We start from the raw sequence: 56,153 nt of genomic DNA on the forward strand, positions 1-56,153 counted from the left end.
GTTGGCCTGACCTTTCTGCACGTGACCCACGACCAGGAGGAGGCCATGACCATGGCCGACACCATCGCGGTCATGAACAAGGGCCGAATCGAGCAGATGGGTGAGCCGCAGCAGCTCTACGAACTGCCCAAGACCGCGTTCGTCGCTAACTTTCTCGGCCAGTCCAACCTGTTCACAGGTCCGGTCGTTGGCACCACGAGTACCGCCATCGCCGTCGACGTCTCCGGGCAGAAGATCGTGGTGCCGCTGGAGCGAGCGCACCGAGTGTCGGGCGAAGTCACCATCGGAGTGCGTCCCGAGAAACTCACCCTGCACGCTGAAGCACCGCTCCAGGACCCCGGCCGCAACGTGATGGGCCCCGGTCGGGTCATCGATGTGTCGTTCAGCGGGGTCAGCACGCAGTACCTGGTCGATGTGCCGGGTGTCGGCACCCTGGTGGTATTTGCCCAGAACATGGCTTTCGGCCCGGCCGCGCACGTCGGTGCCACCTGTTGGCTCAGCTGGAACGTCGACCACGGCTTCGGTCTCGACGACGATCCCGCCCAGAGTCCGAGATTCGAAGCCGACCTCGACACCAAGACAATCGCCCAGCAGCGTCGGTCATCGCTGCTCACGGAGCTCGAGGAGGCCTGAGATGGCCTTTGCCGCATTCTCATCCACGACCGCGCCGTCCGCCGATCCGGCCGCCAGGCGCCGCAGCCCGGTAGCCTTGTTTCTGCTGCTACCGGGCATCCTCTATCTGGTGCTGTTCTTTCTCACCCCGCTGGTGTCGCTGCTGCTGACCTCGTTCCAGGCGCCGCGGGAGTTCGGTGATATTGGTCAGTACCATTACGCCTTCCGCTGGCAGAACTACGTCGAAGTGGTCACGACCTACTGGCCGCACATTGTGCGTTCGTTCAGTTACGCGCTCGCGGCGACGTTCTTCGCGCTTCTGATCAGCTACCCGCTGGCCTACTTCATCGGGGTCAAGGCGCGAAGATGGCCGCTGCTGCAGAGCCTCATGCTCGTTCTCGTGATCGCGCCGTTCTTCATCAGCTTTCTGCTGCGCACCCTGGCCTGGAAGCAGCTGTTCTCGGACGAGTCCTTCGTGGTTCAGTCGCTCAAGGCCCTGTCGCTGCTGGCGCCGGAAGCGCACGTGACCGGCACCGCGTTCTCGGTGATCTTCGGTCTCACCTACAACTTCATCCCGTTCATGACCCTGCCGCTCTACACGACCCTGGAGCGGCTTGACGTGCGCTACCTTGAGGCCGGCAGCGACCTGTACGCGAGCCCGTTCCACGTGTTCCGCAAGGTCACCATCCCGCTGTCGATGCCCGGTATCGTCGCGGGCACGCTGCTCACCTTCATTCCGGCGGCGGGCGACTATATCAACGCCAGCCGGGACTTTCTCGGCGGTACCGGCACCCAGATGATGGGTAACGTGATCGAAGCCAACTTTCTGGTGCTGCAGAACTTTCCCGCCGCTGCGGCCCTGTCGATCATTCTGATGACCGTGATCCTGGTGATCGTAAGCATCTACGTCAAACGATCCGGAACGGAGGAGCTGCTGTGAAAGTCTCCCTCGGCAAATGGTTGCTGCCCGTTTACAGCGCCCTGGCCCTGCTGTTCCTCATGATTCCGATCGGGTACACCTTCGTCTATTCCTTCAACGACTCGCTCAAGTCGAACATCACCTGGCAAGGCTTCACCTTCGACAAGTGGCTGAACGTCTGCAATCTGCAGAACGGAGCCGTCTGCCAGGCCTTCGGCAATAGCCTGTTCATCGGGGCTGTCGCCACCATCGTTGCGACCACGCTCGGCACCATGATCGCGATCGCCATCGTGCGCTACCGGTTCAAGTTTCGATCCCAGACCAGCTTGCTGCTGTTTCTGCCGATGGCGACCCCGGAGGTCGTGCTCGGTGCCGGACTGGCCGCACAGTTCTTGTCGGTCGGGGTGCCGAAGGACATGCTGACGATCATTCTCGCGCACACCATGTTCTGCATCAGTTTCGTGGTGGTCACGGTCAAGGCCCGGGTTGCGAGCCTCGACCCGGCGCTCGAAGAGGCCGGTCGCGACCTCTACGGTTCGGCCGCGCAGGTGTTCGCCCGCATCACCTTTCCGCTGCTGCTGCCGGGTATTCTCGCGGCCGCTCTGCTGTCGTTCGCCCTGTCCTTCGATGACTTCATCATCACGAACTTCAACTCCGGCGCGGTGTCGACCTTTCCGAAATACATCTACATTTCGGCGGCCCGCGGCATCCCGGCTGAGGCCAACGTGCTCGCCTCGGCCGTGTTCATCATTGCCATCGTCGTGGTCGTGACGGTGCAGGTGACGGGAGCGGCCAAGGCGCGGCGCCTGGCCAGGCCCAGCTAGTCGCGAGGGCGCAGGCCTTGGCGGTGGAGCTCCGGCGCCAGCTCGAGCGCCTCGGCCGGGGACAGCCGGCGCGGTGCGGGCAGCGCGCCGCGCGGCGTGTGCGCTCCCACTCGGAGTGCATCACCCAGTCGCAGGCCGACCGCCCCGATGGCACCCTGCTCCGGCGCTACCATCGGGCCGAGCGGTAACACCATCGGGAGTGGATGCACCGAGTGCGGCGCCGTGCGGGTCAGCAGGATGCCGCGTTCGACGGCGCATTCCCTGGCCACCCGGAGCTGGCCGTTGGCGAGGTAGCGCAGCCCCCTGTGCTCCAGCTTGGAACTCCACCGTGACGTGCCGAAGGCCAGGTCGTGCGCGTCGACGGCCACGACGGTGAGCCCACGCGTCGCCGCATCGAGGGCCACCCCGGCCCCGGTGACGCCGAGGCCGACGACGAGCAGGTCGATGACCCGGCCGTCAGCCGCTTCGGCCAGTTCGCGCTCGCGGCCGGAATCCCTGCGGGGTGCGCCTGCCGGGCAGCGATCTGCGCGGAGGTTTCCTCCCAGCTCTGCTCGACATCGTCGGCGCCAGCAACGTGACGATCGATGCTGAGGCTCGGGTATGGAACACCGGCGGCAAGTCCACCCCCGATCTGATTCGGCTGCGCTCCGGAGACGGGCACGCTGCCCCGGACGCCATCGTGACTGCGGGCAGTCACGAGCAGGTGGTCGAGATCATCACGCTGTGCTCGCAGCATCGAATAGTCCTGGTTCCGTTCGGCGGCGGCAGCTCGGTGGTCGGCGGCCTGGGCGTGGTCCCGGTCGGTCGGGGCAATGACTTTGCGTGTCAGCTGGGGATCCCCGGCGACGTCGGGCCGGGCGCCCTCAACGTGATTGCGCCCGACCGTTCCGAACCCGGTCAGACGTAGCTGGCGCGAATTTCCCCGACCGGCCGGCCACCGCCGGTCACGGTGAGTCCGAGCTCGGGCAGTAACTCATCTACATCCGCTCGTTTGATGGCACCGGAGTCGGCGAGCAGACCTACGGCGACGGCCGCTGCGGCGCGCAGGTTACCGTCCAGAATCTTCAGCGCCACGGTGGTGCCGTTTTCGGCGGCGGCCACCATGATGCCCTCGGCACCGCCCTTCACGAACAGGCCGAGCCGGTCGATGACGATGCTGTCGGAGTGCCCGGGGCCGGCCACGACCCACCCGTTGGCACGCACCGCTTCGGCCAGAAAACCGGCCTCACGGTAGATCGCAAACGGCGAGTTGGACTTGCTCGTGGCGATGCGGGCGATGCCGCGGGCCAGGCCGGTAAGCGAAATGGCGTGCACGGGCGCGCCGCAGCCATCAATGCCCGAGACCAGCGGACGTTCGCCGGTGAACCGTTCGAGCACGTCGAGAATGCGTTTTTGCAGCGGATGTTCCGGCTGCAGATAACCCTCGATCGCCCAGCCGTTCTGCTGGCAGGCGACGAGCATCGCCGCGTGCTTGCCCGAGCATTCCATGTATACCGGAGCCTTGCCGGCTCCGAGTCGCACCAGGGCGTCCCGCGCGGCGGAGTCGATCGGCCAGGCGGCCGGGCAGGCGAGCGCCGTTTCGGGTACTCCGGCCCGGCTGAGCAGCCCGCGCACCAGTGCGACGTGTTCTGGCGTACCGATGTGACTCGCGGTCGCGATCGCAGCATCCGCTCCCCGCAGGGCGACACCGCTCGCCATGACCGCGACAGCCTGAAACGGTTTCATCGCCGAGCGCGGAAAGACCGGGCTGGTGACATTGCCGAGGGCACGCAGCACCTCACCGTTGGTACCGAGCACGATCGCCGAACCGGCGTGCCTGGATTCGACGAACCCGCTGCGTTCGACGACGGCGAGTTCGACGGAATCGTTGACCGTGAAGGTTTCAGTGGTCACGTTAGAGTGCGGCGATCGCATCGTCGATCACCGAGAGGGCGTCGATGATGAGAGCATCGGACAGCGCGAGGCTCGGCAGGAACCGCAGCACGTTGCCGTAGGTTCCGGCTGTGAGCAGCAGCACGCCGTGCTGGCTCGCGTAGGCGGAGATGGCGGTCACCGCAGCGGCGTTCGGGACCTTCGTCGTGTCGCCGGTACCGGGCTGCACGAGTTCGATCGCCATCATGGCGCCGCGACCGCGGATCTCGCCGATGATGTCGTACTTGTTCTTCAGTGCGGTCAGGCCAGCGGTGAGGGACTTTTCGATGCGCTGCGCTTCGGCCAGCAGGTTGTTGGCCTCGATCGCGTCGAACACGGCGATCGCCGCAGCACAGGAGACGGGGTTGCCGCCGAAGGTGCCGCCGAGCCCGCCGGGCTGGGAGGCGTCCATGATGTCGGCGCGGCCGGTGACGGCGGCGAGCGGAAAGCCGCCGGCGATGCCCTTGGCGGTGAGCACGAGGTCGGGGATCCAGCCGAAGTGCTCGCTCGCGTAGTACTTGCCGGAGCGGGCCATGCCGCTCTGAATTTCATCGGCGATCATTACGACACCGTTGGCGGTGCACCAGTTCTGGAGCGCGGGCAGGTAGCCGTCCGCTGGCACCATGAAACCGCCCTCGCCCTGAATGGGTTCGACGACCAGGCAGGCCAGATCGGATGCCCCGATCACCTTGTCGAGGTAGGCGATGGTGCGAGCAGCCGCTTCAGCGCCGGACAGACCGTCGTGATACGGGTAGGAGCTCGGGGCGTGGTAGACGTCGCTGGCGAGTGGGCCGTAGCCGGTGGCGTACGGCATGGCCTTGTAATTCATGGCCATGGTCAGCACGGTGCGGCCGTGGTAGGCGTGGTCGAGCACCGCGACGGCACGACGGCCGGTGTACTTGCGGGCGATCTTCACGCCGTTCTCAACGGCTTCCGCGCCGGAGTTGATGAGCACGCTCTTCTTGGCGAAGTCACCGGGAGTGTGCTCGGCGAGCAGCTCGGCGACGCGAACGTACTCTTCGTACGGCGTGACGGTGAACAGGGTATGGATGAAGTCTTGGGACTGTTCGACGGCGGCCGCGACGACACTGGTCTCGGTGTGGCCGATCGTGGTCACACCGATGCCGGCACCGAGGTCGATGAACTGGTTGCCGTCCACGTCGACCAGAATCGCGCCGTTGGCCTTGGCAATGTAGACGGGCAGCATGGAACTGACCCCGTCGGAGACGACCGCCCGACGCCGCTCATGCAACGCCGCCGAGATCGGACCGGGGATGGCCGTGACGATCTTTCGTTCTTGCGTGACAGAGTACGCGGTGGCGGTGGCAGAGTTTGTGAGGGTGTCAGTCATGATTCCCCTACTGTACCTAATAGTGCTGTACCGACCATGGGCGCGGTGTTCCTGAGTTCGCCTGCAAGAATCTTTGAGAGCAAGGGGAGAAGCATGAACGGAGTGCACGAATATGCGGTGCGGGTTGAGTGGACCGGCAATCGCGGCACCGGAACCAGCCACTACAAGGCCTATGGACGTGACCATCTGATTTCACCGGCCGGTCGGGCATCCGCTGAGAAGGTGCCGATTCTGGGCTCGTCCGACTCGACCTTTCACGGTGACAACGACCGGTGGAATCCGGAGGAGCTGCTGCTCGCGGCGCTCAGCCAGTGCCACCTCTTGTCGTATCTGCACGTGGCGGTCCGCAATGGAATCACGGTGACGGCGTATACGGATGCCCCGGTCGGCACCATGGAACAGGTGGCCGGCGGTGGCCACTTCACGGCGGTCACCCTGCGGCCCCGCGTGACTATTACCGACCCCGAACAGGTGGAGTTCGCGCAGTCGCTGCACGCCGAGGCCGCCCTCGCATGCTTCATCGCGGCGTCGGTGAACTTTCCGGTCGGGCACGAGCCGGTCACGGTCGCCTGACGCGTAGTGCGTCGCCGAGCCGTGAGTTTGAGGCGATTTCAGCGCTGAAATGGCCTCAAACTCACGGCTCGGTGGTTGAAACTCACGGCTCGGCCGGGGACCAAGATTCTGCATGGCACGGTACTGCGGTTTGCGTAGTAGTGTGGGATCCGTTGAAGGCCTGCGTGTGCGCCCCGACCGATGAAGGAGATACCGATGGATACCACCCAACTACTGAAGGGGGTGCTCGATATGGCCGTCCTGGCCGTGATCGTCGACGACGACGGCTACGGCTATGACATTGTGCGTCGGTTGCGCGCCGCCGGACTCGATGAGGTCGGTGACGCGTCGGTCTACGGCACCCTGCGCCGGCTGTACAGCGCCGGGGCGCTGTCGAGCTATGTCGTGCCGTCGGACGGCGGGCCGCACCGCAAGTACTACGGAATGAACGCGAACGGCCGGGCCATGCTCGCCGAACAGCGCTCGAACTGGACCCACTTCGCAAATACCCTCACCCAGTTGCTCGAGAAGCCGAAACCCACCGCCCACCTACGCCCGATCGGTGACAACACATGAGCGAAACAATTACGACTCCCCAGTCCATTCGTGAGTTCGCCGCGGCCGTGCGATCGGCACTGAGCGACCTGCCGGCCGACGATGTCGATGACCTCACCGACGGCCTCGAGGCCGACCTCACGGAGCAGGCCGCCGACGTCAATGCCGGCGATGCGGCTGCGCCCAACGTCGATCTCGGCGATCCGGTCGCCTATGCCGACGAGTTGCGCGGCGCTGCCGGGCTTCCGGTGCGGGGCACGACGCCCGAAGTCCGGGTGCCGCGGCTTGGCCGGCTGCGCATCAGGATCGGCGAGGCGCGGGCTGGCGCGGCGCGGCGCATCTGCTCGAGTGTCGCCGGTGCGGCGCTGCTCGACTTTCTGCTGGTGTTGCGCCCCGTGTGGTGGGTGCTGCGCGGCTGGGTTGTTTATGCGGTCGTCGCAGTCCTCGCAGGCGGCGGGATCAGCACGGTGCCGACCGACCCGTTGCGGTGGGTCGTGCTCGCGGCTTTCGTGATTCTGAGTGTGCAGTGGGGTCGTGGCCGGTGGCTGCCTTGGCGCTGGCTTCCACGTTTTCGTGCCCTGGTCAGCGTGTGCGCGGTTCTCGTTCTGCCGATCGTGCTGTTGGCCACGGCGCACAATGCCGGAGCGCAGAACAGTGCGTACGTGGACTACAACCCGGCGCCAACGCCGGGACTGATGCAGAACGGCCAGGGAGTGACCAACGTGTTCGCCTATGACGCCGACGGCCAGCCGCTCACCGACGTGCAGTTGTTCGACCAGGACGGCCGCGCGCTCAACGTGGTCAACGACCCGGTCAATACCAACTACCTGACCCAGTTTGATGCCGCCGGCGACAAGGATATGGTCATGCCGAGCCTGCTGGTGCCGGGCGGCGGCGGCTGGAATGTGTTCCCGCTGCGGCTGGTGACCTCCGACGATGTCGACTACACCTACGACCATCTCGGGCAGGCCTTCCAAGCGGATGCCGCGCCCGCGCCGTTCCCGTTCGCCCAGGTGCGGCCGCTGGTCGAGCTTCCGGCGGTGGAAGAGTCGTCGTCCACGCCGGCACCCGCGTTATCGCCGGAACCGTCAGCCGCGCCCACGCTGTCGCCGGGACCGACGGCATCCGCTGCGCCGACGGCCGAACAATGATGCGCCGGTCCGAGGTACAGACCGTCATCAGCCCGTCGGCCGTCGACCTGCCGCCCACCCAGTCCGTTGACATAACTGCGTGGGCCGCCACGGGCGAATAGGCGCGAACCTCGACCTGACAGGATGGCACGGGTTAGGGTGGCACGAGGGGGAACCATGAGTCGACACGCCGCCCACGGGGCGCACAGCTGCACAGTTGCGCGAGCGCGATGGCTCGTCACGGGTGCAGGGATGATGGTGGTGGCTCTTGCCCTCATGGGCTGCGGTACCGCCGGCGAGCGCGTGGCCGGCACGGCGGTCAACCAGGTTGCTGACGCACTCACCGACCAACTGGACTCGCCGGTGTCGCGGGTGCGCGATGCGGAGTGGTTCGCGGCAACCTACATCCCAGACCTGAACTCGTCTGGCCGCGGTTCCACGGTCTACGCGGACACACTGGCGTGGAGTGGAAACTCACGGGACGACGCCGGCGCCCGCATCGAGGTTCGCATCCGGGTCGACGTTGAGGCTGAGACTGGCTATTTCGGATCCGGCCACGAGTCTGCAAGTTCCACGAAGTGCTTCCGCTATGAGGTCTTTGTCCGGCCGAACCCGGTACTCCGCCATGGCATCGCCTGTCCGAACGACCCGGAGATCATGATGCCCTCTGCGGTGCCGTTCCCTACTCTGCCCGACAACGCCGAGGACGTTCTCGCCGCGGTTCTCGCCGCAGCATCACCCACCAGCCTGGACGGAGACGTGCGCGCCGCCTTCCCGCAGGACTTCGTGACGGTTGACACGGATACCGTCGATGGCGATCTCCTGGCTGCCGTCGGTGTTTCGGCGGAGCGCGAGTGCATCGTGGGAGGGCGCGGTGCCGATGGTGTGGTGGAGTTCTGGGGCTACGATCCCACCTGGATCGAGCCCGGCGAACTGGGCTGTACGACGCGCATTGTGACGAGCCCGCCCCTGTAGTCGTCCCAAGCGTCAGGGAGCCGCCGACCCGTGAGTTTGAGGCGTCCCACGTTACCGAGCCGTGAGTTTGAGTCCATTTCTGGGCGAAAACGGGCCGATACTCACGGGTCGGTGCTGGAAACTCACGGCTCGGCGACGCAGGAACGACGCCGCTGGCTACTACGCGGGGTAGGCGGCCACCAGGGCGGTGAGGGCCTCTTCGATCACGGTCGCGGCATCGTCGATGAGCTCGTCGGAGATCACGACGCTCGGCATGATGCGCAGCACTGAGTCCCAACTGCCGGCATCGAGCACGATGACACCGTTTGTGGTCGCGTGCTTGATCACGGCGGTGAGCGCTTCGGGATAGGGCTTCTTGGTGCCGGGGTGCACGAGCTCGACGCCGAACATGGCGCCCTTGCCGCGCACCTCACCGACGATGGAGAACTTCTCGGCCCAGTCGCCGATGCGCGCCTGCAGCGCCTTCTCAACTCGCTTGGCTTCGCCGAGCAGGTCGTCGCGCTCGATCAGGTTGAACACCGCGAGGGCGGCCGCGGTCGAGACCGGGTTGCCACCGAAGGTGCCGCCGATACCGCCGGGCTGAACGGAATCCATGATGTCGGCACGTCCCGTGACGGCGGCGAGCGGGAATCCGCCGGCGATGCCTTTGGCCGTGGTGACCAGGTCGGGCACGACATCGTGGTGCTCGATCGAGTACCAGACTCCGGTGCGGGCGAGGCCGGCCTGGATCTCATCGGCTACGAAGACGATGCCGTTCTCGGTGCAGAATTCGCGGATGCGCTGGAAGTAGCCGGGCGCGGGAATAACGATGCCACCGTCGCCCTGGATCGGCTCGACGAAGAACGCCGCGATCTCGGTCGCGCCGATGTGAGTGGTGATGTAGTCGATGGTCTTCTCGGCCGCTTCGAGCCCGCTCAGGCCGTCGCGGAACGGGTAGCTCGTCGGCACGCTGTAGATCTCACCGGGGAACGGGCCCATGCCGGCTCGCTCCGGCCAGGGCCGATAGGTCATCGCCATGGTCAGGTTGGTGCGGCCGTGGAAGGCGTGGTCGAGAGCCACGATGGCGCGGCGACCAGTGAACTTGCGGGCGATCTTCACCGCGTTCTCCACGGCCTCGGCACCGGTGTTGACCAGAATCGAGTGCTTCTCAAAGTCGCCGGGGGTAATCTCCGCGAGCTTCTCCGCCACCGCCACATAATTCTCGTACGGCGTGACCGTGAACAGGGTGTGGGTCAGCTTCGCTGCTTGAGCGGATGCTGCCGCCGCGACATCCGGATGCGCGTGACCGATCGTGGTCACCCCGATACCGCAGCCGAGGTCGATGATCTGGTTGCCGTCGACGTCGACCAGGATGGCTCCGGCGCCGTGGTCCATATAGATATTGGCGAGGGTGCCGGCGCCGCGGGCGACGGTCTTCTCACGCCTGGCCTGCAGTTCAACCGACTTGGGGCCGGGAAGAGCCGTGACGAGTTTGCGTTGCTGGGGCACCGAATACGTTGCAGTCATTCGACCAGCCTATGACCGTCAGAGCATCAGACAAACCGCCGCTACAGGCGTTCGCGCGGAAACACCCGATGAGCGAGGCGATTGAGGGTACCGACCGGCGGCGATTCGTTGTAGGCGTTGGCCAATTCCTGACCGGACAGCTGGTGAATGGCCGCCATGATCTCATCCGTGGCCTGCCGGCGGGCCTTGCCGGAGGTAGCCGGGCCGTGGTGGCTGAGGTCGAGCGGTTCGCCGAAGGTGACGGTGACCTTGCGGATGCGCGGCACCGTGGTGCCGACTGGCTGAATCTCCTGGGTACCGATCAGTCCGACCGGAACGACAACGGCGCCCGTGGTGAGGGCGAGCCAGGCGACGCCGGTGCGTCCCTTATAGAGTCGTCCATCGAGCGAGCGGGTACCCTCCGGGTAGATCGCGAAGGCACCCTCGGTATCGAGCACGGAACGGCCGGCGTCGAGTGCGACCTGGGCGGCCTGCCCGGCTCCGCGTTCCACTCCGATGGCGCCGATCGCGGTGAAGAAGGTGCGGGACACCCAGCCCTTGAAACCGGTTCCGGTGAAGTAGGTCGATTTCGCCAGAAACTGCACGCGGCGGGTGGCGACGAGCGGAATGACGATGCTGTCGATGAATGACAGATGGTTGCTCGCGAGAATGACGCGACCGGTCGCCGGGATGTTCTCACGGCCGATGATCTTCGGCCGAAACACGATTCGTGCGACGGGCGCCATGATGCCGTAGCCGAGAAAATAGACGAATCCCGGGCGCTTGACCCGCTCCGGTTCGTCCTGCACGTCGTCAGGTGCGGCTTGCTCGTCACTGTCGATCGTGCTGGTTTCAGCGTTGTCATTGAGTTCTGCATCGGCACCAGTCACCCGTTGACACTACGCCACGACTGGCCAGCAACGAACATACGCCGCGCCCGGCACCTAGCATGGAGTTATGCGCAGAGTAATCATTCTCGGGTCTACCGGCTCGATCGGAACCCAGGCCCTGGACGTCATTCGCGCCAACCCAGAGCGGTTCGAGGTGGTGGGTCTGTCGGCCGGGCGCAACCGCGAACTGCTCGAGCAACAGGCGGCCGACTTCGCAGTCGACGACACCGCGCTCGGCGCCGACGAGGCCGAGCAGCTCGTTCGGGACGTCGAGGCCGATGTCGTGCTGAACGGCATCACCGGCTCGGTCGGTCTCGGCCCGACCTTGGCCGCGCTGAAGGCCGGGCGCACCCTGGCCCTGGCCAATAAGGAGTCGCTGATTGTCGGCGGCGACCTCGTGAAGAATCTTGCTGCGCCGGGGCAGATCGTGCCGGTGGACTCCGAGCACTCGGCGATCGCGCAGGCACTGCTCTCAGGAACAGCGGATGAGGTGCGTCGCCTCGTGCTGACGGCATCCGGTGGACCTTTTCGCGGTTTTAGTCGGGACCAGCTCGCCCGGGTGACCCCGGCGCAGGCGCTCGCGCACCCGACCTGGAACATGGGGCTCGTGGTGACCACGAACTCGGCGACACTGGTCAATAAGGGTCTGGAGATCATCGAGGCGCACCTGCTGTTCGACGTGGAGTACGACCGCATCGACGCCGTCGTGCACCCGCAATCCGTGGTGCATTCCATGGTCGAATTCGTCGACGGCTCGACGATCGCTCAGGCCTCACCCCCGGACATGCGGCTGCCGATTTCGCTGGGACTCGATTGGCCAAACCGGGTCGCCGCCGTCGGCGCCCCGATCGACTGGACCGTTCCGCACAGCTGGACCTTCGAACCGCTCGACGAAGCCGCTTTTCCGGCGGTCGAGCTGGCTAAGCGGGTCGGCCGTAAGGGCGGCACCTATCCCGCGGTGTTCAACGCGGCCAATGAGCAGGCCGTGGCCGCTTTTCACGCCGGACGCATCGGATTTCTGGATATCGTCGACACGGTGCTGCGCGTGGTCGAATCCCACGAACAGGGCGGCGAACTCAGTCGGGAGTCGCTCGCCGAGGGCGAACGGTGGGCGCGTGCCGCCGCGGATCGGCTGATCGACCAGCGCTAGTTACCAGTCAGTCGTCCCGGTCCTCACGTTGTTCTTTGGCCCGTTCCTTGGCGGCTTCCGCGGCTTTCTTGGCGGCTTCTTCGGCCTGTTCGGCGCGGTCCTTAGCGTTTTCGTCGTTCTGCTGCTGGGCGGCAGCTGCTGCCTCGGCCGCCGCCTGAGCTGCCGCCTCGGCGGCAACGGCGGCGGCGTCGATCTCAACGGTCAAGTCGCCCTGCACCAAATTGATCGCGGACTGAATCGAGGCCGAACGCTCAGCGCTGACCTGGCCGGAGGCGGCGGCCGTGCGCAGATTCGCCTGCATGGCGGTGAGCAGGGTCTGGGCGTTGCTGAAGTCTCCGGCGGCGGAGGCCTCGGTGATGGCCAGAATCTCGGTCTGCAAATTCTCGGCCGTTGCGGCCTGCAGGTTGACCGGGTCGGCCGTGCAGCCGGACAGTGGCAGGAGCAGCCCGACGGCCAGGGCCAGGGCTAGGGGCAGTCGCTTGCGTCGATTCACGGGTTCACGCTCTCTTGAAGCTCTTGAAGATGGGTGCCGAGAGTGCCGTCGACGGTCGGATAGTTCGGTGGCGCCACGGCGGGCGCCTCGGCTGGATTGATCAGGAACAGGGCCACGACGGCGAGGGCGATAAGGGTGAGCCCGCTTACGACCAGGACGAGCACTCGTCGGTGCGCGAGACGGCGCGGCCTGGCCGGGCGCGCAGCGGCGGTGCCAGCTGCGGGAACGCTGGCGGGAGCATCCGCTTTCAGGATCTCGGTCGGAGCGGCAGCGGCTTCGGCACCCGGCAGCAACGGGGCCGGGTCGGGCGCAGCGACCGGCAACAACAGGGTCGCAGCGGGCGCCGGAGCCGGCAGCAGCATGGTGGGCGCATCGGTGGTGCCGCCACCGGCGGCCAGCGCCCGCAGCAACCCGGCGGCGTCGGCCGCGGTCGGCCGGTCGGCGGGGTCGCGGGCGGTCATCGTGCGCAGAACGTCGATCCAGTCGGTGCCGAGATCGTTCGGGATCTCCGGCTGGCGCTGCAGCCGGGCCATGGCCGATTCCACCGCGCTTCCCGGATAGGCGCGCGTTCCGGTGAGGCATTCGAGCAGCACCAGACCGAGAGAATAGACATCCGTCGGCGCGCCGATAGCGCCGCCAAGCGCCTGCTCCGGGCTGAGGTAGCTCGCCGTGCCGAGCAGCGACCCGGTCGCCGTCAGCCTGGTTTCATCGAGCAGCCGGGCGATGCCGAAGTCGGCCAGCTTGGCGTGCATGCCGCGGCCCGGAAACCCGGAGGGTGCCAGCAGCACGTTGGCCGGCTTGACATCCCGGTGGATAATGCCCCGCTCGTGAACGTAGTGCAGTGCCTCGGCGAGGTCGGCACCCATGCCGGCCACGTCGACGCTCGGTACCGGGCCGTCTTCGATGCGGGTGCGCAGATCCGGGCCGTCGACGAGTTCCATCACGATGAAGGTGCGTGGGATGCCGTCCACCGTGGTGGTTCCGGCATCGAACAGGGTGACCAGCGCGAAGTGGTTCAGGCTCGCCAAGAGGGCGATCTCGCCGCTCTGGCGCTCGGGCTCAGTGCCACCGCCGTCGGCGCGAAACAGCTTGACGGCTACAGAGCGGCCCAGGGCGGTGTCGGTGGCCCGATAAACGGATGCCATCCCCCCGGTGCCGATCAGGCTCATGATGCTGAAACGGTCGGCCAACAGGCTGCCGACGGGGCCGAGAGTCGGCGGTACGGCTGGAGCGGGTGCTGAGAGCTTCTGCGTGGGCATGGTTTCGTGAGCCAAGGGGGACCTCCTGGTGCGTCCGACCTCTAGCCAACCACATGCATCCGCTCAGGGGGGAGATTGGTCGGCACAGCCAGCCGCTTGGCAGCTTGATGCGGTTACTCTACAACAGTGGAAACTGTACTGCTGTTCATACTGGGCGTCGCCATTGTCGTCGTCGGCCTCGCCCTCTCCATCGGCCTGCACGAAATCGGCCACCTGGTGCCCGCCAAGCTATTTGGCGTCAAGGTCACCCAGTACATGATCGGCTTCGGCCCGACGCTCTGGTCCCGCACCAAGGGCGAAACTGAGTATGGAGTCAAGGCTATCCCCATGGGCGGCTATATCGCCATGATCGGCATGTTCCCGCCGTCGAAGAAGGGCGGAGCGCCCCGCAGCACGACCACCGGGTTCTTCGATCAGATGGTGCAGGAGGGCGCGCCGGAGAAGAAGACGAGTGCCCTGTCGACCCTGGTCGACGACGCCCGCCAGGCGAGCGCCGAGACCATTGGCGAGGGTGAAGACCACCGCGCCTTCTACCAGCTGCCGGTCTACCAGCGTGTGATCATCATGCTCGGCGGGCCGACCATGAACCTGCTCATCGCGATCGTGATGTTCTCGATTTTGCTGATGGGATTTGGCTCCCCGCAGATCAGCACCACCGTCGGCAGCGTGAGCGAGTGCGTGCTGCCGGCATCGAGCGACCGCCAGACCTGCGCGGCAACCGACGAAGCCTCACCCGGAGCCGCCGCCGGCCTGCAACCGGGTGACCGACTGGTCAGTATCGGCGGAACCGCCATCTCGACCTGGGAACAGTCCACCGACATCATTCGTGCTTCAGCCGGACGCACCGTCGCGGTCGTCGTTGAACGTGACGGTGCCGCGCTTGACCTCTCGCTGACCCCCAAACTAACCGAACGCTACGTCTATACCGACGACAACGAAATCAAAACGGATGCCGCCGGCGATGCGATCACCGAGCAGGTCGGCTTCGTCGGCATCGGAGCAGCCGCCGAAATGGTGCCTCAGCCCGCAACCGCCGTGCTGCCCATGGTCGGCGACAACATTGCCAATGTTGCCCACCTGATCATCAACCTGCCCGACCGGCTCGTGGCGGTGGCCAACGCGGCGTTCGGGCCCGGGGAGCGCGACCTGAACGGACCGATCAGCGTGGTCGGCGTCGGCCGGGTGGCCGGCGAACTCGCCAGCATCGACACCATTCCGGTCGCCGACAAGGTCGCGAGCATGCTCGGCCTGCTCGGATCCCTCAATATCGCCCTGTTCGTGTTCAACCTGGTGCCCCTGCTTCCGCTGGACGGCGGCCACGTGGCTGGTGCGCTGTGGGAGGGCATCCGTCGATTCTTCGCAAAGCTGTTCAAGCGGCCAGACCCGGGGCCGGTTGACATGGCCAAGCTCATGCCGCTCACTCTCGTGGTCATCATTCTGCTCGGCGGCATGAGCCTGCTGCTGATCTACGCCGACATCGTCAAGCCGATCAACTTCTTCGGCTAGCAGCTACCGCGTCAGCAGCAGCGCTTCACCCTGGCCGCCACCGCCGCATAGAGCCACCGCGGCCTTGCCGGAGCCGCGCCGGGCCAGTTCGAGGGCAGCGTGCAGCGCGATACGTCCGCCGCTCGACCCGATCGGGTGGCCGATCGCGATGCCGCCGCCGTGAATGTTCACGACGTCGGCACTGACGCCGAGCACCTTCGATGATTGGTGCACGACGGAGGCGAATGCCTCGTTGATCTCGACCAGGTCGAGGTCGGCGGCGGTCCAGTCCTCGCGCTTCAGGGCGTGCGCGATGGCATTGGCCGGCTGGGAGTGCAGGGAGTTGTCGGGGCCGGCGACCTGGCCGCTCGCCTTGATCACGGCGAGCCAGGGCAGGCCGTGCTTTTCGGCCCAGGCGCGGCTGGTCACGACGACGGCGCTCGCGCCATCGCTCAGCGGGGCGGCGTTTCCGGCGGTGATGCTCCCTGCCGGGTCGAACGCTGGACGCAGCCGGCCGAGCGTCTCGGTCGTGCTCTCGGCGCGTACGCCCTCATCGGTGCTGATCACGAGCGGCTCACCCTTACGCTGCGGCACGCTGATCGGGGTGATCTCGTCGTGGAACACGTCGGCGGCTGCGGCTGCGGCGGCACGCTGGTGTGAGGCAGCGGCGATTTCGTCCTGCTCGAGGCGGGTTTGGCCGAGCCGGGCGTTGGCGCGTTCGGTGGAGAGCCCCATGGAGAGCCCGTCGAAGGCGTCGGTGAGTCCGTCGTGCGCGGCATGGTCGAGCGCGGACACGGTTCCGTAGTTCCAGCCCTGGCGGGAACCGGGCAGCAGGTGGGGCGCGCGGGACATGGACTCCTGGCCACCGGCCACGACGACATCCGCTTCGCCGAGCCGCACCAGCCGGGCGGCATCGATGACAGCGGCCAGGCCGGAGAGACACACCTTGTTGAGCGTCATAGCCGGTACATTCCACGGGATGCCCGCCGCGACGCTGGACTGCCGGGCCGGGTTCTGCCCGCAGCCGGCCTGCAAAACCTGCCCCATCAGCACGAAGTCCACCTGCTCCGGTGCTACTCCGGCCCGGGCGAGGGCGCCGGCAATGGCCGCCGCGCCGAGGTCAACGGCGGTGAGGGACGAGAGTTGCCCGTTCACGCGACCCTGCGGGGTGCGCGATCCGGCCAGGATTACGACGTCGGTTTCGGTCATCGGGACTCCTTTGTCGTGCATGTTTGATCGAGGTAATCCACCCAGCATATGGGTGCCCAGTGCGGATACGTTCGCCGACCTCGTGCACGCAGCCGCGTTCCGGGAGACGCTGCCAGCACGGCTTGAGCGCAGATCTCGGGCGGCATTCAGCTTGCCCGCTGCGGCGACAACTAAGCTAAGCAGGTGGCTGCAATCAACTTGGGGATGCCCAAAGTACCTGAGGTACTCGCTCCCAGACGCAAATCCCGTCAGATCAAGGTCGGAAAGGTTTTGGTCGGTGGCGATGCTCAAGTGAGCGTGCAATCGATGACGACCACCCCGACCACCAACATCAACGCGACGCTTCAGCAGATCGCCGAACTCACGGCGACCGGCTGTGACATCGTGCGTGTGGCGGTGCCGACCCGCGACGACGCTGAGGCGCTGCCGATCATCGCCAAGAAGAGCCAGATCCCCGTGATCGCGGACATCCACTTCCAGCCCAACTACGTGTTCGCCGCGATCGACGCCGGCTGCGCGGCGGTGCGCGTGAACCCGGGCAATATTCGCAAGTTCGACGACCAGGTGGGCAAGATTGCCGCCGCGGCGAAGGCCGCCGGGGTGAGCATCCGCATCGGCGTCAACGCTGGCTCGCTCGAGCCAAGCCTGATGCAGAAGTACGGCAAGGCCACCCCTGAGGCGCTCGTTGAGAGCGCCGTCTGGGAGGCGAGCCTGTTCGAGGAGCACGACTTTCACGATTTCAAGATCTCGGTCAAGCACAACGACCCGGTGATCATGGTCAAGGCCTATCGTCTGCTAGCCGAGCGCGGCGACTGGCCGTTGCACCTCGGTGTGACCGAGGCCGGTCCGAGTTTTCAGGGCACCATCAAGAGCGCCACGGCGTTCGGACTGCTGCTCGGTGAGGGCATTGGCGACACCATCCGCGTGTCGCTGAGCGCCCCGCCGGTCGAAGAAATCAAGGTGGGTCTGCAGATTCTGCAGTCGCTCAACCTGCGCGAGCGCAAGCTTGAGATCGTCTCCTGCCCCAGCTGCGGCCGGGCCCAAGTGGATGTCTACAAGCTCGCCAACGACGTCACCGACGGGCTTGAAGGAATGACCGTGCCGCTGCGCGTCGCCGTCATGGGTTGCGTCGTCAACGGACCGGGCGAGGCTCGCGAGGCCGACCTCGGCGTCGCGAGCGGAAACGGTCGCGGTCAGATCTTTGTGCGCGGCGAGGTCATCAAGACCGTGCCGGAGTCTGAGATCGTGAAGACCCTGATCGAAGAAGCCAATCGTCTCGCCGCCGAGATGCCTGCCGCTGAACTCGGCAGCCCCACGGTGTCCGTCGGCTCGCAGTAGTTCAAGAACGAGCCACCAAGATGAAATGTTCCACGACCGGGAACGGTTCGTAGAAGCGGTGACATTCGACGGAATGGCAACGACGGAATCGGCACACCCGAAGCGCTGAAGTACGGCTTTCGCGAAGACTGGTCTCGCAGAATCACCATGGAAATTGACTGGGTCAATCTGGTCCCCATCGTCGCGATCATCAGCGGTATCGTCTATGCAATCTTCGACCAATTTTTTAAAACCCGCCGTCGCCTGGCTGAAGCCGAGGGCACTTCAGCGTTGCGCATAGCGCTGACGCAGAGCAACCAGACCAATACCGCGCTGCTGAAGAAATTGACCGCAATGGACTCGCGGCTGGGGGCCATCGAGCGCACCCTGAGCGCGGTCGGCTGAGCCCTGCGGCTGCGGGGGCCGTAGAGCCGGCGCGCGCGTAAGGTAGACGGGTGCCTACACGTCTCTCCAACTACTTCCTCCGTACACTCCGCGAAGACCCCTCCGACGCCGAGGTGACCAGCCACCGCCTGCTCGTGCGGGCCGGCTACATCCGTCGTCAGGCCCCGGGCATTTTCGCCTGGCTGCCGCTCGGCTTGCGGGTGAAGGCCAAAGTGGAGCGCATCATCCGTGAAGAGATGACCGCTGCCGGCGCGCACGAGGTGCACTTTCCGGCGCTACTGCCGCGTGAGCCCTACGAGTTGACCGGCCGCTGGGACGAATACGGCGAGGGCCTGTTCCGCCTGAAAGACCGCAAGGGCTCCGACATGCTGCTCGCGCCGACCCACGAAGAGGTCTTCGCGCTGCTCGTCAAAGACCTGTACAGCAGCTACAAGGACCTGCCGCTATCGATCTACCAGATTCAGGACAAGTACCGCGACGAGGCACGCTCACGCGGCGGACTGCTGCGCGGCCGCGAATTCACCATGAAAGACGCGTACTCCTTCGACTACACCGACGCCGGCCTCGACCTGAGCTACCAGCTGCAGCGCGACGCCTACGAGCGCATTTTCAACCGGTTCGGCCTCGAATACGAGATCGTCCAAGCGGATGCCGGCGCCATGGGTGGCTCCAAAAGCGAAGAGTTTTTGCACCCCACCCCGGTGGGTGAAGACACCTTCGTGCGCAGCGTTGGCGGCTACGCGGCCAACATCGAGGCCTTTCGCACCCTCGTTCCGGCCGACAAAGATTTCAGCACCCTGCCCGCCGCGCAGGTCTTCGACACCCCGAACACCCCGACCATTCAGACGCTCGTCGACAAGGCCAACGCCGAGCACCCGCGCCTCGACGGTCGCGAGTGGACCGCAGCCGACACCCTCAAGAACGTCGTGCTCGCGCTCACGAACCTTGACGGCACCCGTGAACTCATCGCGATCGGCGTTCCCGGCGACCGCGAAGTCGACCTCAAGCGCGTCGAGGTCGCCTTCGCCCCCGCCGAGGTCGAGGCCGCCAACGAGGGCGACTTCGCCAAGAACCCCGGCCTGGTCAAGGGGTATATCGGCCCGTGGGGAGCAGCTGGCGCCGTGCTCGGTACCAAGTCGACCACCGGCATCCGTTTTCTGGTCGACCCGCGCGTGGTCGCCGGAACCGAGTGGATCACCGGCGCCAACGAAGCGGGCCGGCACGTGTTCGGCCTCGTCGCCGGCCGTGACTTCGCCATCGACGACGTGGTCGAAGCCTCCGACGTGCGCGCCGGCGACCCGGCGCCCGACGGCTCCGGCCCGGTCGAACTTATTCGTGGCATGGAAATCGGGCACGTGTTCCAGCTCGGTCGCAAGTACGCCGAGGTGCTCGGTCTCAAGGTTCTCGACGAGAACGGCAAGCTGGTCACGGTCACGATGGGTTCTTACGGCATCGGCGTCACCCGCATCCTCGCGGTCATCGCCGAACTCAATAACGACGCCAAGGGCCTGATCTGGCCCGAATCGGTCACCCCGTTCGACGTGCACGTGATCGCCACCGGCCGCGACGAAATCGTCTTCGATACCTCGGAGGCCGTTGTTGCCGCGATCGAAGCCACCGGCCGCGAGGTGCTCTACGACGACCGCCGCAAGGTTTCGCCCGGCGTCAAGTTCGGTGACGCCGAGCTCATCGGCGTGCCGTGGATCGTGATCGTGGGTCGCGGCGCCGCCGACGGCATCGTCGAGCTGTGGAACCGTCGCACCGGCGACCGCGAGCAGGTCGACGTCGCTGACGTCGCCAGGCACTTCGTCTAAGAATCGTTTTATCGAGAACGGATACTGCCGGCCAACTGAGCAGGCAGCATCCGTTCTGCAGCGAGCCAGCGCTGGACCGACCCACCGCGGGGAGAATGGGTGACGGGACGCCGCAGATTCGGGTACCGTTGTATTCAGCCCGCTGCGCGGTTTCGCGGCGGCAAGATCATGCGACTAGATCGTACGTAGAGGAGGCCGGCCATGGACATCGACCTCAGTGTTTTGCGGCTATTGGAGCGCGAAAAAGAGATTCCCTTTGAGGAACTCGTGCAAATCATCGAACAGGCGATTCTGACCGCCTATGTCAAGCACATCCAGCAAGACGTGTCGAAGCTGGAAGCTTCGAAGATTGCTGAAGCCAAGCACGATATCCAGGAAGTGCCCGAAGCGCGCGTCGTTCTCGATCGCAAGTCCGGGCACGTGGACATCTACATTCCCGAGCACGACGACGAGGGCAACGTCATCGGCGAAGCCGTGGACAACCCCACCGACTTCGGTCGCATCGCCGCTTTCGCCGCCAAGCAGGTCATCAACCAGCGTCTGCGCGACCTGGCCGATGACGCCGTGCTCGGTCAGTTCAAGGGTCGCGAAGGTGACATCATCGCCGGAATCATTCAGCAGGGCCCTAACCCCCGCATGATTCACGTCGACCTCGGCACCATCGAAGCGATCATGCCGCCCGAGGAGCAGGTTCCTACCGAGAGCTACGTTCACGGCGCGCGCATTCGCGTGTTCGTGACGGCCGTCGGTCGTGGGCTCAAGGGCCCGCAGATCACCGTATCGCGCACCCACCCTTCGCTCGTGCGCAAGCTGTTTGCGCTCGAGGTTCCCGAGATCGCCAGCGGAGTCGTCGAGATCGTCTCGCTCGCCCGCGAAGCCGGCCACCGCACCAAGATCGCCGTGCGCGCCACCGAACCCGGCGTGAACGCCAAGGGTGCCTGCATCGGCGAACTCGGCCAGCGCGTGCGCGCCGTGACCGTCGAGCTCAACAACGAGAAGATCGACATCGTCGACTTCTCGCCTGACCTCGCGACCTTCGTCGCGAGCGCTCTGTCGCCGGCCAAGGTGACGAGCGCCTACGTGATCGACGAGTCGATCAAGGCTGTGCGTGCCCTCGTGCCCGACTACCAGCTGTCGCTCGCGATCGGCAAAGAGGGCCAGAATGCGCGCCTCGCCGCCAAATTGACCGGTGCGAAAATCGACATTCAGCCCGACAGCATTCTGGAGGATGCCGAATAGGGGGTACGATGAATTCCGTTAGAACGTGTATTGGCTGCCGTTCGCGCGCCCCTCGATCCTCACTTTTGCGGATCGTTGCTGGGAAATCAGAAGTTGTGGTGGATGAAACCGCCACAATCCCCGGTAGAGGTGCGTGGCTGCACGCCCTTGAAGCGTGCTTTCAGGATGCCGTAAGGCGCCACGCTTTCGGGCGTGCTTTTCGCGTGACCAGGTCACTGGACGCGAAACAACTAGAGAACAGGCTGAATTGGCTTATGGATAACTAATGAGCGGCTCGAAATGAGACCCGTCCGTTATTAACGGTCTGCCCCTTTCCGGGTGCAGACCCGGAACAGGAGAATTGTGGCTGCGAAACCACGCGTACACGAGATCGCTACCGAGCTCGGAGTCGACAGCAAGGTAGCCCTTGCTAAATTGAAAGAAATGGGCGAGTTCGTAAAAGGACCGTCTTCCAGTGTTGAACCGCCCGTAGCACGTCGCCTTCGAGCCGCTCTCGAGGCCGAAAGCAAGGCCGCTAAGGCTGCAACGCCAGCGCCCGCCGCCGGAGAAGCTGTAAAGGCAACGCCCGCTCGTCCGAGCCACGGCGCCAAGCCCGGTGCTCGTCCCGGCCCCAAGCCCGCCGCCGAGCCGGTTGCTCCGGTCGTCGTGGAGACCCCGGTAGCGGATGCTGCGCCCGTTCCGGTCGCACCGCTCACCGTCGCCGAGCGCCAGGCTCAGGCCGCGGAGAAGGCTGCTGCTGCGGAGAAGGCTGCTGCCGCCGCGGGTGACAAGCCCAGCACGGACACCCCCGAAGCGAAGGCCATGGAAGGATCGGCTACGCCGGTCAAGCCGGGCATGCCTCGCCCGGGAGCTGCGCGCCCCGGCAACAACCCGTTTGCCAGCAACCAGGGCATGGGCCAGCGCCCAGCTCAGCCGCCGCGTCCGGGGAACAACCCGTTCGCGAGCGCACAGGGCATGGGCCAGCGCCCCGCAACACCTACCCCGAGCAACATTCCGCGCCCTCCGGCGCCGCGCCCCGGTGCCCCTCGCCCCGGTGGACCCGGCCAGGCGGCACGCCCGACCGGTTTCGGTCAGCGCCCAGGCGCCTTCCAGCGCCCCGGCGGCGCCCCGGGAGGAGCCGGCGCCGCACGCCCCGGATTCACTCGCCCCGGATCTCCTGCCGGAGCCCCCGGCTTCGGCCCGCCCCGCCCTGCCGGTGGAGGAGGCGGAGCCGGTCGCGGTCGCGGTCCGGGCGGTGGCACCGCTGGTGCCTTCGGTCGCGGTGGCGGCAAGAACAAGGCGCGCAAGTCGAAGCGTACGAAGAGAGCAGAGTTCGAGCTGCGCGAGGCCCCGTCGCTGGGTGGAGTATCCGTACCCCGCGGCGACGGTGGCACCGTTGTTCGTCTGCGCCGCGGAGCATCCATCACGGACTTCGCCGACAAGATTGACGCGAGCCCTGGAAACCTCGTTACCGTGCTGTTCCACCTCGGTGAAATGGCCACGGCAACGGAGTCCCTCGACGAGGCCACGTTCGACGTACTCGGCAGCGAACTCGGCTACAAGATTCAGATGGTCTCGCCCGATGACGAAGACCGTGAGCTGCTGCTCGCGTTCGATATCGACATCGATCAGGAACTCGAAGACGAAACCGACGAGGACCTTGCGATTCGTCCTCCCGTCGTCACCGTCATGGGCCACGTAGACCACGGTAAGACCGCGCTGCTTGACGCGATCCGTAACGCCAAGGTTGCTGAGGGCGAGGCCGGTGGTATCACGCAGCACATCGGTGCCTACCAGATCATCACCGAGCACGAGGGCATCGACCGTGCCATGACCTTCATTGACACACCGGGCCACGAGGCGTTCACCGCCATGCGTGCTCGTGGTGCGCAGGTCACCGACATCGCGATCCTCGTGGTTGCCGCCGACGACGGCATCATGCCGCAGACGATTGAGGCGCTCAACCACGCCCAGGCCGCCAACGTACCGATCGTGGTTGCAGTGAACAAGATCGACAAGCCAGGCGCCAACCCGCAGAAGGTGCGTCAGCAGCTGACCGAATTCGGCCTCGTCGCCGAAGAGTACGGCGGAGACGTCATGTTCGTCGACGTGTCGGCCAAGAACAAGACCGGTATCAAGGAAATTCTTGACGCCGTGCTCCTGGTCGCCGATGCCGCACTCGACATGCGCTCCAACCCGAACAAGGACGCCCGCGGTGTCGCCATCGAGGCTCGCCTGGACAAGGGCCGCGGCGCGGTGGCAACCGTGCTCATCCAGTCCGGAACGCTGCACGTCGGAGACTCCATCGTCGCCGGAACGGCCTACGGACGCGTTCGTGCGATGGCCGACGAAAACGGCGTTGCCGTTCTCGCCGCCACGCCGTCCCGCGCGGTCCAGGTGCAGGGTCTGTCGAGCGTTCCCCGCGCCGGTGACACCTTCCTCGTCATCGAGGAAGACCGCACCGCCCGTCAGATCGCCGAGAAGCGTGAAGCCGCCGAGCGCAACGCACTGCTGGCCAAGGCCCGCAAGCGCATCAGCCTCGAAGACTTCACCCGTGCGCTCGAAGAGGGCAAGGTCGAGTCGCTCAACCTCATCATCAAGGGTGACGTCTCCGGTGCCGTTGAGGCCCTGGAAGAGTCGCTCCTCAAGATCGAGGTCGACGATTCGGTGCAGCTGCGCATCATCCACCGTGGTGTCGGTGCGGTCACGGAGAGCGACGTCAACCTCGCTACCGTCGACAACGCCATCATTATCGGGTTCAACGTTCGCCCGGACACGAAGGCCCGCGAGCGTGCTGCTCGCGAAGGCGTCGACGTGCGCTTCTACTCCGTCATCTACTCCGCGCTCGAGGACATCGAAAGTTCCCTCAAGGGAATGCTCAAGCCCGAGTACGAAGAGATCCAGAGTGGTATCGCCGAAATTCGCGAGGTCTTCAGCTCGTCGAAGTTCGGAAACGTCGCCGGTGTCATCGTTCGCTCCGGTACCATCACCCGAAATGCCAAGGCTCGCGTTATCCGCGAGGGCATTGTGGTGGGGGACAACCTGGGCATCGAGTCGCTGCGCCGCTTCAAGGACGATGTCACCGAGGTCCGTACGGACTTCGAGTGTGGTATCGGACTGGGCAAGTTCAACGACATCCGAATTGGCGATGAGATCGAGACCATCGAAATGAAGGAGAAGCCGCGCGTCTAGCGTTGGTTTGGGGGTCGGGCTTCTCGCGAAGCCCGACTTCTGTATTGGGTCGGTCTTTTCATTGAGACCCGACCGTGGGTCGGGTCTCCGCAAATTTCCCCTCGAAAAAGAAAGAGAGCGGGGACCCCTACCCCGATTCCCTTTTCAAGGGGTAATTTGCTCCGACCCTCAGTTGGGTTCGCGGCATCCGTTTAATACGGTTTGAAAACGCAGAATGATCCGGCGCTTCGGCGCCGGCAAACAAGGAGTAGTGCAATGGCAGATCCGGAACGCGCCAGAAAGATGGCGGACCGCATTAAGGTCATCATCGCCAAGCGGCTGGAACGCGGCTTGCGCGACCCGAGGCTCGGGTTTGTGACCATCACAGACGTGAAGGTCACCGGGGATCTGCAGCACGCCTCGGTGTTTTACACCGTCTACGGCTCGATCGAAGAGCGCACGGACAGTGCAGCCGCACTCAAGGCCGCCACCGGCCTGATGCGCAGCGAGGTCGGCAAGAACATCACCGCGAGGCTCACCCCGTCGATCGAGTTCATCGCCGACGGTATTCCGGAGAACGCAGCGTTGATCGATGATCTGTTGCGTGAGGCGCACGATCGCGACACCGCGACCGAGGACAGCAAGGGCACGGCGACCTATGCCGGCGACGCCGATCCGTACAAGAAGCCGCGGGACTACGACCTCGAAGACGACGAGGCCGACGACGTGTCGGCTGACTCCGACGACTCCGACGCTGCGAGCACCGCGAAGCACTAGCGCCACCTTCGACCGGGCCCGGGCCCGGAAACTGGGCCCATGATAGATCATGGGCCTGCTTTCCGGGCCCGGGCCCGGTCAGTTTAAAAGGCGGCGGGTTTACGGTGCTGGTGCTGGTGCTGGTGCTGGTGGGGCGGCAGGGTGCGGCTAGTGGATGGCGGGGGCGCGCTGGTAGCGCGCGAAACGGTAGGGCAGGCCGGTGCTGGAGTGGAGCCATCCGCTGGCTGGATTGGTGTTTACACGGGTCCAGTCGGGCGTGAGCGCTGGGGCGCGGGTATCGCCGGCGAACTGTTCGTCTATCTCGGTCAGCTCGAGGGTATCGGCGTGCGGGAGGGCGAGGCGAAAGATCTCGGCGCCGCCGATCACCCAGACCGGCCCAGCGGCAGTCACGATTGCGTCGTCGAAGCTGTGCACAACGGATGCCCCGGGCGCGGCCCAGTCCCGTTGGCGCGTGATCACGACGTTGTGGCGGCCCGCCAGGGGACGGAAGCGTTCGGGAATCGAGTCCCAGGTGAGCCGGCCCATGATGACGACACCACCACCGGTGATCGCACGAAAATGGGCGAGGTCCTCGGGCAGGTGCCAGGGGAGGCGGCCGTCGAAACCGATCACACCATTGCGGCTTTGCGCCCAGATCAGACCGATGCTCATGACATCCCGTCGGGCAGGGTGTAACCGTCGGGGGAGTCGACCGCCAGGCCGTCGGCCACGAGGCTGTGCAGCGCGCGCTGCAACTGGGCCGCCTCTGGCCAGAGCGAGGCAATCTCGGCTTCCGTTACGGCGCGGTGGGTGGAGCGCAGCTCGGCCATGATCAGGCCGCGTACCTGCCGGTCGCTGCCCGCGAACTTCTTCTGCACGGTCTTGCGCGTTCCGGTGAACTCGGGGTAGTCGGCGGCGCGCCAGGCACAGTCGTCCCGAATCGGGCAGATATCGCAGTGCGGGCTGCGGCTGGTGCAGACGACCGCGCCGAGCTCCATGATCGCTGCGTTGAACAGGGCGGCTTCGAACGCGCTGCCCGGCAGCAGGGCACCCATCGCCTCGAGGTCACGCCCGCGGCTGGGCGGTGCCGGTTCTCCAGCGCCCGCGACGGCGCGGGCAATCACCCGCCGGGTGTTGGTATCGACGACCGGATGCCGGTGGCCATACGCGAACGCTGCCACCGCACGCGCGGTATAGTCCCCGATCCCGGTCAGAGCCAGCAGCGCATCGATGTCGGAGGGGACGACGCCGCCGTGTTGCTCGGTGATCTGCACGGCCGCAGCGTGGAGCCACAGGGCGCGCCGCGGGTACCCGAGGCTGGACCAGGCGCGCACCGCTTCGCTCGGTGGCACCGCGGCGAGGTCGGCGGGTGTCGGCCACCGCGCGAGCCACTCCTGTAGCCGGGGAATGACCCGCTTCACCGGGGTCTGCTGCAGCATGAATTCGCTCACCAGAATGCCCCAGGCGCCGAATCCCTCGCGGCGCCAGGGCAGGTCGCGGGCGTTGGCCAGGAACCAGGCGTTGAGCGTGGTGCTGACATCAGCCGTCCTGCTGTCGGCCACCGCGCCCGGAGCGGCCGCACGAGCGGCGTTGTCTCCGGTGCCGGCAAGTGTTGCGACGGGCACACCGGGCGCGTCCTGCGGCGCAGCGGGATCATTCGAGGGCGCGATGTTCATTCTTTCTAATCTAGGCTCGTTTCATGAAGCTGGTTTCCACACCCCGGATCGAATTTTTACGCACCCTGGCCGCCGAGATTCTGCACAATTACGGCCGAGGTCGTACGATCATTGCCGTCGACGGCAGCGAGATCGACGGCAGCGAGAAAGCCGGCCGCGTTGGCTTCGCCGACGACCTCGCGGCGGTGTTCCGCGAGACCGAACACACCACGTTTAGAGCCAGCCTGCGAAATTTTCAGCACTCACGCGCCGAGCAACAGCGACTCGGCGGAGACCGCGTCGATGTTTCCGAGCGGTTGTACCGGGTCGGGTATGACTACTCGGCGCTGCGCCGCGTACTGGTCGAACCCTTTCGCCTGGGTGGCAGTACCGGGTTCGTCACCGAGGAATTCGACCCCGACCGCGATGCCTGGATTCAACCGACCTGGCAGACCGCCCCGGCTGACGCCATACTCATCGTCGACGGAGCCTACAGCAACCGACCGGAATTACACGGGCTGTGGCTGTTCAGCGTGCTGCTTGAATCGGAGCCAGGGAGCGACTCCGACCGGCAGTACCTCGCCGATGTGCGCCCGCGGGACCTGGTTTCGGCGGTCGTCGACAACACCAACGCCACCCTTCCGCGGCGGGTCTTGACCGACCGCTGCTAGTGGCTGGTGGCGGTGAGCTGATCGAACCGGGCCATGACTTGCGCCGGTTTCAGGAATTCCCGGCTGATCTCCACCTCGTGCACCAGCGCGGTCAGGAGCGCGTTGACCGGTGCCCGTCGTCCGGCCAGTTCGGCCTGGCGCACGACAGCGCCATTGAGGTGGTCGATTTCGGTCAGGTGGGCCCGCTTGATGCTCTGCAGGGTCGACCCCAGATTGGCGACCGGACCCATTTTTGCGCCCATGCGCAGCGGCAGGGTCTGTCCGAGAGCCACCGGCAGCCGCGCGAACACGCGCAGGCTGCGATCGCTCATCCCCTGCAGTGACCCAAAGGTGACGTGGCGGGCCATCCCCACCTGCACGGTCTCCTGCATACTTTCGGTCAGGATTCGGCGCAGCGGTGCATCGGCGATGATCGCCTGGACGCTCAGCCCGGTGATGGCCGGCAGGGCGTTGAGCATGTTCACCACAAGCTTGGTCCACTGGGCGCCCACGAAGTCTTCGGCGGCGAAGGTGGGGAACGCCTCGTCCAGCACCGCCTGCCAGTGCTGGGTGGCAGCATCCGCTTTTCCGTTGCCGCGACCGAGGTAGCTTGATGCTGCGGTGGTCACCCGCACGCGGCCCGGCCCGATGTAGTGCGCGGCAATGAGGGTGAGCAGGCCGAAGCATTCCGAGTTGGGCAGCAGATCCTGGGCGATTCGCACCCCGTCCAGCCCGTTCTGCACGACGATCACCGGTGAGCCGTCGAGCAGCTCGGCGTTCTCGGCGATGGCGGCCGCGGCATCCTGCGCCTTCGTGCAGATGAGGGTCAGATCCGGCGTTTCGGTCAGAATCTCCCGCACCAACACGCGGCATTGCGCATCCCCGTAACCGCCGGTGAGTCGGATTCCGTTCTCTCGAATCAGCGACCTGGCGACCTCGCGGGCCGTGATGGTGAGATCGTGGCCGGCTCGCGCGAACAGGGTGGCGAAGAGTCCGCCCAGGGCGCCGGCACCGATCACAGCAATTCGCATAGCCCCAGCCTAGATCGCGTTTCGAGCGGGAGCGTTCCACGCTGGTACCCTCATGGAGTGACTAGCGGCCTCCTCCTCATTGACAAGGCGCAGGGCTGGACCAGCCATGACGCTGTCGCCCGAACCCGGCGCCTGGCCGGGACCCGCAAGGTCGGCCACGCCGGCACCCTCGATCCGATGGCCACCGGCCTGCTCGTGCTCGGCATCGACAGCTCGACCCGGCTGCTCACCTTTGTCGTCGGGCAGGGCAAGGAATACCTTGCGACCATTCGTCTGGGGCAGTCCACCACAACCGATGACGCCGAGGGCGATGTACTCACTCGCGCACCGGGCGAACAGGTCGCCGCGATCACCGCCGAAGCCGTCATCGCGGGTATTGACAACCTCACCGGCGATATCAACCAGCAGCCGAGTGCCGTCAGCGCCATCAAGGTCGATGGAAAACGGGCTTACGCCCGGGTGCGTGCCGGCGAAGACGTGCAGCTGCCGCCGCGACCGGTCACGGTGAGCGGTTTCGACCTGCTCACGAGCACGCCTGGCGACGGTTTTCTCGACCTCGAGGTGCGGGTCGAGTGCAGCTCCGGCACCTATATTCGTGCCCTCGCCCGTGACCTCGGTGTGGCACTCGGCGTCGGCGGCCACCTCACCGTGCTGCGCCGCACGAGAATCGGCCCGTTCCGCATCGAGAACGCGGCCACGCTCGAGCAGGTCGATGTCGTCGCCAACCTCATTTCTCCAGCGGATGCCGCCACCCGGCTGCTGGCGCGCCTCGACCTGTCCGCAGAGCAAGCCATCGACCTCGGTCATGGAAAACGCATCACCGTGGAGAAAGACGCCACCCGCACCGGTCCGGTCGCCGCCATTGCGCCGGACGGGCGCCTGGTCGGATTGGTCGAGTATCGCGGCGACCAGGCCAAGTCGCTGCTGAACTTTCCGCCAGATCTCCCGACCGCCACCGAACCGGAACACAGCTCATGATCGAATGGTTCACTTGGCTGCAGCTCGGCATCGCCGTGCCCGGCGGAGTGCTCTGTGTCATCCTCGGCCTGCTCGGCCGCAAACCCACCGACCTCACCATGGGCGCGGCCGCCCTCGTCGAGCTGCTGCTCATCGTGCAGCTCGCTGCCGCGATCGCGGCGCCACTGGCCGGCAACGACGCCACCGGCAGTCTGCTCGAGTTCTACACCTACCTGGTCAGTGCCATTGCGCTGCCGGTCGCGGCCGGATTCTGGGCGCTGGTCGAACGCAGCCGCTGGAGCACCGTCATTCTCGGCGTAACCTGCCTGTCGGTCGCGGTCATGCTCTACCGCATGAACCAGATCTGGAACGTGCAGGGGAGCTGACCCGGTTTCGGTAGCCCCGCGGAAGCTGCAATAATTATCGAGCAATGAAAACAGAGCGATGACAGAATCCCCGACCGAGAAGCCCGCCGCCGCCGAGCGGGTGAGCGGCATCGGTCGACTCCTCATCGCCGTTTACGGCGTGCTGGCCCTCGCCGCCACCGGCCGCTCCTTCGTACAAATCGCGCGGGCCTTCGATGAAGCCCCGCTCGCTTATTCCTTGTCTGCTCTCGCCGCGGTGGTCTATATCGTGGCCACGGTGGCCCTGATGCGGCGCAGCATCCGCTGGTATCGCATCGCCTGGATCACGATCAGTTTTGAACTGCTGGGCGTACTCGTCGTCGGTACCCTGAGTCTGGTTGATCCGGCGCTGTTCGAGCACGCGACCGTCTGGTCGATCTACGGCAGCGGATACCTCTTCATTCCCCTCGTGCTGCCCCTGCTGGGCATGTGGTGGCTCGCCCGCCACCGCGTCGCGTCGGTGAGCGAGGGTCGCGCATGAAGATTCTGAACGGCGTCGAGTCCGTGCCGAGCGACTGGCCCGACTCGGCCGTGAGCATCGGCAAGTTCGACGGCGTCCATGCCGGACACCGGGCGGTCATCGCCGAGCTCCAGACCGTCGCCGAGCGCGAACAGCTGGCGGCCGTCGTCGTGACGTTCGACCGGCATCCGCTCGCCCTGCTCTCGCCGCAAAACTGCCCGAGAACGCTGGTCAGCGCGGAGCAGAAACTCAACCTGATCGCCGAGACCGGGATCGACGCGACCCTGCTGCTCGAGTTCAACCACGCCCTGTCCAGCCTTCCGCCGCGCGAATTCATCGAAAACATTCTGGTCACCGCCCTGCACGCCCGTTTCGTGCTCGTCGGTCGTGACTTTCGGTTCGGAGCCAAGGGGGCCGGCGACGTCGCCCTGCTGAGGCAACTCGGCCTCGAATTCGGCTACACCGTCGGACTGATCGACGATGTGAAACCAGACGGGGAACGCCGGGTCTCGTCCACCTGGATTCGCGAATTGCTCGGCGCCGGTGCGGTGCGCGACGCCGGAGACCTGCTCGGGCATCTGCCGACCGTGCGAGGAATGGTGGTGCACGGCGCAGCCCGCGGTCGCGAACTGGGCTTTCCCACCGCGAACCTGTCCACCGATTCCGAGGGTCTGATTCCGGCCGATGGCGTCTATGCCGGTTGGCTGACGGATGCCGGTGCTCGCTACCCGGCGGCGATTTCGGTTGGCAACAATCCCACCTTCGACGGGGTGGCGCAGAAGCAGGTCGAGGCCTACGTGCTCGATGAGACCGAGCTGGACCTATACGACCGTGTGGTCGACGTCGCGTTCGTTGAGCGGATTCGCGGCATGGTCGCCTACGCCGGCATCGACCCGTTGATCGAGCAGATTCGCGACGACGTGGCGCGGGTGCGCACGATCCTGGGCCCGTAAATCCGGGAATGGTTTAGTCCAGTCGGAGCCGGTTACCGACGGCGAACCAGGCGGTCGCGCCAAACACCGGGGCGAGCAGCACCGCCAGGACCCAGTTGGTGCGCTTGGTCGGACACAGGTGTGCGGCCCGCCCGATCTGCACCATGGCGACGAGGGAGAGGGTGAGCACGACCAGCCCAGCAAGCACCGCCACCATGATGCCGACCAAGTCGTGACCGCCGATGTTTTCCATGCCCCAAACCATACCAAACAGTATGTTTATTGTTTCGCACAATGGGGTAACGGTATCTGAGCACTGGCACGCGGGGCTTAGCCCCAAAAGGGGGTGCCGTCAAGGCCCTCGGGGGGAGTCGATGCGGGTCGTTGCCCCGGGTATTCTGGAAACTCGCGCATTTCCCGGGGGATCTAATGTCACAACAAGTACGAGCGATCGAAACGCGCGCCGCGATAATTCGCGGTGCAGCAGCGGCCTTTGAGCAGCGCGGTTACGGGAGTACGTCCCTTGCCCAGGTCAGCAGCGCCGCAGGCGTGACGAAGGGCGCGCTGTACTTTCACTTCGATTCGAAGGAAGCCCTCGCCGTAGCGATTATCGCCGCCCAGCACGCGGCGTCGGCGGCGGCCGGGCAGAAGCTCCTCGATGACAACTATCCCGGTTTGCACGCCCTCGTCTCGATGTCCTACGAGCTCGCCCGGCAGCTCCGCGACGACCTCGTCGTGAGCGCCGGCATCCGTTTAACCATCGAAGCGGTGAATTTTTCCACCCCGGTGGCCGGTCCGTACCTCGACTGGATGGTCGCCTGCGAGGAATTCCTCCGCCGGGGGATCGCCTCCGGCGACGTCAACCCAAAGCTGGACGTCAGCGCGGCCGCGCATTTCTGCACCGCGGCCTTCACCGGCGTGCAGGTCGTCTCCGACGTATTGACCAAGCGGGCCGACATTGACCAGCGCCTCACCGAAATGTGGGCCATGCTTCTGCCGGCCCTCGTTGCTCCCGGCCGCTGGGAGGACCTGAAAGACCTACCGGAGCGCATCCGGCGGGAGCGCGCGGGGCTGTAACCGTCGTATCCGCTCGGCTGAACCTCGCCCCCTAGACTGGCCGAGTGACTACCGCAACCCCCAGCCCCCTCTGGCCGGGACGCGGCCTGGCCCTGCTGGGCATCATTCTGGTCGCTGCCAATCTCCGCAACGCGGTGACCGCCCTCTCGCCCATCGTCGCCGAGATCAACGTCGATATTCCGCTCGGAGTGGTAGCTCTCGGCGTGCTCGGCATGCTTCCGCCGGTCTGCTTTGCCGTGTTCGGTATCTTCACCCCCATGATCACCCGCCGCCATGGCCTCGAACTGCCCCTCGTACTCGCTCTCCTGGCGATTCTGGTCGGTCATTTCACTCGCGGGTCATCCGGCTCGATCACCATGCTCATTATCGGCAGTGTCATCGCCTTCGCCGGCCTCGGCGTCGGCAATGTGCTCCTGCCGCCGCTGGTCAAGAAGTACTTTCCGGACCGGATCGGCCTCGTCACGTCCCTCTACGCCACAATGATGTCGCTGAGCACCCTCGTTCCTCCGCTCATCGCCGTTCCGGTAGCGGATGCCGCGGGCTGGCGAATCTCGCTCGGCATGTGGATGCTGCTGGCTCTGCTGGCGCTGGTGCCGTGGATCACGATGCTCCTGCGGCACCGCACCGAGCAATCGCCGAGCCCCGTGGTCGATGAGGCCGATGCGGCCATTCTCGGTCGACTGTGGCGATCCTCGATCGCCTGGGCCATCGCCGGCGTGTTCGCGACCTCGTCGCTCAACGCCTACGCCATGTTCGCCTGGCTGCCTCAGCTCCTCGTCGAGACCGCGGGGGCGACTCCGGGCGAGGCGGGGACGCTTCTCGCGGTCTACGCCGGCATGGGAATCCCGTGCGCCCTGATCATTCCGATCCTCACCGCCCGCCTGAAAAATATCGGCCCGCTCGTCTACGTGGGCGTATTCGCGTTCGTAATCGGCGATCTGGGGCTATTGTTGGTGCCGGCGACCCTGACCTGGCTCTGGGTGTCGCTCGCCGGCCTGGGGCCCATGTTTTTCCCGCTGGCTCTCGTGCTCATTAATCTGCGCACCCGCACCCACGCCGGTGCGGTCGCGCTCAGCAGCTTCGTGCAGGGCATCGGTTACACCCTCGGTGCACTGGGCCCGCTGGTTTTCGGCCTGTTGCACGAACTGAGCGGTGGGTGGACCTGGCCGATGGTCTTCCTCCTCGTAACGGCGCTGGTCGTGCTTGTCGCTGGAGCGGTGATCGGTCGACCGCACATGCTCGAAGACGACCTGGCACGCTCCCGCTGAGCCAGCCGGCTACAGCACCAATTCCCCGCGGTGAATCAGCGCTGCGGCGCCGATCAGTGGGCCGTCGCCCGAGAGGGTCGAGTGCACCACGCGCACCCGGGTGGCGTAGGCGAATTGCACGCGTTCCAGGATCGCTGCGCGAGCGAAATCCAGCAGGTCGGGGGTGACATTCGAGAAGCCACCACCGATGGCGACCACGTCGAGGTCGAGCAGCGTCGCTGCCGAGGCGATTGCCTGGCCGAGGGCCCGGCCGCTGCGCTTTACGGCCAGAATCGCGATCGGGTCGGCGGCCGCGTAGGCCGCCGCCAGGTCCTCGCCAGACTCGCCGGTGAAGCCCTGAGATCTGGCCCAGGCGACGGTTTTCGGCCCGGAGGCGATCGCCTCGATGCAGCCGGTGCCGCCGCAGGCGCAGGCATCCAGGAAGCCGCCGACCTCGATGTGGCCGATATGACCGGCATTTCCGGTGGGACCGGACACCGTGACGCCGCCGAGAATCAGGCCGCCACCGACACCGGTCGACACGATCATGCCCATTAGGTTGTCGACTCCGCGGCCCGCGCCCACCCAGTGTTCGGCCAGGGTGATGCACAGGCCGTCCATGCGCAGCCGCACATCCAGACCGGGAACCAGCTCGGCCACGAGCTCCTGGAGCCCGAACTCGCGCCACACCGGCAGATTGAGCGGCGACACCGCCCCCGAGTGCAGGTGAATCGGCCCGGCACAGCCAATGCCGACGCCGATCAGCGGATAGCCCGGCGGCACGCTCGCGAGGGTTGCCAGAATGACAGTTCTGACAGCGGATGCGAGCTGCTCACTGGTCGCGCTGGCCCCGGTCGGCGCGCGGTGCCGACTGCTTGGAAGCACCGTACCTCGGTCGTCCACGAGTGCAGCTTCGACCTTGGTTCCTCCAACGTCGACGGCGAGAACGTACTCGAGAGCTTCATTGGCGCGCATGCTCTGATCGTATGGGATGGGTTCGCTCAACGCGCCCAGCGGAGGCTCCTGCTCAAAAGAGCAAGATCGCCTACAGCTGTTGATTCGCGCGTCGGGCCCACGTAGGCTGGACTCAACCGATTGGACCGCGAACCGTATATGAGCGACACCGACGAACTCCTCTCCATCCGTGCGGCCGAGCTGTACTACGAAGAAAACCAGACCCAGGATGAGATCGGCGTGATTCTGCGCCTCACCCGCTGGAAGGTCGGCCGGCTGCTCGCGAGCGCTAAGGCGAACGGCTTCATCCGCATCGAAATCGTGCACCCGCGCGCCCGCCGGCTGCCGATCGAACGACGGCTGCGCGAATCGACCGGTCTGACCGATGCCATCGTGGTGTCCTCCGCCGGGGTGTCGAGCGATGTCGAGCTGCAATCGCGCACCGCACAGGCCGCCGCCGACTATCTCACGAGCCTCCGCCCGATTCCGCGCACGCTCGGCATCAGCTGGGGTCGCACCCTGCACGACGTGTCCCTGCACCTCAAACAGGGCTGGGCGCCGGGGGTGAACGTGGTGCAGATCAACGGCGGTGTCAGCCTGAATCAGCGCACCGGAACCGCGGCATCCACTGCGGTTACCATCGCGCACAAGGCCGACGGCTCGGCCACCCTGCTGCCGAGCCCCGCCATCTTCGAACGTCTCGAAACCAAACAGGCAATGGAAGCCGACCGCACGGTTGCCGGGGTGCTCGCCCTGGCCCGCAACGCCCAGGCCTACGTCTTCAGTGCGGGGCAGGCGGATGCGAATTCCGCCCTGGTCGACAGCGGCTACCTGACGGTCGCCCAGATCGACGACCTCGTGGCGCGCGGCGCCGTCGGCGACGTCGTCGGCCGCTACATCGACCACAACGGCCGAATCGTCGACCCCGAACTCAACGAACGCACGGTCGGCATCCAGCTCGACCAGTTGCGCCGCGCCCCGCTCACCATCGCCGTCATCTCCGGACGCTCCAAACACGCCATCGCCCGCGCCGTCGTGCGCAACGGGCTGTGCACCGTTCTGGTGACCGACGAAGACACCGCGAATGCCCTCCTCCAAGACTGAACATCTGTGACCCATAACACCAGTGCCACCGCACAGCACGTATATGCCCAGAAGGACACCCCATGACCAGTAGCCCCTTGGCCACCTACCAACCCGATCAGCGCGCCGCCTCGTTGATCGGCGGGGAGGCCACCGACGCCAACCTGCGCCGGTACCTGCACGGCATCCCCGGAATCGACGCCGTCGGCCTCGAAGCCCGCGCCGCCGACCTGGGCACCCGCTCGATTAAGACCAGCTCCAAGCGCTGGGCGATCGACACCATCATCGGACTGATCGACCTCACCACCCTCGAGGGCGCCGATACCCCCGGCAAGGTGCGTTCACTCGTCGCCAAGGCGCTGGTACCAGACCCGGGCGACCCCGGCTGCCCGCGCGTCGCCGCGGTCTGCGTCTACGGCGACATGGTCGGCACGGCCGTCACCGCGCTCGGCTCCGCCCACGCCGCCGGCGGCACCGAGGGAGCCGGTGTTCAGCGGGTACATGTGGCCGCCGTCGCCACCGCTTTCCCCAGCGGCCGCGCCTCGCTCGCCATCAAGCTCGCCGATGTGCGCGACTCGGTCGCCGCCGGCGCCGACGAAATCGACATGGTCATCGACCGTGGCGCCTTTCTGGCCGGCCGCTTCGGCCAGGTCTACGACGAGATCGTCGCGGTGAAAGACGCCTGCCGCCGCGCCGACGGATCGGTGGCCCACCTCAAGGTGATCCTCGAGACCGGCGAGCTGAACACCTACGATAACGTGCGCCGCGCCTCCTGGCTGGCCATTCTGGCCGGCGGCGACTTCATTAAGACCTCCACCGGCAAGGTCGCTCCGGCCGCAACGCTGCCGGTGACGCTGTCCATGCTCGAGGTCGTGCGTGACTGGCACCGCCTCACCGGCGTGCGCATCGGCGTGAAGCCGGCCGGCGGCATCCGCACCTCGAAGGACGCCATCAAGTACCTCGTGACCGTCGCCGAAACGGTGGGAGAGGAGTGGCTCGTGCCGCACCTGTTCCGCTTCGGTGCCTCCAGCCTGCTGAACGACGTGCTGTTGCAGCGCCAGAAGATGACGACCGGGCACTACTCTGGCCCCGACTACGTGACGATTGATTAGGAACGACCATGAAATTTCTTGACTACGCTCCGGCCCCCGAGTCGCAGGCACTGCTGGGCCTCAAAACCGACTATGGCCTGTTCATTAACGGTGACTTCACGGCTGGCCGCGGCACCCCGTTTCAGACCATCAACCCGGCCACCGAACAGCAGATCGCCATGATCGCGACCGCCAACGAAGCGGATGTCGACGCCGCCGTCTCGGCCGCCCGGCACGCCTACGACGGGGTCTGGTCCCGTCTGTCCGGCAGCGACCGGGGCAAGTACCTGTTTCGCATCGCCCGCCTGGTGCAGGAACGCGCCCGCGAACTCGCCGTCGCCGAAACCCTCGACAACGGCAAACCGATCAAAGAGACCCGCGACGTCGACATTCCCCTCGTCGCCGCCTGGTTCTTCTACTACGCCGGCTGGGCGGACAAGCTCGATCACGCCGGAGTAGGCCCGAACCCGGCCTCGCTCGGCGTTGCCGCCCAGGTCATCCCGTGGAACTTTCCGCTCATGATGCTCGCCTGGAAGATCGCCCCCGCCCTCGCCGCGGGTAACACCGTCGTGCTCAAGCCCGCCGAAACCACCTCGCTCACCGCGCTGTTGTTTTCTGAGATTCTGCAGCAGGCCGACCTGCCCGCCGGTGTCGTGAACATCATCACCGGTGATGGCAGCACCGGGCAGACGCTCGTCAACCACCCCGGCGTCAACAAGGTCGCCTTCACCGGGTCGACCTCGGTCGGGCGGGCCATCGCCCGTTCGGTCGCCGGAACCGACAAGAAGCTCAGCCTCGAGCTCGGCGGGAAGGGCGCCAACATCGTCTTCGATGACGCCCCAATCGACCAGGCGGTCGAGGGCATCGTGCGCGGCATCTTCTTCAACCAGGGCCACGTCTGCTGCGCCGGCAGTCGCCTACTCGTACAGGAAAGCATCCACGACGACGTCATCGACCGGCTCAAGCGCCGCATGCAGACGCTGCGCCTGGGCGACCCGCTCGACAAGAACACCGACATCGGCGCCATCAACAGTGCAGAGCAACTCGTCCGCATTCGCGAACTGTCCGAGCTGGGTCAGCAGGAGGGCGCCGAACGCTGGAGCGCCGACTGCGTCATCCCCGAGAACGGCTTCTGGTTCGCACCGACAATCTTCACCAACGTGTCGACCAGCCACCGCATCGCCCGTGACGAGATCTTCGGCCCGGTGCTCTCGGTGCTCACCTTCCGTACCCCGGCCGAGGCCATCGCCAAGGCGAACAACACCCCGTACGGTCTCTCCGCCGGAATCTGGAGTGACAAGGGCAGCCGCATCCTGGCCTTCGCCGACAAGCTACGCGCCGGCGTGATCTGGGCGAACACCTTCAACCAGTTCGATCCGTCGAGCCCGTTCGGCGGCTATAAGGAGAGCGGCTACGGCCGTGAGGGCGGCCGCCACGGCCTCGCTGCCTATCTCAAGCCCGCCGTGCGCACCGGCTCGCGGTCCGCCGCCGCCGTTGTGCAGCAGAGTCCCGCCACCAAGAAATCAGCATCTGCAAAGAAGGCCGCCAAGTGAACCGCCTCGCCATCCCCAAGACCTACAAGCTGTACATCGGCGGCAAGTTTCCGCGCAGCGAATCCGGCCGCGTCTATGAGGTGCTCTCGCACAAGGGCGAGTTTCTGGCCAACGCAGCGAAGGGCAGCCGCAAGGATGCCCGCGACGCGGTCGTTGCCGCTCGCAGCGCTCTCGGCGGCTGGGCCGGCGCCACGGCCTACAACCGCGGCCAGGTGCTGTACCGCATCGCCGAACTGCTCGAGGGCCGTCGGGCGCAGTTCATCGACGAGATCATGAGCAGCGAGGGCGTCAATGCCGCAGTGGCAAGCGCCCAGGTCGACGAAGCCATCGACCGCTGGGTTTGGTACGCGGGCTGGGCCGACAAGTACGTGCAGGTTGCCGGCAACGCCAACCCGGTCTCCGGCCCGTTCTTCAACCTGTCCGTGCCCGAACCCACCGGCGTCGTAGCGATCATCGCGCCGCAGGGCACCGAATCGCTCCTCGGACTGGTCAGCGCCATCGCCCCGGCCCTCGTCGCGGGGAACACCGTCGTCGTCGTCGCCAACGAGACTGCGCCGCTGTCTGCGATCAGCCTCGGCGAGGTGCTCGCCACGAGTGATGTGCCTGGTGGAGTGGTCAACATCGTGACCGGTTCGCCAGCTGAGATCGCGCCCTGGCTGGCCAGCCACGCCGACGTCAACGCCCTCGACCTCGTTGGAGCCGGCGACCTGGATTGGGTCGAGCTGCAGATCAGCGCCGCCGACACGCTCAAGCGGGTGCTCCCGCCCGAGACGGGAACGGATGCCGCAACACCGGCGTTGTCCCGCATCCTCGCCTTCACCGAACTGAAGACGGTCTGGCACACCAAAGCTATTCTCTGATTCGGTTCCGGGGCACTCAGCGGGGGGTCAAGTGGACGGGATAAACTCCGCCGCATGACCTCACGCAGAGCACTTGTCACCGGTGCGACCGGTTACATCGGCGGACGCCTCGTACCCAAACTCCTCGAAGCCGGCTTCACGGTGCGCGTGCTCGTGCGCACCCCGTCGAAGCTGCGCGATGTGCCCTGGTCTGACCAGGTGGAAATCGTGCAGGGCGACCTCGGCGACGCCAAATCGGTGCAGTCCGCCTGCGCCGACATTGACGTGCTCTACTACCTCGTGCACTCGATGGGTGCGGCCGGTGATTTCGAGAAGACCGAGCACATCGCAGCCGAAAACGTTGCTAAGGCCGCCACTGCAGCGCAGGTGTCGCGCATCGTCTACCTCGGCGGGTTGCATCCGGACACACAGACGCTCTCGGCCCATCTGCGCTCCCGCATGGAGGTCGGCCGCATCCTGCTCGACAGCGGTGTGCCGACCACGGCCTTCCAGGCCGGCGTCGTTATCGGCTCCGGCTCGACCTCGTTCGAGATGATCCGTCACCTCACCGACGTGCTGCCCTGCATGCCGGCGCCCAAATGGGTGCGTAACCGTATCCAGCCGATCGCCGTGCGCGATGTGCTCTACTACCTGCAGGCGGCAGCTGATCTGCCCAGTGAGGTGAACCGTACCTTCGACATCGGCGGCCCCGACGTGCTGCGCTACGACCAGATGATGAACGGCTACGCCCGCGAGGCCGGCCTCAAACATCGGGCGATTATCGCCCTGCCGGTGCTCACCCCGTGGCTGGCCTCACAATGGGTGAACCTGGTCACACCGATTCCGCGCAACCTCGCCATTCCCATCATCGCGTCGCTGCAGTATGACTGCGTCGTGCACGAGAGCGACATCGATCAGTACATTCCGCAGCCGGACGGCGGCCTCACCGGCTACCGGCGGGCCGTGCGCCTCGCGCTGGGCCGCATGCGCGACGGAGACGTGGAGACCAGCTGGCGCAACTCCTCGATCGAGGGCGCTTCCAGCAACCCGCTGCCGAGCGACCCGAACTGGGCCGGCCACGCCGTCTACACCGACGTGCGGGAGAAAACCACCCCGGCCGATCCGGCTGCGCTCTGGCGAGTCATCGAAAGCATCGGCGGCGAGAACGGCTGGTATTCCTTCCCGCTGGCCTGGGCCGTGCGCGGCCTGATGGACAAGGCCGTCGGCGGTGTTGGCCTGCGCCGCGGCCGACGCAATCCCGACCACCTGCACACCGGCGAGGTGCTCGATTTCTGGCGGGTGGAGCAGATCGACCACGGCAGCTTTCTGCGGTTGCGCGCCGAAATGCGCGTACCAGGTCGGGCCTGGCTCGAAATGAGCGTCACACCAACGGATGCCGGCGGCTCGCTCTACCGCCAGCGCGCGGTCTTCTTTCCCCGCGGGCTCGGTGGACGGCTGTACTGGGCGGCGATCGTCCCGTTCCACAGCATCATCTTCGAGGGCATGGCGACCCGAATCACGGCAACGGCCGCGGCCGAATGCGTGGCGAAAAACGAGGCCTAGGAGCGGCTTTCCCTGGCGGTGGTTTCTCGCTCCCACCACGACTGATCCGGCGGGTAGATGTGTCGATAAATCGTGCGTATACTCTGGGAATTCTGGCGACTCGGCCCGGTTCGGGGCATGATGGGTAACAGATAGGAGGCCTACTATGACAGTTTCACTCGCCTTTCTGGGCGACGGCCTCACCGCGAATGGTCAGTGGGAAGAGTGGTTTCCCGAGTACGTGGTGCACAATCTCGCTGCCAGCGGTAATACCACCGATGAGATTATTTCACAGCTTGATCAGGTGATTGAGTTGCGGCCCGACGCCATTGTGATCGGGGTCGGCACCAACGATCTCGGCTGGCGCAAAACCGACGAATATGTCGTGCGCAACCTCGAAACCATCCTGCACACGCTGCGCCGTGCCCTGCCGGAGACCCGCATCATGGTGCAATCGGTGTTGCCGCGCGACCGGGACTTCGCCGGCACCATCCGCTCAATCAACCGGCACGTCTGGCAGTACGCCCCCACCCAGCACGCGCAATACCTCGACCTGTGGCCAGCCCTGGCCCTGCCAGACGGTGAACTCGACCCGACCTTCGGCATCGACCGGCTGCACCTGAACGAGGCCGGCTATGCCGCGTGGCTGGCCGAGTTGCGGCCGGGGCTGGAGATGCTGTTCGAGCGACCGCCGTCGACGACGTCGATTCCGATTCAGCACGCCTGAGCTGTTCGAGACTGAGCTGTTCGAGACTGAGCTGTTCGAGACTGAGCTGTTCGAGACTGAGCTGTTCGAGACTGAGCTGTTCGGGACTGAGCTGTTCGGGACTGAACTATTCGGGACTGACCCGCGCTGCGGGCGGCTCAGTCCGGCTCGGTAGAGTGGACTCATGCTCCGATCGGTTCACCCCGCACGTGTCCTGACCCTCGGTGGGCTGGTCGTCGGTGCCGCGATGATCGGTGCTGTCATCGGCGGAGTCGTTCTCGCAGCGGCTCCACCCGCGCAGGCCGCAGTGCCCGCCCTGACCGTTCGTCAGGACGTCAACGACTTCAGCTTTGACTCCTTCACTGCCAACGCCTGGCCGGGCATCGCTCTGGTAGCGGCGATTTTCGGGCTGCTGACGGCACTCGTCGCCGGAATCCTGCGGGCCACCCGCTGGCGCGCTGCGCCGGGCCGGTTCACCATCATCGCCGAATACCTTCCGCCGCGGGGCGTGAATTTGCTCACCTCCGGTGACGTTGTCGGTGCCGCCGCTAAGGCGATGGCCGCACAATTCATCAGCTTCGCCGTGCGCGGCAACGTGCGCATTCTCGATGCCGACGACAAAAAGAATCACTTTCTGCTGGAATTCGTGCACGCCGACGGTGTCGATGAGACCGAAAGCCGCGTTCTGGGCAAACTTTTTCCCGGCTTGCGGCCCGGCGACCAGCGCGACCTGAAGAAGAAGAGCGTTTCGCTCAGTAAGGCCCTGCAGAAGGAACGGCTTGCGGCCCGCGCCGAATCGCTGCGGTTGGGCGTAAGGAAAAAGCAAAACGATGGGCTGCGGGTCTGGCTGTTACTGCTGGCCAGCGTGAGCGCCCTGGCCGCCGGAGTGGCGAGTCTCGGGGCGGTCATCACCGACGTGGGCGGTTTCTGGCCGCTGCTGTTCATCGTGCTGGGCATCACCACCGCGGTGGTCACCTTCGTTTGTGCCGGAAATCTGCGACCGCTCACCGACAGCGGCGCTGAACTGCGTGACTATTTGAAAGGCGTCAAGTTGTATATAGGTCTTGCCGAAGCCGATCGACTTCGTGTTCTGCAGAGTTCGGAGGGGGCCGTGCGATCGGTCTACCGGCCGGAGAACGGTCGTCCCGATCTGACCAGAACCACCACCACAGCGGATGCCCCCTCCGTTCAGATCGTGAAACTCTACGAGCGCGTACTGCCACTGGCCATACTGTTCGGCCAGGAGAAGGGATGGTCGAAGGTCCTGGGCGAGTATTACGGGGAGAGCGGCACCCAGCCCGACTGGTATCTGGGAACGGGAATGTTCCAGGCCGTGCTGTTCGCCGGTGCTATCGGCAGCTTCTCGGCGTCCTCTGCCGCGTCGTGGTCGGGCAGTGCCACCAGCTCGTCGACCTCGGGCGGCGGTGGCGGCGGGTTCTCCGGAGGAGGCGGCGGCGGCGGGGGAGGGGGCGTCTGATGGGTACGCCAGTCGAACCGACCTTCACCCGCTCTGCCCTCGCACCGGGTCTGCTGGGGGCGATCGCCCTGCTCGCCGGCCTAGCCCTGCTGGACAGCGAGAGCTTCATCATCATCCGCTACGCCGTCAGCATTCTCGCGCTCATCATCTGCGTCTTCGTGCTGCAGGCGCGGTCCTGGTATTGGCTGATCGGCCTCGTGCCGATGGCGATTCTGTGGAACCCTGTCGTGATTCTCGACCTCAGCGGTCAGGGCTGGGTCTCGGCCCAGTTCATCGCCGCGATCATTTTCATCGCCGTCGGCCTGCGCACCAAGGTGCCGGTTCGCAAGAATTGAACGGGGGCGTAGACTACTAGCGCGTTGAGAGAACCGGGTCAGGTCTCTACTGTGCGCTCGCTGGCGATGGCCGTACTCGTTGAATCAGTACCTGTAGAGGCGCGTGATTCGACGGCACCACCGCTGCGACAGCATCCGCTTGACCGCGAGTTTTGTGTGAAGATCGCGACCCGTGCTGTGTTTCGTGAATCGTTTGTTCCTGAGAACTCATCAGAACGATTGGCGGGCTGCAGCGTTCCGGCAACACCTGGATGCCGTGACCGGCTCGCGTGGACGGATACAGCCGGTACCCGTACCGTGCTGCTTTTGAGTGGAGAACAATGGCTTATACCCGCACCGATGCCTCGGGCAGCCGGAACAACCTCGGCCGCGGCGGTGTCACCCGCAATCGGGCCCACCCTCGTTCGCGTGACGACGACGCGCCGATCATCCCGATTCTCGCCCGCAAGGTGCGCGAGGTCGAGGCGAAGGCGCAGTCCGGTACCAAGCTCGGGCCGACCAACCGCACCAAGTATCAGGTCATCGCCCTGCTGATGCGCGAGGAACGCGCCAGGGTCAAGGGCGATAAGGGGCTCTCCGACGCCAATCGGGCCGAGCTGCTCAAACGCCTCGACGGCATTGCCCAGATTCTGGCCAAGACCGCGGCTCGCGATACCAGCCTGATCACCCTGCTCGAACCCGATGCCGGCGTCTCCACCGTCGCGCAGCGTTTTCGCCGGGACTGGCTGCTTGAATCCGGTGCCGAACTGAGTCCGGACGAACTCATCATCACCCGCGAACCCGAAGCCAAACCGGTCGTGCTGCAGAACCAGGTCGTCCCGCAGTCGGTCAAGGCCCGGCAGCTGGCCAACCCGTTCCTCGCCCCCGACTTCAGTGCAGCAGCCCAGCCGATCGTGCACCCGCGCCGGCTGGCCAATTGGGAATTGCTCGGCCCCCTGTTCAAATCGTTCGAGTACGGTTCGGGCGGCCAAGCCGCCAGCATGGACATGCCGGAAGCCCCCAAGCTTGACCGACTGTCGCCGAACGGTATGGAGCTCATGCGGCACCAGGCCCGGTTCATCGAGAGCGCTCGTCTGGGCCACCGCAGCTATCTGCTCGCCGATGAGCCGGGCCTCGGCAAGACGGCGCAGAGCCTGCTGGCAGCATCCGTTGCCAACGCCTACCCACTACTGGCCATCGTGCCCAACGTCGTCAAAATGAACTGGGCTCGTGAAGTGGAAATGTGGACGCCGAACCGGCGTGCCACCGTCATCCACGGCGATGGTGACAGCCTGGACGCTTTCGCCGACGTGGTCGTCGTCAACTACGACGTGCTCGACCGGCACCTGGCCTGGCTGGGCACCCTCGGCTTCAAGGGCATGGTCGTCGACGAGGCCCACTTCATTAAGAACCTCGCCTCCCAGCGCTCCAAGCACGTACTCTCGCTGGCCGACCAGATTCGCCGCCGTACCCCGGGCGGCAACCCGCTGCTGATGGCCCTGACCGGAACGCCCCTGATCAACGACGTCGACGACTTTCGGGCCATCTGGCAGTTCCTCGGCTGGATCGACGGCGACAAGCCGGCCCCCGCACTGCTGAAACGCCTCGAAGAGACGGGCCTCACGCCCGCCGACATGGGTTTTTACAAGGAAGCTCGCGCCGCCGTGATCGACATGGGCATCGTGCGTCGCCGCAAGATCGACGTCGCCGCCGACCTGCCGGCCAAGCGCATCGCCGACCTCCCAGTCGAGCTGGACGACGACCTCGGCCGCTCCATCCGCCAGGCCGAACGGGAACTCGGTGCCCGGCTGGTCATCCGGTACCGCGCACTCGTCGCCGCCCGGCACACCGGCTCTGGCGGCCCGGCCGTTCCCGATGAGGATCAGCGGGATGCCTACATTCGCGCCGTCGCGCACGCCGAACTCGAAGATTCCAAGGGCCAGAGCACCGGTGAAAACGTATTCACGATGGTGCGCAAAATCGGTCAGGCCAAGGCCGGTCTCGCAGCCGACTACGCGGCCCAGCTGGCCCGGTCGGTCGGTAAGGTCGTGTTCTTCGCCAAGCACATCGATGTAATGGACACCGCTGAGGAGATCTTCGCCAAGCGTGACCTGAAAACGGTGTCGCTGCGCGGCGACCAGAGCGCGCTTGCCCGGCAGGCAGCGATCGACTCCTTCAACAACGACCCCGACGTTGCGATCGCGGTCTGTTCCCTCACCGCGGCCGGCGTCGGCGTCAACCTCCAGGCCGCGTCGAACGTTGTGCTGGCCGAGCTCAGCTGGACCGCAGCCGAGCAGACCCAGGCCATCGACCGGGTGCACCGCATCGGGCAGGATGAGCCGGTCACCGCCTGGCGCATCATCGCCGCGCACACCATCGACGCCCGCATTGCCGACCTGATCGGAAGCAAGCAGGGCCTGGCGGCTCGAGCACTGGATGGTTCGCAGGAAGAGTACGCCGCGGCCGATTCGGTGCAGGAGAGTGCTCTGATCTACCTGCTCACCCAGGCCCTCGACGGAAAACTATAGGCCGTGCGCGACTGACCGGGCCGGATGCGATTTGAGCCGTGCCCGGTCAGGCAGCATGATTGTCAAGCGTGCATCGTTGATGCGCTTGTTCTGACATTGATTGGTGGCGCGCGTTGCGTCATGATCAATCGACCGGATTCGCCCAGCTACCAAGATCGGCCAGCAATGAAGATCGGCATCCTTACCAGCGGCGGCGACTGCCCCGGACTCAACGCGGTCATTCGTGGCGCTGTGCTCAAGGGCGTGCGCACGCACGATTTCGAGTTCGTCGGAATTCGCAACGGGTGGCGCGGCCTGGTGCAGAGCGAATTCATGCCGCTCGACCGGCACAGCGTTCGCGGGCTCTCTCGCCAGGGCGGCACCATTTTGGGTAGTTCCCGTACGAACCCGTTCGAGGGTGAGAACGGCGGACCGGAGAACATCCAGCGCACGCTCGATGAGAACGGCATCGACGCCGTGATCGCCATCGGTGGAGAGGGCACGCTCACCGCCGCGCATCGCCTGACCGAGGCCGGCCTCAATATCGTCGGCGTGCCCAAGACCATCGACAACGACCTCGAAGCCACCGACTATTCCTTCGGCTTCAACACGGCCGTCGAAATCGCCACCGAAGCCATCGACCGGCTGCGCACCACCGCCGAATCCCACGGCCGCTGCATGGTGGTCGAGGTGATGGGACGCCACGTCGGGTGGATCGCCCTGCACTCCGGCATGGCCGGCGGCGCCCACGCCATCCTCATCCCGGAACAGCCGAAGTCGATCGAACAGATTTGCAACTGGGTCGAGCACGTGCGCGACCGCGGCCGGGCCCCCGTCATCGTGGTCTCCGAGGGCTTCCTGCTCTCCGGTATGGAGGAGGCGCATTCCACCAAGGGGCTGGACGCGTTCAGCCGTCCCCGCCTCGGCGGAATCAGTGAGGTCATCGCGCCGCTGATCGAAGAACGCACCGGCATCGAGAGCCGAGCGACCGTGCTCGGTCACACCCAGCGCGGCGGCGCCCCCTCGGCATACGACCGCGTGCTCGCCACCCGACTCGGCATGGCCGCCGTCGACGCGATCCACAATTCGCAGTGGGGCTCGATGGTGTCACTGCGCGGCACCGAGATCGTCGTCGTGAGCATCGCCGCCGCCACCATCGGTCTCAAGCGCGTCTCACCGGCCCGCTACGACGAGGCCGCCGTACTGTTCGGTTAGCCGCGCGGGCTCGCGAAGGGCGGTCAGGTCAGGTCAGGTCAGGCGAGTTTGGCCTGAACCTGTGCCAGCGACGGATTCGTCGCCGCTGAGCCGTCGGGGTACAAAATCGTCGGCACGGTTTGGTTGCCGTTGTTGAGGCTCATGACGAGCTCCGACGTGCCGTCAACCCGTTCGATATTCACCTCGGTGTAGCCGATTCCGACGCTGTCGAGCTGCTTCTTCAATCGTTTGCAGTAACCACACCAGTCGGTCGTGAACATGGTGATGGTTCCGGTAGCTGGTAGAAAGTCCATGTTCGGAGCTTATCCGAGCTGCCTCCCAACCAGCTCCACGCGCCTTCTGTTCAACAAGCATTAAGATGAGGCAATGACCTTGCCCCAGGTATGCGTGTGCTACCTCACTCGACTATCTCCCGAAGGCAACCGACAGGTCCTGCTGGGGCGCAAGAAGAAAGGCCTCGGCATGGGAAACATCGTCGGGCTGGGTGGCAAGCTCGAAAGCGGCGAAACCGCAGTGGATGCTGCGGTGCGCGAAATCGAGGAGGAGTCGTCTCTCGTGGTGGCGGCATCCGCTCTTACCGAACTGGGGCTGCTCACCTACCTGTTTCCCCACCGCGAGGAGTGGAGCCAGGAGTCGACCGTCTTCGTCTGCGAGGAGTGGTCGGGAACACCGCGGGAATCCAACGAGCTGAACCCCCTCTGGTTCGATGTGGCGACCCTGCCAGTCGATGAGATGTGGGACGACGCCCGCCATTGGCTGCCCGGTGTTCTCAATGGTGTGTCCGTGCGCGCCACCTTCACCTTCGGCGCCGACCTGGAGAGCGTGGTGTTCCGTGCCTGATTTCAGCCTAATCATCGTGCTGGTCATCGCCCTGGCCCTCATCTTCGACTTCACCAACGGCTTTCACGACACGGCGAACGCCATGGCCACCCCGATCGCGACCGGCGCCATGAAACCCAAGGTCGCCGTCGGTGTCGCTGCGATTCTCAACCTGGTCGGGGCATTCCTGTCGACCGAGGTCGCCCGCACAATCTCGGGCGGCATCATCAAGGAGGGCGACGGCGGGGTGCTGATCACCCCCGAGCTGATTTTCGCCGGTCTGATCGGCGCGATTGTCTGGAACCTGGTCACCTGGCTAATGGGGCTGCCGTCGAGCTCCAGCCATGCCCTGTTCGGCGGTCTCATCGGCGCCACCATCATCGGTGTCGGCACCCAGGCCATCGACTACAACGTTGTCGCCGCGAAGGTCATTCTGCCCGCCCTGATCGCGCCCGTGATCGCCGGCGTCATCGCCCTCGTCGCCACCCGCCTCGCCTATACGATCACTCGCCGGGACGTCGGTCAGCCCGACGGGCGCGGCGGCTTTCGCTACGCGCAAATCTTCTCCTCCTCCCTCGTAGCCCTGGCCCACGGCACCAACGATGCACAGAAGACGATGGGCGTGATTACCCTGACCCTGATCGCCGGTGGATTTCAGGCCGTTGGCAGTGGGCCAACGTTCTGGGTGATCGCCGCCTGCGCGCTGGCGATCGCGATCGGCACCTACACCGGCGGCTGGCGCATCATCCGCACCATGGGTACCGGATTGACCGAGATCAAGCCAGCGCAGGGCTTTGCCGCCGAAACCAGCACCGCCGCGACCATCCTGGCCTCGAGTCACCTCGGCTTCGCACTCTCCACCACCCAGGTCGCCTCCGGTTCGGTGATCGGCTCCGGGCTCGGCCGCCGTGGCTCGACGATTCGCTGGGGCATGGCCGGACGCATCGCGCTCGGCTGGGCTATGACGTTGCCGGCCTCGGCCATCATGGGTGCTTTCGCGGCCGGGCTGGCCTTGCTCGGCCCGATCGGCATCGTGCTGGACATGGTGATTGGCGCCATCGTGATCATGGCCCTGTTCCGCTGGTCTCGGCGCAATCGGGTCACTCACCACACTCTGCTCAACGACATCGATGATGCCGGCCGGGTGGTAAGGATCAGGAAAACGCCGCGTCGCCCCACTCGTTCCGACCGCAGGAGGGTGTCGCTGTGATCGACTGGGCGGCTTTCCTCATCGTCTCCACTGCGTCGCTCGTCTCGGCGGCACTGGTGGTGAGCCTCTACTCGCTCGGTCTGCGCCTGCTCACCACGGCCGGCCGAATCCCCCTGGTCGAGCCGTACGAGTTCACCGGCGCGATTACCGTGCTGAGCCCCAAAAAGGCCGCGAAGCAGGTCAAGCGAGCGCGCAAGGCTGCCGCGGCGAACCCGCTGTCGGATGCCCAGAAGCGGTTGGCCCTCTACGCCGGCTACGTCTGCTTCACCCTGTGCGCGGCCGCCGTGCTCTACGGCGTCTACCTGATCGTGCCCGTCCTGCACGTCTAACCCTGCACGTGCGAGCTAGGCGGTTCCGCGCACCCGCGCTAGCCAGGTCATCAGGTGGTAGATCACGATGGCCGCGACCGTGCCGAGCGCGATGCCGTTGAAGCTGAGGGTGCCGGCGTTCAGCGTGAAGTCGGCGATGCCGATAATGAGCGCTGTCGCCGCCGTGAACTGGTTGACCGGCTTGGAGAAGTCGACCTTGTTGTCGAGCCAGATCTTCACGCCGATGACGCCGATCAGCCCGTACAGCGCGGTGGTGACGCCGCCGAGCACCCCGTCGGGAATCGTGAAGATGATCGCACCGACCTTGGGGGAGAGGCCGAGCAGGATCGCGACGATTCCGGCGACCCAATAGGCCGCCGTGGAATAAATACGCGTCGCCGCCATCACGCCGATGTTCTCGCCGTAGGTCGTGGTTCCGCTGCCGCCGCCGAAGCCAGCGAGCATGGTGGCTAGCCCGTCGGCGAGCAGGGCGCGCCCGGTGAGCCGGTTCACCTTCGCATCCGTCATTTGGGCCACACCCTTGATGTGGCCGACGTTCTCGGCGATGAGTACGAGCACGACCGGCAGGAAGGCGGGAAGCACCCCGAACACGGCGGCCGGGTTCTCGAACGGGTTGGCCGGGGCGGTGAACGGCGGCAGGCCGATCCAGGCGGCCTCGGCGACCCGGCTGAAGTCGACCTCGCCGAAGAAGACGGCCGCGACGTAGCCGACGAGCACGCCGAGAAAGATCGACAGCCGACCCAGGATGCCGCGAAACAGCACCGTGCACAAAATGACCGCGACGAGGGTGATCAGCGCGGTGAGCGGTGCCTTGTCGAAGTTGGCTTTGGCGACCGGGGCCAGGTTGAACCCGATCAGGGCGACAATGGCGCCCGACACGATCGGCGGCATCAGCCGGTCGATCCAGCCGGTGCCGGTGAGCTGCACGATCACCCCGACGAGCGCGAGCAGCGCTCCGACGACCAAAATTCCGAACAGGGCGCTGCCCATGCCGGCCGAGGCCGTTGCCGCGGTGATCGGCGCGATGAACGCGAACGATGAGCCGAGATAACTCGGCAGTTTATTGCCGGTGATCAGCAGAAACAGCAGGGTTCCAAGACCGGAGAACAGCAAAGTCGTGCTGGGCGGAAAGTCGGTGAGCAGCGGCACCAGAAAGGTTGCGCCGAACATGGCGACGACGTGCTGCGAGCCGATTCCGATGGTCAACGGCCAGCTCAGTCGTTCGCCCGGGCCGACGACGTCCTGTGCGCCAACCGTTTTTCCGTCACCGTGCAGGGTCCAGGGCAGTGCCATGTCGTTCTCGTTTCTTCTGTTCCGTGATCAGGTTTGAGCGTAGCCTGCGCAGCAATAGACTCGAGCCCATGAGCCAGCTCGCTGATCAGACCACCAATCAGGGTCTCGAGGTGCGAGTGGCCACCGGACTGCTCCGCGGCGTGCGTGAACGCGGCGTGCTCGCCTGGCGCGGCATTCCCTACGCGGCGGCTCCGGTGGGCGATCTGCGCTTTCGCGCCCCGCGGTCAGCCTCGGCCTGGACCGGCGTGCGCGACGCGAGCCAGTGGGGCCTGATCGCCCCGCAAAGCCACAAGGGCCAGTTTCGCGGCGCCCACCCGCGCATTCCGCAGGGCGAAGACTGCCTCAATCTCAATGTGATCGCCCCCGATGAGCGGATGCGCGCCGGCGCGCAACTCCGACCGGTCATGGTGTTCATCCACGGCGGGGCCTACAGCGTCGGATCCAGCCGCGAGGTTCCGCGCCAGGGTGAGGGATTGGTACGCCGCGGCGGTATCGTCTACGTCAGCCTCAACTACCGACTGGGCGCCCTCGGGTATCTGGACTTTTCCCGGTTTGCCACGCCGGAGCATCCGTTTGAGAGCAATTTGGGGCTGCGCGACCAGGTCGCAGCCCTGCGGTGGGTGCGGGACAACATCCGCGCGTTCGGCGGGGACCCGGATGCCGTTACCCTGTTCGGCGAGTCGGCCGGCGGCAATGCCGTCACCACGTTGATGACGGTGCCGAGCGCGGCCGGCTTGTTCCACCGGGCCATCGCGCAGAGCGCTCCGCCGAACGCGGTCTATCCGAGTGAGCTCACCGCGCGCTGGGCCGGCGAATTCGTGGACAGCCTGGCGCACGGCCCCGCAGATTACAGCGACGAACAAGCGGCCAGCCTGCTGCTCACCGTTGACCCGGACGTGCTCGCCGCCGCGACCACCGCGCTGACCGTGCGTACGCCGGACCAGGATCCGGGCACGATTCCGCTCTGCCCGGTCATCGACGGCGATTTTCTGCCGGAGCGGCCGCTCGATGCCTTTCGCGACGGCCGGGCCGCGCGCATCCCGTTGATCATCGGCACCAATGCGCGGGAGGGTTCGCTGTTCAGCGGTCGCATTGACATTCTCGCCACCACGCCGGCGCGCATCCGCACGATCTTCAAGAAGACCAAGAAGAAGGCGAAGAAGGCGCTCAAGGCACAGTATCCGGGCATTCCGGCGTTGCGGGCCGCGCTCGATTTTGGGGGTGACTACTCCTTCTGGTATCCGAGCGTGAAGGTCGCCGAGCGGCATTCCCGGTATGCTCCGGTGTACTTCTACCGCTTCGATGCTGCTCCCCGCCTGCTGCGGCTGATGGGCCTCGACGCCACGCACGGCCTCGAACTGTTTCCGTTGTTCGACCGCCTCGATGGCTGGTTCGGCCGCGGCATGACGGCCCTCGGTGGGCGCCGCGCCTTTCAGGACATTGGAAACAGAATGCAGGGCTGGTGGCTCGGCTTCGTGCTCGACGGGGTGCCATCGTCCGAGTGGCCGCGGTATGAAGAGGGTGTCAGAGAGACGCTCATTATCGATCGGGACGACACGATCAAATCCGACCCGCATCGGGAACGACGTTTGGCCTGGGGTCGGTTTGTGCCGCACGTCTAAGCCAGCGGCGGCCCGGTCTTAGACTGGAACCTTGCGTTAGAGCCACGGCACCGGGAGCACACCATTAGCAGCACTGAATCACCCACTCAAGCTGCCTCGCCGCAGCCGGCATCGCGTAGCCTCAAGGCCCGCGTCGACTCCTATTTTGAGATCACCAGCCGCGGCTCCACCTGGTCCCGCGAATTCCGCGGGGGAGTCGTCACCTTCGTCACGATGGCCTACATCGTCATTCTAAACCCACTGATTCTCGGCGGGTTCAGCGCCGACCAGGCCGCCGTCGACGTCGAGGGTGGCTGGCTGCCCAACGAGCAGGTCGCCGCCGTCACCGCGCTGACCGCCGGCGTCATGACCATTTTGTTCGGCGTCATTGCCCGCCTGCCCTACGGCTTCGCTGCGGGCCTCGGCATCAACTCCTTCCTCGCCGTGAGCGTCGTCGGCCAGGTCACCTGGGCCGAAGCGATGGGCCTCGTCGTCATCAACGGCCTCATCATCGTGCTGCTCGCCTCCACCGGCCTGCGCGAACTCATCTTCAACGCCATCCCGCGCCCTCTGAAAATCGCCATCACGGTCGGTATCGGCCTGTTTATCGCGTTCATCGGACTGGTCGACTCCGGTTTCGTGCGCGCCAGCGGCGCCAACTCGCCGCCGGTGCAGCTCGGCGATGCCGGCTCGATCGCCACCCTGCCGACCGCGGTGTTCGTGATCGGACTGATCATCATGGGCGTGCTGCTTGCCCGGAAGGTCAAGGCCGCCCTGCTGATCGGCATCGTCGCGACCACCATCGTCGCCGTCATTCTGGAAGCCATCTTCAAGGTCGGGCCTTCGTTCGGTACGAACCCGGCCGGCTGGAACCTCAACGCCCCGGTGCTGCCGACGAGCGTCGTCGCTGTGCCCGACCTCGGCCTGATCGGCGAGGTCTCCTTCGGCGCGTTCGAACGCATCGGCATGCTCGCCGCCGTGATGCTGGTCTTCACCCTGGTCTTCACGAACTTCTTCGACGCCATGGGCACCATGACCGGCCTGGCCAGTGAAGCCGGCCTCGCCGACAAGGACGGCAAGTTTCCGCGGCTGAAGTCCGCCCTGATCGTCGAGGGCATCGGGGCCGTCGCGGGCGGTGCGTCGAGCGCCTCCTCGAACACCGTGTTCATCGAGTCCGGTGCCGGCATCGGCGAGGGAGCCCGCACCGGCGTTGCGAACGTGATCACCGGCATCCTCTTTCTGGCCGCCATGTTCTTCACGCCGCTGACCCAGATCGTGCCGCTCGAGGTGGCCGCAGCCGCCCTCGTCATCGTTGGAGCGCTCATGGTGTCGCAGATTCGGCACCTCGACTTCACCGAATTCTCCAGCACCCTGCCGATCTTCCTCACCATCATCGTGATGCCGCTGACCTACTCGATCGCCAACGGCATCGGCGCCGGCTTCATCAGCTGGGTGCTCGTGCGCAGCCTGTCCGGCAAGGCGCGTGAGATCAGCCCGCTGCTCTGGGTCGTCGCCGTCGGCTTCGTGCTCTACTTCGTGCGTGGCCCGGTCGAGCTGCTCATCGGCTGAGTTATCCGACAAGCGGATGCCGCGGCGCGGCTACTCGAGAAAGCCGCGCAGCAGCAGCGCTGTCCCGGCTAAATGCTCACGCATCGCCTGGGCGGCGGCACCTGCCCGACCGGACAGGATCGCCAGCACAATCTGTTCGTGCTGCGCGTCGGAGTGGGCGATATTCGGGCTCAGCAACGGGATGGCGTCGAGCAGATCGTTGACCCGCATCCGCACGTCGGCCAGCAGCGGCACGAGCGACGGCGAACCGGCCAACTCCCCGATATAGAGGTGCAGGCGAGCATCGAGCCTTCGGTAGTCCTCGGCGCTGGCCTCCCGCACCGCACCGAGGCTGGCCCAGAGCAGCTCGCGCTCCGCCGCCGGCAGCACCCGGCTGGCGGCGGCCCGGGCGGCGCCGACCTCGAGAATGTCGCGCAGCGTCAGCACATCGTCGATTTCGGCGGAACCGGGCGCCGGCGCGGCACCGTCGGGGCCGGGCGAAGCGGGAATCACCGCGGTGACGAAGGTGCCGCCGTAGCGTCCACGCCGGGACACCAGATAGCCAGCCTCGGCGAGGGAGGCGATCGCGTCGCGCAGCGTGTCCCGGCTGACGTTCAACTGCGCGGCCAAATCCCGTTCGGCGGGCAACCGTTCCCCGGGCGCGACCAAGCCCAGTCGCACCGTCTGCAGCAGCCGCTGCACGGTCTCCTCGAAGGCGTTCCCGCCCGGCACCGGGCGCAGCAGCAGACCGCTGTCGAGGCCACTGACTGCGGGCGGGTCGGCCATTATTCTGGGGTGACGTAGGCCGAGCTGATACCGCCGTCGACCAGAAAGGTCGAGCCGGTCATGAACGAAGAATCATCGCTTGCCAGAAAGGCCACCGCTGCCGCGAGTTCCTCGGGCTCGGCGAACCGGCCGACCGGAATATGTACGAGCCGCCTTGCGGCACGTGCCGGGTCTTTCGCGAACAACTCCTGCAACAGCGGAGTGTTCACCGGGCCGGGGCAGAGCGCGTTCACCCGAATGCCCTGGCGGGCGAACTGCACGCCGAGTTCACGGCTCATCGCCAGCACCCCGCCCTTCGAGGCGGTGTAGGAGATCTGGCTCGTCGCCGAACCGAGCACCGCGACGAAACTCGCCGTGTTGATGATCGATCCGCTGCCCTGCCTGACCATGTGGCGAAGCGCCGCCCGGCAGCACAGATACACCGACTTGAGGTTGACGTCCTGCACGTTCTGCCAGGCCGGCAGCTCGGTTGTTTCAATGGAATCGTCGTTGGGCGGGGAAATACCGGCGTTGTTGAACGCCACATCGACCGAGCCGTAGGTGTCGAAGGCTGTGTCGAACAGGTGGTTCACCTCCTCCTGATCGGTGACGTTGACCTTCACGAACAGCCCGCCGACCAGCGCGGCGGCCGCCTGCCCGGCGGTTTCGTCGAGGTCGCCGATCACGACCGTCGCCCCCTCGGCGGCAAACCGTTTCGCCGTGGCCAGCCCGATACCGCTGGCTCCGCCGGTGATGACGGCGACCTTGCCGGCCAGACGCTGGGTCAGGTCTATTCGAGCGATGCTGCTCACGATTTTCTCCTTCAATCTCAGACAAGCGGATGCTTCGCGCGGGTGCTGCGCTAGTCGACCGCGATGAAAACGTTCTTGGTATCGGTGAAGTTCAGCGGGGCATCCGGCCCCAGCTCACGTCCGAGCCCCGACTGCTTGAACCCGCCAAACGGGGTCGAGTAGCGCACCGAGGAGTGCGAGTTGACCGACAGGTTGCCGGATTCGACACCGCGCGCCACGCGAAGGGCCCGGCCGACATCGCGGGTCCAGATCGAGCCGGACAGCCCGTACTGGGTGTCGTTGGCCAGTCGCACCGCGTCGGCTTCGTCATCGAAGGGCAGCACCACCACGACCGGGCCGAAGATCTCGTCGGTGACACAGCGATCGGTGCGGCTTGCCGGGGTGAGCACGGTTGGTGCGACCCAGAATCCGAGGCCGATCGGGGCGTGGCCGCGAAACGCCACCGGAGCATCCACTGGCAGATAGGCGGACACCGCGGCGTGATGCTGGCGGGACACGAGCGGTCCCATTTCTGTGGCCGGGTCGGTCGGGTCGCCGACCGCGACCGCGGCAACGGCCGGTTCGAGCAGTTCCAGGAAGCGGTCGAACTGGCTCGCCTGCA

57 protein-coding genes (2 of these 57 cut by a window edge) are annotated in these 56,153 nt (G+C 65.8%); 39 read left to right on the forward strand and 18 right to left on the reverse strand.

Translation table 11 applies throughout. From position 1 onward, the window contains the following. The 3 genes in view from E3T41_RS02510 to E3T41_RS02520 are tightly spaced (at most 1 nt apart) and all read left to right on the forward strand, a layout consistent with a single transcriptional unit that may run on beyond the window. On the forward strand, positions 1-633 hold the 3' portion of the coding sequence (locus tag E3T41_RS02510) for an ABC transporter ATP-binding protein (protein ID WP_104131312.1). Its footprint begins 567 nt before the window's first position; the window shows 633 of its 1,200 coding nt (coding positions 568-1,200); its start codon lies beyond the left edge, outside the window; the stop codon is at positions 631-633. Between the two features lies 1 nt (position 634). Continuing rightward, positions 635-1,552 carry an ABC transporter permease gene (locus tag E3T41_RS02515; RefSeq protein WP_134477215.1) on the forward strand — a complete coding sequence of 306 codons (918 nt, stop codon included), beginning with the start codon at positions 635-637 and terminating at the stop codon, positions 1,550-1,552. After that, on the forward strand, positions 1,549-2,355 hold the full coding sequence (locus E3T41_RS02520; RefSeq protein WP_174775271.1) for an ABC transporter permease: 807 nt from the start codon (positions 1,549-1,551) through the stop codon (positions 2,353-2,355). Before E3T41_RS02515 ends, E3T41_RS02520 begins: the two co-directional genes overlap by 4 nt. On the opposite strand, the gene E3T41_RS02525 is transcribed toward E3T41_RS02520, so the two are convergent. Beyond that, positions 2,352-2,957: an FAD-dependent oxidoreductase gene (locus tag E3T41_RS02525; protein WP_370256975.1), complete on the reverse strand. Its 606-nt coding sequence runs from the start codon at positions 2,955-2,957 to the stop codon at positions 2,352-2,354. The two genes, E3T41_RS02520 and E3T41_RS02525, sit on opposite strands and share 4 nt — an antisense overlap. On the opposite strand from E3T41_RS02525, the gene E3T41_RS02530 reads away from it, so the two are divergent. Then, positions 2,858-3,262 carry an FAD-binding protein gene (locus E3T41_RS02530; RefSeq protein ID WP_092450100.1) on the forward strand — a complete coding sequence of 135 codons (405 nt, stop codon included), beginning with the start codon at positions 2,858-2,860 and terminating at the stop codon, positions 3,260-3,262. The two genes, E3T41_RS02525 and E3T41_RS02530, sit on opposite strands and share 100 nt — an antisense overlap. Here the strand turns inward: E3T41_RS02530 and E3T41_RS02535 are convergent. Then, a complete protein-coding gene (locus E3T41_RS02535) occupies positions 3,253-4,269 on the reverse strand; it encodes an asparaginase (protein ID WP_134477218.1) in 1,017 nt (338 codons plus the stop codon). The two genes, E3T41_RS02530 and E3T41_RS02535, sit on opposite strands and share 10 nt — an antisense overlap. After that, complete coding sequence (gene gabT / locus E3T41_RS02540; protein ID WP_092450096.1) at positions 4,250-5,617, reverse strand: 4-aminobutyrate--2-oxoglutarate transaminase; 1,368 nt, start codon at positions 5,615-5,617, stop codon at positions 4,250-4,252. The genes E3T41_RS02535 and gabT overlap by 20 nt, the downstream gene beginning before the upstream one ends. A 93-nt stretch (positions 5,618-5,710) precedes the next feature. Here gabT and E3T41_RS02545 point away from each other — a divergent pair, with 93 nt between their 5' ends. The 4 genes from E3T41_RS02545 to E3T41_RS02560 all read left to right on the forward strand — a co-directional run bounded on the left by E3T41_RS02545 (position 5,711) and on the right by E3T41_RS02560 (position 8,829). Next, the gene (locus E3T41_RS02545; RefSeq protein WP_104131308.1) at positions 5,711-6,190 is read left to right on the forward strand and encodes an OsmC family protein; all 480 of its coding nucleotides are present in this window, start codon (positions 5,711-5,713) and stop codon (positions 6,188-6,190) included. Between the two features lie 195 nt (positions 6,191-6,385). Next, a complete protein-coding gene (locus E3T41_RS02550) occupies positions 6,386-6,745 on the forward strand; it encodes a PadR family transcriptional regulator (RefSeq protein WP_092450092.1) in 360 nt (119 codons plus the stop codon). Then, a complete protein-coding gene (locus E3T41_RS02555) occupies positions 6,742-7,875 on the forward strand; it encodes a hypothetical protein (RefSeq protein ID WP_134477221.1) in 1,134 nt (377 codons plus the stop codon). The genes E3T41_RS02550 and E3T41_RS02555 overlap by 4 nt, the downstream gene beginning before the upstream one ends. 231 nt (positions 7,876-8,106) lie before the next feature. After that, a complete protein-coding gene (locus tag E3T41_RS02560; protein ID WP_166791485.1) occupies positions 8,107-8,829 on the forward strand; it encodes a hypothetical protein in 723 nt (240 codons plus the stop codon). Positions 8,830-8,988: 159 nt separating this feature from the next. On the opposite strand, the gene E3T41_RS02565 is transcribed toward E3T41_RS02560, so the two are convergent. Next, positions 8,989-10,335, reverse strand: coding sequence for an aminotransferase class III-fold pyridoxal phosphate-dependent enzyme (locus E3T41_RS02565; protein WP_092450086.1), 1,347 nt, complete (start codon positions 10,333-10,335; stop codon positions 8,989-8,991). A gap of 41 nt (positions 10,336-10,376) precedes the next feature. Continuing rightward, on the reverse strand, positions 10,377-11,204 hold the full coding sequence (locus tag E3T41_RS02570) for a lysophospholipid acyltransferase family protein (protein WP_369828668.1): 828 nt from the start codon (positions 11,202-11,204) through the stop codon (positions 10,377-10,379). Between the two features lie 67 nt (positions 11,205-11,271). Here E3T41_RS02570 and dxr point away from each other — a divergent pair, with 67 nt between their 5' ends. Beyond that, positions 11,272-12,354, forward strand: coding sequence for a 1-deoxy-D-xylulose-5-phosphate reductoisomerase (dxr, locus tag E3T41_RS02575; protein WP_092450084.1), 1,083 nt, complete (start codon positions 11,272-11,274; stop codon positions 12,352-12,354). A gap of 7 nt (positions 12,355-12,361) precedes the next feature. Here dxr and E3T41_RS02580 read toward each other — a convergent pair whose 3' ends face one another. Further along, positions 12,362-12,847: a mucin-associated surface protein gene (locus E3T41_RS02580; RefSeq protein ID WP_134477226.1), complete on the reverse strand. Its 486-nt coding sequence runs from the start codon at positions 12,845-12,847 to the stop codon at positions 12,362-12,364. Continuing rightward, positions 12,844-14,121, reverse strand: a complete 1,278-nt coding sequence (locus tag E3T41_RS02585; protein ID WP_241991006.1) for a serine/threonine-protein kinase — start codon at positions 14,119-14,121, stop codon at positions 12,844-12,846. Before E3T41_RS02585 ends, E3T41_RS02580 begins: the two co-directional genes overlap by 4 nt. Before the next feature lie 111 nt (positions 14,122-14,232). Here E3T41_RS02585 and E3T41_RS02590 point away from each other — a divergent pair, with 111 nt between their 5' ends. Next, entirely contained in the window at positions 14,233-15,612 is a 1,380-nt protein-coding gene (locus E3T41_RS02590) for an RIP metalloprotease (protein ID WP_092450080.1), read from the forward strand. 3 nt (positions 15,613-15,615) lie between these two features. On the opposite strand, the gene E3T41_RS02595 is transcribed toward E3T41_RS02590, so the two are convergent. Next, positions 15,616-16,800, reverse strand: a complete 1,185-nt coding sequence (locus tag E3T41_RS02595; protein WP_134477228.1) for an acetyl-CoA C-acetyltransferase — start codon at positions 16,798-16,800, stop codon at positions 15,616-15,618. Between the two features lie 183 nt (positions 16,801-16,983). On the opposite strand from E3T41_RS02595, the gene ispG reads away from it, so the two are divergent. The 7 genes from ispG to rbfA all read left to right on the forward strand — a co-directional run bounded on the left by ispG (position 16,984) and on the right by rbfA (position 25,502). Next, complete coding sequence (ispG, locus tag E3T41_RS02600) at positions 16,984-18,138, forward strand: flavodoxin-dependent (E)-4-hydroxy-3-methylbut-2-enyl-diphosphate synthase (RefSeq protein ID WP_170851566.1); 1,155 nt, start codon at positions 16,984-16,986, stop codon at positions 18,136-18,138. Between the two features lie 147 nt (positions 18,139-18,285). Then, complete coding sequence (locus tag E3T41_RS02605) at positions 18,286-18,522, forward strand: hypothetical protein (protein WP_241991007.1); 237 nt, start codon at positions 18,286-18,288, stop codon at positions 18,520-18,522. Positions 18,523-18,572: 50 nt separating this feature from the next. Next, positions 18,573-20,336: a proline--tRNA ligase gene (locus tag E3T41_RS02610; protein WP_134477232.1), complete on the forward strand. Its 1,764-nt coding sequence runs from the start codon at positions 18,573-18,575 to the stop codon at positions 20,334-20,336. Between the two features lie 201 nt (positions 20,337-20,537). Beyond that, the gene (gene nusA, locus E3T41_RS02615; protein ID WP_092450070.1) at positions 20,538-21,575 is read left to right on the forward strand and encodes a transcription termination factor NusA; all 1,038 of its coding nucleotides are present in this window, start codon (positions 20,538-20,540) and stop codon (positions 21,573-21,575) included. A gap of 8 nt (positions 21,576-21,583) precedes the next feature. Then, positions 21,584-21,841 carry a YlxR family protein gene (locus E3T41_RS02620; RefSeq protein WP_092450068.1) on the forward strand — a complete coding sequence of 86 codons (258 nt, stop codon included), beginning with the start codon at positions 21,584-21,586 and terminating at the stop codon, positions 21,839-21,841. 76 nt (positions 21,842-21,917) lie between these two features. After that, positions 21,918-24,746 carry a translation initiation factor IF-2 gene (gene infB, locus E3T41_RS02625; RefSeq protein WP_134477234.1) on the forward strand — a complete coding sequence of 943 codons (2,829 nt, stop codon included), beginning with the start codon at positions 21,918-21,920 and terminating at the stop codon, positions 24,744-24,746. 255 nt (positions 24,747-25,001) lie between these two features. After that, entirely contained in the window at positions 25,002-25,502 is a 501-nt protein-coding gene (gene rbfA, locus E3T41_RS02630) for a 30S ribosome-binding factor RbfA (protein WP_134472618.1), read from the forward strand. 147 nt (positions 25,503-25,649) lie between these two features. On the opposite strand, the gene E3T41_RS02635 is transcribed toward rbfA, so the two are convergent. Then, positions 25,650-26,153 (reverse strand): dihydrofolate reductase, encoded by a 504-nt coding sequence (locus E3T41_RS02635; RefSeq protein WP_134477237.1) that lies wholly within the window; start codon positions 26,151-26,153, stop codon positions 25,650-25,652. Continuing rightward, positions 26,150-27,157, reverse strand: a complete 1,008-nt coding sequence (locus tag E3T41_RS02640; RefSeq protein ID WP_134477239.1) for an A/G-specific adenine glycosylase — start codon at positions 27,155-27,157, stop codon at positions 26,150-26,152. The genes E3T41_RS02635 and E3T41_RS02640 overlap by 4 nt, the downstream gene beginning before the upstream one ends. A 23-nt stretch (positions 27,158-27,180) precedes the next feature. Between E3T41_RS02640 and E3T41_RS02645 the strand changes: the two genes are divergently transcribed. Further along, entirely contained in the window at positions 27,181-27,807 is a 627-nt protein-coding gene (locus tag E3T41_RS02645; RefSeq protein WP_092450058.1) for a hypothetical protein, read from the forward strand. On the opposite strand, the gene E3T41_RS02650 is transcribed toward E3T41_RS02645, so the two are convergent. After that, the gene (locus E3T41_RS02650) at positions 27,804-28,817 is read right to left on the reverse strand and encodes a ketopantoate reductase family protein (RefSeq protein WP_104132367.1); all 1,014 of its coding nucleotides are present in this window, start codon (positions 28,815-28,817) and stop codon (positions 27,804-27,806) included. The two genes, E3T41_RS02645 and E3T41_RS02650, sit on opposite strands and share 4 nt — an antisense overlap. 57 nt (positions 28,818-28,874) lie before the next feature. Here E3T41_RS02650 and truB point away from each other — a divergent pair, with 57 nt between their 5' ends. From truB to E3T41_RS02670, 4 genes are read left to right on the forward strand one after another with little or no spacing between them, the layout of a single operon-like run. Next, the gene (gene truB / locus E3T41_RS02655) at positions 28,875-29,795 is read left to right on the forward strand and encodes a tRNA pseudouridine(55) synthase TruB (protein ID WP_092450054.1); all 921 of its coding nucleotides are present in this window, start codon (positions 28,875-28,877) and stop codon (positions 29,793-29,795) included. After that, a complete protein-coding gene (locus E3T41_RS02660; protein WP_092450052.1) occupies positions 29,792-30,160 on the forward strand; it encodes a hypothetical protein in 369 nt (122 codons plus the stop codon). Before truB ends, E3T41_RS02660 begins: the two co-directional genes overlap by 4 nt. A 58-nt stretch (positions 30,161-30,218) precedes the next feature. Next, positions 30,219-30,659 (forward strand): hypothetical protein, encoded by a 441-nt coding sequence (locus E3T41_RS02665; protein ID WP_092450050.1) that lies wholly within the window; start codon positions 30,219-30,221, stop codon positions 30,657-30,659. Beyond that, positions 30,656-31,591, forward strand: a complete 936-nt coding sequence (locus E3T41_RS02670; RefSeq protein ID WP_092450048.1) for a bifunctional riboflavin kinase/FAD synthetase — start codon at positions 30,656-30,658, stop codon at positions 31,589-31,591. Before E3T41_RS02665 ends, E3T41_RS02670 begins: the two co-directional genes overlap by 4 nt. Positions 31,592-31,604: 13 nt before the next feature. Here the strand turns inward: E3T41_RS02670 and E3T41_RS02675 are convergent, their stop codons facing one another. After that, positions 31,605-31,823: a hypothetical protein gene (locus E3T41_RS02675; RefSeq protein ID WP_134477242.1), complete on the reverse strand. Its 219-nt coding sequence runs from the start codon at positions 31,821-31,823 to the stop codon at positions 31,605-31,607. A 176-nt stretch (positions 31,824-31,999) separates the two neighbouring features. Here E3T41_RS02675 and E3T41_RS02680 point away from each other — a divergent pair, with 176 nt between their 5' ends. Both E3T41_RS02680 and E3T41_RS02685 read left to right on the forward strand, forming a co-directional pair. Further along, positions 32,000-32,647 (forward strand): ScbR family autoregulator-binding transcription factor, encoded by a 648-nt coding sequence (locus E3T41_RS02680; protein ID WP_134477245.1) that lies wholly within the window; start codon positions 32,000-32,002, stop codon positions 32,645-32,647. A gap of 44 nt (positions 32,648-32,691) precedes the next feature. Then, on the forward strand, positions 32,692-33,915 hold the full coding sequence (locus E3T41_RS02685) for a CynX/NimT family MFS transporter (RefSeq protein ID WP_092450042.1): 1,224 nt from the start codon (positions 32,692-32,694) through the stop codon (positions 33,913-33,915). 9 nt (positions 33,916-33,924) lie between these two features. Here E3T41_RS02685 and E3T41_RS02690 read toward each other — a convergent pair whose 3' ends face one another. Then, entirely contained in the window at positions 33,925-34,869 is a 945-nt protein-coding gene (locus E3T41_RS02690) for an ROK family protein (RefSeq protein ID WP_092450040.1), read from the reverse strand. A 138-nt stretch (positions 34,870-35,007) separates the two neighbouring features. On the opposite strand from E3T41_RS02690, the gene E3T41_RS02695 reads away from it, so the two are divergent. The 10 genes from E3T41_RS02695 to E3T41_RS02740 all read left to right on the forward strand — a co-directional run bounded on the left by E3T41_RS02695 (position 35,008) and on the right by E3T41_RS02740 (position 47,175). After that, the gene (locus tag E3T41_RS02695) at positions 35,008-35,952 is read left to right on the forward strand and encodes a sugar-binding transcriptional regulator (protein WP_134477247.1); all 945 of its coding nucleotides are present in this window, start codon (positions 35,008-35,010) and stop codon (positions 35,950-35,952) included. 62 nt (positions 35,953-36,014) lie between these two features. Then, positions 36,015-37,043: a deoxyribose-phosphate aldolase gene (gene deoC / locus E3T41_RS02700; RefSeq protein WP_092450036.1), complete on the forward strand. Its 1,029-nt coding sequence runs from the start codon at positions 36,015-36,017 to the stop codon at positions 37,041-37,043. An 8-nt stretch (positions 37,044-37,051) separates the two neighbouring features. Then, entirely contained in the window at positions 37,052-38,575 is a 1,524-nt protein-coding gene (locus E3T41_RS02705) for an aldehyde dehydrogenase family protein (protein WP_092450034.1), read from the forward strand. After that, positions 38,572-39,435 carry an aldehyde dehydrogenase gene (locus E3T41_RS02710; protein ID WP_134477250.1) on the forward strand — a complete coding sequence of 288 codons (864 nt, stop codon included), beginning with the start codon at positions 38,572-38,574 and terminating at the stop codon, positions 39,433-39,435. Before E3T41_RS02705 ends, E3T41_RS02710 begins: the two co-directional genes overlap by 4 nt. Before the next feature lie 54 nt (positions 39,436-39,489). After that, the gene (locus E3T41_RS02715; protein WP_134477252.1) at positions 39,490-40,977 is read left to right on the forward strand and encodes an SDR family oxidoreductase; all 1,488 of its coding nucleotides are present in this window, start codon (positions 39,490-39,492) and stop codon (positions 40,975-40,977) included. 145 nt (positions 40,978-41,122) lie between these two features. Then, positions 41,123-41,683 (forward strand): GDSL-type esterase/lipase family protein, encoded by a 561-nt coding sequence (locus E3T41_RS02720; protein WP_092450028.1) that lies wholly within the window; start codon positions 41,123-41,125, stop codon positions 41,681-41,683. Positions 41,684-41,846: 163 nt separating this feature from the next. After that, a complete protein-coding gene (locus E3T41_RS17765) occupies positions 41,847-43,139 on the forward strand; it encodes a DUF2207 domain-containing protein (protein WP_092450026.1) in 1,293 nt (430 codons plus the stop codon). After that, complete coding sequence (locus E3T41_RS02730) at positions 43,139-43,474, forward strand: DUF6804 family protein (RefSeq protein ID WP_241977644.1); 336 nt, start codon at positions 43,139-43,141, stop codon at positions 43,472-43,474. The genes E3T41_RS17765 and E3T41_RS02730 overlap by 1 nt, the downstream gene beginning before the upstream one ends. Positions 43,475-43,794: 320 nt before the next feature. Further along, positions 43,795-45,981: a DEAD/DEAH box helicase gene (locus E3T41_RS02735; RefSeq protein WP_104132378.1), complete on the forward strand. Its 2,187-nt coding sequence runs from the start codon at positions 43,795-43,797 to the stop codon at positions 45,979-45,981. 165 nt (positions 45,982-46,146) lie between these two features. Beyond that, positions 46,147-47,175, forward strand: a complete 1,029-nt coding sequence (locus E3T41_RS02740; protein ID WP_092450022.1) for a 6-phosphofructokinase — start codon at positions 46,147-46,149, stop codon at positions 47,173-47,175. Positions 47,176-47,213: 38 nt separating this feature from the next. On the opposite strand, the gene E3T41_RS02745 is transcribed toward E3T41_RS02740, so the two are convergent. Continuing rightward, a complete protein-coding gene (locus tag E3T41_RS02745) occupies positions 47,214-47,468 on the reverse strand; it encodes a mycoredoxin (RefSeq protein WP_092450016.1) in 255 nt (84 codons plus the stop codon). A gap of 73 nt (positions 47,469-47,541) precedes the next feature. Here E3T41_RS02745 and E3T41_RS02750 point away from each other — a divergent pair, with 73 nt between their 5' ends. From E3T41_RS02750 to E3T41_RS02760, 3 genes are read left to right on the forward strand one after another with little or no spacing between them, the layout of a single operon-like run. Beyond that, positions 47,542-48,015 carry an 8-oxo-dGTP diphosphatase gene (locus tag E3T41_RS02750; protein ID WP_092450014.1) on the forward strand — a complete coding sequence of 158 codons (474 nt, stop codon included), beginning with the start codon at positions 47,542-47,544 and terminating at the stop codon, positions 48,013-48,015. Then, the gene (locus tag E3T41_RS02755; RefSeq protein ID WP_241991008.1) at positions 48,008-49,204 is read left to right on the forward strand and encodes an inorganic phosphate transporter; all 1,197 of its coding nucleotides are present in this window, start codon (positions 48,008-48,010) and stop codon (positions 49,202-49,204) included. Before E3T41_RS02750 ends, E3T41_RS02755 begins: the two co-directional genes overlap by 8 nt. Beyond that, complete coding sequence (locus E3T41_RS02760; RefSeq protein ID WP_092450010.1) at positions 49,201-49,533, forward strand: peptidase; 333 nt, start codon at positions 49,201-49,203, stop codon at positions 49,531-49,533. Before E3T41_RS02755 ends, E3T41_RS02760 begins: the two co-directional genes overlap by 4 nt. A 15-nt stretch (positions 49,534-49,548) precedes the next feature. On the opposite strand, the gene E3T41_RS02765 is transcribed toward E3T41_RS02760, so the two are convergent. Beyond that, a complete protein-coding gene (locus E3T41_RS02765) occupies positions 49,549-50,826 on the reverse strand; it encodes a uracil-xanthine permease family protein (protein ID WP_092450008.1) in 1,278 nt (425 codons plus the stop codon). A gap of 68 nt (positions 50,827-50,894) precedes the next feature. On the opposite strand from E3T41_RS02765, the gene E3T41_RS02770 reads away from it, so the two are divergent. Then, the gene (locus E3T41_RS02770) at positions 50,895-52,448 is read left to right on the forward strand and encodes a carboxylesterase/lipase family protein (RefSeq protein WP_134477258.1); all 1,554 of its coding nucleotides are present in this window, start codon (positions 50,895-50,897) and stop codon (positions 52,446-52,448) included. A 63-nt stretch (positions 52,449-52,511) separates the two neighbouring features. Continuing rightward, positions 52,512-53,996 carry an NCS2 family permease gene (locus E3T41_RS02775; protein WP_092450004.1) on the forward strand — a complete coding sequence of 495 codons (1,485 nt, stop codon included), beginning with the start codon at positions 52,512-52,514 and terminating at the stop codon, positions 53,994-53,996. A 30-nt stretch (positions 53,997-54,026) separates the two neighbouring features. On the opposite strand, the gene E3T41_RS02780 is transcribed toward E3T41_RS02775, so the two are convergent. The 3 genes from E3T41_RS02780 to E3T41_RS02790 all read right to left on the reverse strand — a co-directional run. Continuing rightward, positions 54,027-54,761: a FadR/GntR family transcriptional regulator gene (locus E3T41_RS02780; protein WP_104132381.1), complete on the reverse strand. Its 735-nt coding sequence runs from the start codon at positions 54,759-54,761 to the stop codon at positions 54,027-54,029. Then, on the reverse strand, positions 54,761-55,528 hold the full coding sequence (locus E3T41_RS02785; RefSeq protein WP_304466174.1) for a 3-oxoacyl-ACP reductase: 768 nt from the start codon (positions 55,526-55,528) through the stop codon (positions 54,761-54,763). The genes E3T41_RS02780 and E3T41_RS02785 overlap by 1 nt, the downstream gene beginning before the upstream one ends. A 74-nt stretch (positions 55,529-55,602) precedes the next feature. Then, on the reverse strand, positions 55,603-56,153 hold the 3' portion of the coding sequence (locus E3T41_RS02790; RefSeq protein ID WP_370256979.1) for an aldehyde dehydrogenase. Its footprint extends 796 nt past the window's final position; 551 of the gene's 1,347 nt are visible here — the last part of the coding sequence; its start codon lies off the right edge, out of view; it ends in the stop codon at positions 55,603-55,605.

It is taken from the genome of Cryobacterium sp. Hh38 (assembly GCF_004403235.1).
GTDB classification, from domain to species: domain Bacteria; phylum Actinomycetota; class Actinomycetes; order Actinomycetales; family Microbacteriaceae; genus Cryobacterium; species Cryobacterium levicorallinum.

What these genes read in the sequence shown, in the direction of transcription:
- E3T41_RS02515 (WP_134477215.1), top strand. Translation starts at nt 635, where the DNA reads ATGGCCTTTGCCGCATTCTCATCCACGACCGCGCCGTCCGCCGATCCG.
- E3T41_RS02535 (WP_134477218.1), bottom strand. Translation starts at nt 4,269, where the DNA reads ATGCGATCGCCGCACTCTAACGTGACCACTGAAACCTTCACGGTCAAC.
- gabT (WP_092450096.1), bottom strand. Translation starts at nt 5,617, where the DNA reads ATGACTGACACCCTCACAAACTCTGCCACCGCCACCGCGTACTCTGTC.
- E3T41_RS02545 (WP_104131308.1), top strand. Translation starts at nt 5,711, where the DNA reads ATGAACGGAGTGCACGAATATGCGGTGCGGGTTGAGTGGACCGGCAAT.
- E3T41_RS02550 (WP_092450092.1), top strand. Translation starts at nt 6,386, where the DNA reads ATGGATACCACCCAACTACTGAAGGGGGTGCTCGATATGGCCGTCCTG.
- E3T41_RS02555 (WP_134477221.1), top strand. Translation starts at nt 6,742, where the DNA reads ATGAGCGAAACAATTACGACTCCCCAGTCCATTCGTGAGTTCGCCGCG.
- E3T41_RS02560 (WP_166791485.1), top strand. Translation starts at nt 8,107, where the DNA reads ATGATGGTGGTGGCTCTTGCCCTCATGGGCTGCGGTACCGCCGGCGAG.
- E3T41_RS02565 (WP_092450086.1), bottom strand. Translation starts at nt 10,335, where the DNA reads ATGACTGCAACGTATTCGGTGCCCCAGCAACGCAAACTCGTCACGGCT.
- dxr (WP_092450084.1), top strand. Translation starts at nt 11,272, where the DNA reads ATGCGCAGAGTAATCATTCTCGGGTCTACCGGCTCGATCGGAACCCAG.
- E3T41_RS02595 (WP_134477228.1), bottom strand. Translation starts at nt 16,800, where the DNA reads ATGACCGAAACCGACGTCGTAATCCTGGCCGGATCGCGCACCCCGCAG.
- E3T41_RS02605 (WP_241991007.1), top strand. Translation starts at nt 18,286, where the DNA reads ATGGAAATTGACTGGGTCAATCTGGTCCCCATCGTCGCGATCATCAGC.
- nusA (WP_092450070.1), top strand. Translation starts at nt 20,538, where the DNA reads ATGGACATCGACCTCAGTGTTTTGCGGCTATTGGAGCGCGAAAAAGAG.
- E3T41_RS02620 (WP_092450068.1), top strand. Translation starts at nt 21,584, where the DNA reads ATGAATTCCGTTAGAACGTGTATTGGCTGCCGTTCGCGCGCCCCTCGA.
- rbfA (WP_134472618.1), top strand. Translation starts at nt 25,002, where the DNA reads ATGGCAGATCCGGAACGCGCCAGAAAGATGGCGGACCGCATTAAGGTC.
- E3T41_RS02635 (WP_134477237.1), bottom strand. Translation starts at nt 26,153, where the DNA reads ATGAGCATCGGTCTGATCTGGGCGCAAAGCCGCAATGGTGTGATCGGT.
- E3T41_RS02640 (WP_134477239.1), bottom strand. Translation starts at nt 27,157, where the DNA reads ATGAACATCGCGCCCTCGAATGATCCCGCTGCGCCGCAGGACGCGCCC.
- E3T41_RS02645 (WP_092450058.1), top strand. Translation starts at nt 27,181, where the DNA reads ATGAAGCTGGTTTCCACACCCCGGATCGAATTTTTACGCACCCTGGCC.
- E3T41_RS02650 (WP_104132367.1), bottom strand. Translation starts at nt 28,817, where the DNA reads ATGCGAATTGCTGTGATCGGTGCCGGCGCCCTGGGCGGACTCTTCGCC.
- E3T41_RS02660 (WP_092450052.1), top strand. Translation starts at nt 29,792, where the DNA reads ATGATCGAATGGTTCACTTGGCTGCAGCTCGGCATCGCCGTGCCCGGC.
- E3T41_RS02665 (WP_092450050.1), top strand. Translation starts at nt 30,219, where the DNA reads ATGACAGAATCCCCGACCGAGAAGCCCGCCGCCGCCGAGCGGGTGAGC.
- E3T41_RS02670 (WP_092450048.1), top strand. Translation starts at nt 30,656, where the DNA reads ATGAAGATTCTGAACGGCGTCGAGTCCGTGCCGAGCGACTGGCCCGAC.
- E3T41_RS02675 (WP_134477242.1), bottom strand. Translation starts at nt 31,823, where the DNA reads ATGGAAAACATCGGCGGTCACGACTTGGTCGGCATCATGGTGGCGGTG.
- E3T41_RS02680 (WP_134477245.1), top strand. Translation starts at nt 32,000, where the DNA reads ATGTCACAACAAGTACGAGCGATCGAAACGCGCGCCGCGATAATTCGC.
- E3T41_RS02690 (WP_092450040.1), bottom strand. Translation starts at nt 34,869, where the DNA reads ATGCGCGCCAATGAAGCTCTCGAGTACGTTCTCGCCGTCGACGTTGGA.
- E3T41_RS02695 (WP_134477247.1), top strand. Translation starts at nt 35,008, where the DNA reads ATGAGCGACACCGACGAACTCCTCTCCATCCGTGCGGCCGAGCTGTAC.
- deoC (WP_092450036.1), top strand. Translation starts at nt 36,015, where the DNA reads ATGACCAGTAGCCCCTTGGCCACCTACCAACCCGATCAGCGCGCCGCC.
- E3T41_RS02705 (WP_092450034.1), top strand. Translation starts at nt 37,052, where the DNA reads ATGAAATTTCTTGACTACGCTCCGGCCCCCGAGTCGCAGGCACTGCTG.
- E3T41_RS02715 (WP_134477252.1), top strand. Translation starts at nt 39,490, where the DNA reads ATGACCTCACGCAGAGCACTTGTCACCGGTGCGACCGGTTACATCGGC.
- E3T41_RS02720 (WP_092450028.1), top strand. Translation starts at nt 41,123, where the DNA reads ATGACAGTTTCACTCGCCTTTCTGGGCGACGGCCTCACCGCGAATGGT.
- E3T41_RS17765 (WP_092450026.1), top strand. Translation starts at nt 41,847, where the DNA reads ATGCTCCGATCGGTTCACCCCGCACGTGTCCTGACCCTCGGTGGGCTG.
- E3T41_RS02730 (WP_241977644.1), top strand. Translation starts at nt 43,139, where the DNA reads ATGGGTACGCCAGTCGAACCGACCTTCACCCGCTCTGCCCTCGCACCG.
- E3T41_RS02735 (WP_104132378.1), top strand. Translation starts at nt 43,795, where the DNA reads ATGGCTTATACCCGCACCGATGCCTCGGGCAGCCGGAACAACCTCGGC.
- E3T41_RS02740 (WP_092450022.1), top strand. Translation starts at nt 46,147, where the DNA reads ATGAAGATCGGCATCCTTACCAGCGGCGGCGACTGCCCCGGACTCAAC.
- E3T41_RS02745 (WP_092450016.1), bottom strand. Translation starts at nt 47,468, where the DNA reads ATGGACTTTCTACCAGCTACCGGAACCATCACCATGTTCACGACCGAC.
- E3T41_RS02750 (WP_092450014.1), top strand. Translation starts at nt 47,542, where the DNA reads ATGACCTTGCCCCAGGTATGCGTGTGCTACCTCACTCGACTATCTCCC.
- E3T41_RS02765 (WP_092450008.1), bottom strand. Translation starts at nt 50,826, where the DNA reads ATGGCACTGCCCTGGACCCTGCACGGTGACGGAAAAACGGTTGGCGCA.
- E3T41_RS02770 (WP_134477258.1), top strand. Translation starts at nt 50,895, where the DNA reads ATGAGCCAGCTCGCTGATCAGACCACCAATCAGGGTCTCGAGGTGCGA.
- E3T41_RS02780 (WP_104132381.1), bottom strand. Translation starts at nt 54,761, where the DNA reads ATGGCCGACCCGCCCGCAGTCAGTGGCCTCGACAGCGGTCTGCTGCTG.